This is a genomic window from Nocardia tengchongensis (assembly GCF_054781395.1).
This window is the reverse complement of record NZ_BAAGUM010000006.1, coordinates 55,889-113,559: the sequence shown is the minus strand read 5'-3', so window position 1 is coordinate 113,559 and position 57,671 is coordinate 55,889. Positions and strand designations below refer to the sequence as shown.

Annotated in this window: 50 protein-coding genes and 1 tRNA gene (2 of these 51 running past the window's edge); 24 read left to right on the top strand and 27 right to left on the bottom strand. The window is 68.1% G+C overall.

All coding sequences use genetic code 11. The features are described from left to right. The 5 genes from ACYVKL_RS11540 to ACYVKL_RS11520 form a co-directional block, all read left to right on the top strand. Positions 1-486 carry the 3' portion of an APC family permease gene (locus ACYVKL_RS11540; RefSeq protein WP_379161964.1) on the top strand. 1,470 nt of this gene lie to the left of the window's left edge, so only the last 486 of its 1,956 coding nucleotides appear in the window; the start codon falls outside the window, past its left edge; its stop codon occupies positions 484-486. 164 nt (positions 487-650) lie between these two features. After that, a complete protein-coding gene (locus ACYVKL_RS11535) occupies positions 651-1,556 on the top strand; it encodes a metal-dependent hydrolase (protein WP_357192244.1) in 906 nt (301 codons plus the stop codon). Continuing rightward, positions 1,553-2,665, top strand: a complete 1,113-nt coding sequence (locus ACYVKL_RS11530; RefSeq protein ID WP_379161961.1) for a PDR/VanB family oxidoreductase — start codon at positions 1,553-1,555, stop codon at positions 2,663-2,665. Before ACYVKL_RS11535 ends, ACYVKL_RS11530 begins: the two co-directional genes overlap by 4 nt. 63 nt (positions 2,666-2,728) lie before the next feature. After that, positions 2,729-4,456 carry an SDR family oxidoreductase gene (locus ACYVKL_RS11525; RefSeq protein ID WP_379165690.1) on the top strand — a complete coding sequence of 576 codons (1,728 nt, stop codon included), beginning with the start codon at positions 2,729-2,731 and terminating at the stop codon, positions 4,454-4,456. Positions 4,457-5,055: 599 nt separating this feature from the next. Further along, positions 5,056-6,357 (top strand): lipase family protein, encoded by a 1,302-nt coding sequence (locus ACYVKL_RS11520; protein WP_379161958.1) that lies wholly within the window; start codon positions 5,056-5,058, stop codon positions 6,355-6,357. A gap of 7 nt (positions 6,358-6,364) precedes the next feature. Here ACYVKL_RS11520 and ACYVKL_RS11515 read toward each other — a convergent pair whose 3' ends face one another. From ACYVKL_RS11515 to ACYVKL_RS11505, 3 genes are all read right to left on the bottom strand, one after another. Further along, the gene (locus tag ACYVKL_RS11515; protein ID WP_379161956.1) at positions 6,365-6,850 is read right to left on the bottom strand and encodes a glycine-rich domain-containing protein; all 486 of its coding nucleotides are present in this window, start codon (positions 6,848-6,850) and stop codon (positions 6,365-6,367) included. Between the two features lie 555 nt (positions 6,851-7,405). After that, positions 7,406-8,446 (bottom strand): TerC/Alx family metal homeostasis membrane protein, encoded by a 1,041-nt coding sequence (locus ACYVKL_RS11510; RefSeq protein ID WP_379161953.1) that lies wholly within the window; start codon positions 8,444-8,446, stop codon positions 7,406-7,408. 177 nt (positions 8,447-8,623) lie between these two features. After that, entirely contained in the window at positions 8,624-9,052 is a 429-nt protein-coding gene (locus tag ACYVKL_RS11505; protein WP_213560972.1) for a nitroreductase/quinone reductase family protein, read from the bottom strand. A gap of 131 nt (positions 9,053-9,183) precedes the next feature. Between ACYVKL_RS11505 and ACYVKL_RS11500 the strand changes: the two genes are divergently transcribed. The 3 genes from ACYVKL_RS11500 (at position 9,184) to ACYVKL_RS11490 (ending at position 12,438) form a co-directional block, all read left to right on the top strand. Next, positions 9,184-9,558 carry a DUF4234 domain-containing protein gene (locus ACYVKL_RS11500; RefSeq protein WP_379161950.1) on the top strand — a complete coding sequence of 125 codons (375 nt, stop codon included), beginning with the start codon at positions 9,184-9,186 and terminating at the stop codon, positions 9,556-9,558. A 79-nt stretch (positions 9,559-9,637) separates the two neighbouring features. After that, a complete protein-coding gene (tnpB, locus tag ACYVKL_RS11495; RefSeq protein WP_379161947.1) occupies positions 9,638-11,092 on the top strand; it encodes an IS607 family element RNA-guided endonuclease TnpB in 1,455 nt (484 codons plus the stop codon). Between the two features lie 680 nt (positions 11,093-11,772). Then, positions 11,773-12,438 carry a hypothetical protein gene (locus tag ACYVKL_RS11490; protein WP_379161944.1) on the top strand — a complete coding sequence of 222 codons (666 nt, stop codon included), beginning with the start codon at positions 11,773-11,775 and terminating at the stop codon, positions 12,436-12,438. A gap of 9 nt (positions 12,439-12,447) precedes the next feature. On the opposite strand, the gene ACYVKL_RS11485 is transcribed toward ACYVKL_RS11490, so the two are convergent. Together ACYVKL_RS11485 and ACYVKL_RS11480 are read right to left on the bottom strand one after the other, a co-directional pair. Beyond that, positions 12,448-13,440: a hypothetical protein gene (locus ACYVKL_RS11485; RefSeq protein WP_379161941.1), complete on the bottom strand. Its 993-nt coding sequence runs from the start codon at positions 13,438-13,440 to the stop codon at positions 12,448-12,450. Positions 13,441-13,446: 6 nt separating this feature from the next. Continuing rightward, positions 13,447-13,833, bottom strand: a complete 387-nt coding sequence (locus ACYVKL_RS11480) for a hypothetical protein (RefSeq protein ID WP_379161938.1) — start codon at positions 13,831-13,833, stop codon at positions 13,447-13,449. 253 nt (positions 13,834-14,086) lie between these two features. Between ACYVKL_RS11480 and ACYVKL_RS11475 the strand changes: the two genes are divergently transcribed. Further along, positions 14,087-14,160 (top strand) — tRNA-Ile (locus ACYVKL_RS11475). A gap of 371 nt (positions 14,161-14,531) precedes the next feature. Here the strand turns inward: ACYVKL_RS11475 and ACYVKL_RS11470 are convergent. Beyond that, entirely contained in the window at positions 14,532-15,311 is a 780-nt protein-coding gene (locus ACYVKL_RS11470; protein ID WP_379161935.1) for an alpha/beta fold hydrolase, read from the bottom strand. A gap of 59 nt (positions 15,312-15,370) precedes the next feature. On the opposite strand from ACYVKL_RS11470, the gene ACYVKL_RS11465 reads away from it, so the two are divergent. Beyond that, a complete protein-coding gene (locus ACYVKL_RS11465) occupies positions 15,371-17,137 on the top strand; it encodes a GNAT family N-acetyltransferase (protein ID WP_379161932.1) in 1,767 nt (588 codons plus the stop codon). An 18-nt stretch (positions 17,138-17,155) separates the two neighbouring features. On the opposite strand, the gene ACYVKL_RS11460 is transcribed toward ACYVKL_RS11465, so the two are convergent. From ACYVKL_RS11460 to ACYVKL_RS11445, 4 genes are read right to left on the bottom strand one after another with little or no spacing between them, the layout of a single operon-like run. Next, positions 17,156-17,974, bottom strand: a complete 819-nt coding sequence (locus ACYVKL_RS11460; RefSeq protein ID WP_379161929.1) for an MBL fold metallo-hydrolase — start codon at positions 17,972-17,974, stop codon at positions 17,156-17,158. Beyond that, entirely contained in the window at positions 17,971-19,560 is a 1,590-nt protein-coding gene (locus ACYVKL_RS11455; RefSeq protein ID WP_379165689.1) for a zinc-binding dehydrogenase, read from the bottom strand. Before ACYVKL_RS11455 ends, ACYVKL_RS11460 begins: the two co-directional genes overlap by 4 nt. 43 nt (positions 19,561-19,603) lie before the next feature. Continuing rightward, on the bottom strand, positions 19,604-20,167 hold the full coding sequence (locus tag ACYVKL_RS11450) for an ester cyclase (RefSeq protein WP_379161926.1): 564 nt from the start codon (positions 20,165-20,167) through the stop codon (positions 19,604-19,606). Positions 20,168-20,178: 11 nt separating this feature from the next. Beyond that, positions 20,179-21,288, bottom strand: a complete 1,110-nt coding sequence (locus ACYVKL_RS11445) for an MBL fold metallo-hydrolase (RefSeq protein ID WP_379161923.1) — start codon at positions 21,286-21,288, stop codon at positions 20,179-20,181. A 92-nt stretch (positions 21,289-21,380) separates the two neighbouring features. On the opposite strand from ACYVKL_RS11445, the gene ACYVKL_RS11440 reads away from it, so the two are divergent. After that, positions 21,381-22,070, top strand: coding sequence for a TetR/AcrR family transcriptional regulator (locus ACYVKL_RS11440; protein WP_379161921.1), 690 nt, complete (start codon positions 21,381-21,383; stop codon positions 22,068-22,070). Positions 22,071-22,099: 29 nt separating this feature from the next. Then, positions 22,100-22,738, top strand: a complete 639-nt coding sequence (locus ACYVKL_RS11435) for a LysE family translocator (RefSeq protein ID WP_379161917.1) — start codon at positions 22,100-22,102, stop codon at positions 22,736-22,738. A gap of 27 nt (positions 22,739-22,765) precedes the next feature. Here ACYVKL_RS11435 and ACYVKL_RS11430 read toward each other — a convergent pair whose 3' ends face one another. From ACYVKL_RS11430 to ACYVKL_RS11420, 3 genes are all read right to left on the bottom strand, one after another. Further along, complete coding sequence (locus ACYVKL_RS11430; RefSeq protein ID WP_379161914.1) at positions 22,766-22,984, bottom strand: hypothetical protein; 219 nt, start codon at positions 22,982-22,984, stop codon at positions 22,766-22,768. A gap of 86 nt (positions 22,985-23,070) precedes the next feature. Continuing rightward, positions 23,071-23,517, bottom strand: a complete 447-nt coding sequence (locus ACYVKL_RS11425; RefSeq protein ID WP_379161911.1) for a hypothetical protein — start codon at positions 23,515-23,517, stop codon at positions 23,071-23,073. 102 nt (positions 23,518-23,619) lie between these two features. Continuing rightward, a complete protein-coding gene (locus tag ACYVKL_RS11420; RefSeq protein ID WP_379161908.1) occupies positions 23,620-24,030 on the bottom strand; it encodes a PaaI family thioesterase in 411 nt (136 codons plus the stop codon). Between the two features lie 113 nt (positions 24,031-24,143). Here ACYVKL_RS11420 and ACYVKL_RS11415 point away from each other — a divergent pair, with 113 nt between their 5' ends. Then, a complete protein-coding gene (locus ACYVKL_RS11415) occupies positions 24,144-27,275 on the top strand; it encodes an AfsR/SARP family transcriptional regulator (protein ID WP_379161905.1) in 3,132 nt (1,043 codons plus the stop codon). Positions 27,276-27,336: 61 nt separating this feature from the next. Here the strand turns inward: ACYVKL_RS11415 and ACYVKL_RS11410 are convergent, their stop codons facing one another. Then, positions 27,337-28,725, bottom strand: a complete 1,389-nt coding sequence (locus tag ACYVKL_RS11410) for a serine hydrolase domain-containing protein (RefSeq protein ID WP_379161902.1) — start codon at positions 28,723-28,725, stop codon at positions 27,337-27,339. 291 nt (positions 28,726-29,016) lie between these two features. Between ACYVKL_RS11410 and ACYVKL_RS11405 the strand changes: the two genes are divergently transcribed. Further along, positions 29,017-30,054 (top strand): alpha/beta hydrolase, encoded by a 1,038-nt coding sequence (locus tag ACYVKL_RS11405; RefSeq protein ID WP_379161899.1) that lies wholly within the window; start codon positions 29,017-29,019, stop codon positions 30,052-30,054. Between the two features lie 201 nt (positions 30,055-30,255). Then, on the top strand, positions 30,256-31,239 hold the full coding sequence (locus tag ACYVKL_RS11400) for an alpha/beta hydrolase (RefSeq protein ID WP_379161896.1): 984 nt from the start codon (positions 30,256-30,258) through the stop codon (positions 31,237-31,239). Between the two features lie 67 nt (positions 31,240-31,306). Here the strand turns inward: ACYVKL_RS11400 and ACYVKL_RS11395 are convergent, their stop codons facing one another. The 3 genes from ACYVKL_RS11395 to ACYVKL_RS11385 form a co-directional block, all read right to left on the bottom strand. Continuing rightward, the gene (locus ACYVKL_RS11395; protein ID WP_379161893.1) at positions 31,307-32,914 is read right to left on the bottom strand and encodes a flavin-containing monooxygenase; all 1,608 of its coding nucleotides are present in this window, start codon (positions 32,912-32,914) and stop codon (positions 31,307-31,309) included. A 117-nt stretch (positions 32,915-33,031) separates the two neighbouring features. Next, on the bottom strand, positions 33,032-33,394 hold the full coding sequence (locus ACYVKL_RS11390; protein WP_379161890.1) for an ArsR/SmtB family transcription factor: 363 nt from the start codon (positions 33,392-33,394) through the stop codon (positions 33,032-33,034). 4 nt (positions 33,395-33,398) lie between these two features. Next, entirely contained in the window at positions 33,399-34,637 is a 1,239-nt protein-coding gene (locus tag ACYVKL_RS11385) for an MFS transporter (RefSeq protein WP_379161888.1), read from the bottom strand. Between the two features lie 112 nt (positions 34,638-34,749). On the opposite strand from ACYVKL_RS11385, the gene ACYVKL_RS11380 reads away from it, so the two are divergent. Further along, complete coding sequence (locus ACYVKL_RS11380) at positions 34,750-35,520, top strand: hypothetical protein (RefSeq protein ID WP_379161885.1); 771 nt, start codon at positions 34,750-34,752, stop codon at positions 35,518-35,520. A gap of 193 nt (positions 35,521-35,713) precedes the next feature. On the opposite strand, the gene ACYVKL_RS11375 is transcribed toward ACYVKL_RS11380, so the two are convergent. Further along, positions 35,714-37,363: a TerD family protein gene (locus ACYVKL_RS11375; protein ID WP_379161882.1), complete on the bottom strand. Its 1,650-nt coding sequence runs from the start codon at positions 37,361-37,363 to the stop codon at positions 35,714-35,716. Positions 37,364-37,450: 87 nt separating this feature from the next. Here ACYVKL_RS11375 and ACYVKL_RS11370 point away from each other — a divergent pair, with 87 nt between their 5' ends. After that, positions 37,451-37,948: a hypothetical protein gene (locus tag ACYVKL_RS11370; RefSeq protein WP_357192281.1), complete on the top strand. Its 498-nt coding sequence runs from the start codon at positions 37,451-37,453 to the stop codon at positions 37,946-37,948. A 1-nt stretch (position 37,949) separates the two neighbouring features. On the opposite strand, the gene pabB is transcribed toward ACYVKL_RS11370, so the two are convergent. Next, complete coding sequence (pabB, locus tag ACYVKL_RS11365; RefSeq protein ID WP_379161879.1) at positions 37,950-40,082, bottom strand: aminodeoxychorismate synthase; 2,133 nt, start codon at positions 40,080-40,082, stop codon at positions 37,950-37,952. A 125-nt stretch (positions 40,083-40,207) separates the two neighbouring features. Between pabB and ACYVKL_RS11360 the strand changes: the two genes are divergently transcribed. Next, on the top strand, positions 40,208-41,263 hold the full coding sequence (locus ACYVKL_RS11360; protein WP_379161876.1) for a phosphotransferase family protein: 1,056 nt from the start codon (positions 40,208-40,210) through the stop codon (positions 41,261-41,263). An 80-nt stretch (positions 41,264-41,343) separates the two neighbouring features. Further along, positions 41,344-41,925, top strand: coding sequence for a DinB family protein (locus ACYVKL_RS11355; RefSeq protein ID WP_379161873.1), 582 nt, complete (start codon positions 41,344-41,346; stop codon positions 41,923-41,925). 3 nt (positions 41,926-41,928) lie between these two features. Here ACYVKL_RS11355 and ACYVKL_RS11350 read toward each other — a convergent pair whose 3' ends face one another. Next, positions 41,929-43,119 carry a serine hydrolase domain-containing protein gene (locus ACYVKL_RS11350; RefSeq protein ID WP_379161870.1) on the bottom strand — a complete coding sequence of 397 codons (1,191 nt, stop codon included), beginning with the start codon at positions 43,117-43,119 and terminating at the stop codon, positions 41,929-41,931. 410 nt (positions 43,120-43,529) lie between these two features. On the opposite strand from ACYVKL_RS11350, the gene ACYVKL_RS11345 reads away from it, so the two are divergent. The 4 genes from ACYVKL_RS11345 to ACYVKL_RS11330 all read left to right on the top strand — a co-directional run bounded on the left by ACYVKL_RS11345 (position 43,530) and on the right by ACYVKL_RS11330 (position 47,062). Continuing rightward, positions 43,530-44,981 carry an amino acid permease gene (locus tag ACYVKL_RS11345; protein ID WP_379165688.1) on the top strand — a complete coding sequence of 484 codons (1,452 nt, stop codon included), beginning with the start codon at positions 43,530-43,532 and terminating at the stop codon, positions 44,979-44,981. Positions 44,982-45,054: 73 nt separating this feature from the next. After that, positions 45,055-45,867 carry a serine hydrolase domain-containing protein gene (locus ACYVKL_RS11340; protein ID WP_379161867.1) on the top strand — a complete coding sequence of 271 codons (813 nt, stop codon included), beginning with the start codon at positions 45,055-45,057 and terminating at the stop codon, positions 45,865-45,867. 141 nt (positions 45,868-46,008) lie between these two features. After that, a complete protein-coding gene (locus tag ACYVKL_RS11335) occupies positions 46,009-46,542 on the top strand; it encodes a DUF3145 domain-containing protein (RefSeq protein WP_379161864.1) in 534 nt (177 codons plus the stop codon). Between the two features lie 106 nt (positions 46,543-46,648). Continuing rightward, on the top strand, positions 46,649-47,062 hold the full coding sequence (locus tag ACYVKL_RS11330) for a hypothetical protein (protein ID WP_379161861.1): 414 nt from the start codon (positions 46,649-46,651) through the stop codon (positions 47,060-47,062). 55 nt (positions 47,063-47,117) lie between these two features. Here the strand turns inward: ACYVKL_RS11330 and ACYVKL_RS11325 are convergent, their stop codons facing one another. After that, a complete protein-coding gene (locus ACYVKL_RS11325; protein WP_379161858.1) occupies positions 47,118-49,577 on the bottom strand; it encodes a serine/threonine-protein kinase in 2,460 nt (819 codons plus the stop codon). Between the two features lie 265 nt (positions 49,578-49,842). Here ACYVKL_RS11325 and ACYVKL_RS11320 point away from each other — a divergent pair, with 265 nt between their 5' ends. After that, on the top strand, positions 49,843-51,234 hold the full coding sequence (locus ACYVKL_RS11320; protein WP_379161855.1) for an FAD-binding oxidoreductase: 1,392 nt from the start codon (positions 49,843-49,845) through the stop codon (positions 51,232-51,234). Between the two features lie 81 nt (positions 51,235-51,315). Here ACYVKL_RS11320 and ACYVKL_RS11315 read toward each other — a convergent pair whose 3' ends face one another. The 6 genes from ACYVKL_RS11315 to aceE all read right to left on the bottom strand — a co-directional run. After that, positions 51,316-52,746, bottom strand: a complete 1,431-nt coding sequence (locus tag ACYVKL_RS11315; protein ID WP_213560177.1) for an acyl-CoA carboxylase subunit beta — start codon at positions 52,744-52,746, stop codon at positions 51,316-51,318. Between the two features lie 174 nt (positions 52,747-52,920). Beyond that, complete coding sequence (locus ACYVKL_RS11310; RefSeq protein WP_213560178.1) at positions 52,921-54,171, bottom strand: KasA/KasB family beta-ketoacyl-ACP synthase; 1,251 nt, start codon at positions 54,169-54,171, stop codon at positions 52,921-52,923. 11 nt (positions 54,172-54,182) lie between these two features. Beyond that, complete coding sequence (gene acpM / locus ACYVKL_RS11305) at positions 54,183-54,488, bottom strand: meromycolate extension acyl carrier protein AcpM (protein WP_213560179.1); 306 nt, start codon at positions 54,486-54,488, stop codon at positions 54,183-54,185. Positions 54,489-54,583: 95 nt separating this feature from the next. Then, positions 54,584-55,498 (bottom strand): ACP S-malonyltransferase, encoded by a 915-nt coding sequence (locus ACYVKL_RS11300; RefSeq protein ID WP_213560180.1) that lies wholly within the window; start codon positions 55,496-55,498, stop codon positions 54,584-54,586. A gap of 128 nt (positions 55,499-55,626) precedes the next feature. Then, positions 55,627-56,928 carry a PucR family transcriptional regulator gene (locus ACYVKL_RS11295; protein WP_428847718.1) on the bottom strand — a complete coding sequence of 434 codons (1,302 nt, stop codon included), beginning with the start codon at positions 56,926-56,928 and terminating at the stop codon, positions 55,627-55,629. 45 nt (positions 56,929-56,973) lie between these two features. Further along, positions 56,974-57,671 carry the 3' portion of a pyruvate dehydrogenase (acetyl-transferring), homodimeric type gene (gene aceE, locus ACYVKL_RS11290; RefSeq protein ID WP_379161851.1) on the bottom strand. It continues 2,203 nt past the right edge of the window, so only the last 698 of its 2,901 coding nucleotides appear in the window; the start codon falls outside the window, past its right edge; its stop codon occupies positions 56,974-56,976.

Here is a 57,671-nt window from a genome sequence, read left to right as displayed (position 1 = left end):
ATCTTCGACGAGAAGGCCTGCGCGATGATCGACCAGCTGGCCGAGCGCGGCGAGATCCGCATCGTCACCCACGACATCACCGACGGCCGCTCGCCGGAGGAGTACAAGGAGAAGGAAGCCGACCAGCGCCGGGAGAGCCACATCCCCGACAGCGAGCCCATCCTCTTCCTCGAGGTCATCGTGAAGGACCCCTCGGAGTTCAGCACCACGCTGCACGTCACCGAGGTGGACGTGGACGAGTACCACATCCTCACCGTCGAGGCCGCGGCCGTGCCGAACTGCATCGCGTCCATCCTGATCGCCATCCGCGACCGGACCGGCGAATGCCCGCACGTGTATTTCGAATGGACCGAGGGCAATCCGCTGACCAACCTGATGCGCTTCATGTTCTTCGGCGAGGGTGAGGTCGCGCCGGTGACCCGCGAGATCCTGCGCCGGGCCATCCCGCGTCGCTCGCAGCGTCCGCACGTGCACGTCGACAGTTAGAAACCGAATCTCGGCCCTCCGCCGGGCGGCGTGACCTCGCGTTCACGCTGTCCGGCGGAGCTGTGTCACGGCCCCTGTCCGGTTTAGATGTAACTCAGGGTTTCATGCACGGGTAGAATGTTGCTACGCTCACGCAGCAAATCGCTACGAGACCAGGAGTACCGATGAAGCTACTTCCGAAGCTGGGCCGCCGAGAGGTGACCGAACCCGGAGAGGTAGCCCTGCATGCCCGCAATGTCCGGTTCGATTGGTCGCGGACCGAACCGGTCTGGATGAAGCAGGAACCGATCGCCTCGCACGTCCTCAATGCCCTGAGCATGCTGCTGCCCGAAGGCGAGCGCATGTTCCTGGTGACCTTCGGGGAAGCCCTCGAACTGGTCAAGGACGAGAAGCTGCGCGAAGCCATGATCGGATTCATCGGCCAGGAGTCCATGCACGCCGAGAGCCACCACGGCGCCCTCGAAGAGGTCCTCGCCGCCCACGGCATCGACGTCGAGCCGTACGTCCGGCAGGCCGAATTCCTGTTCCGCAAGACCCTCGGACCGCGCGAACTGGCGACCACGGCGGCGCAGCAGCAGCAACTCGTCGAGCGGCTCGGCGTGATCGCCGCGCTCGAGCACTTCTTCGCCTTCCTCGGCGACTGGGTGATCAACGCCGACCTCGAACAGTTCGACGCCGACCCGCAGATGCTGGACCTGTTCCGCTGGCACGGGGCCGAAGAGGTCGAGCACCGCATGGTCGCCCACGACGTGGCCGAGTACTTCGAGGTCGGTTACGTGCGCCGCGGCGCGCTCATGCTGATCGTGTTCCCGATCTTCATCGCGCTGCTGCTGCGCGGCACCAAGTTCCTGGTGCACGCCGACCCGACGCTGCCCAACCACCGTTATCCGATGCTGGTCGCGCGGATCTTCGCGGCCATGTGGCGCGGCTCGGTGCCCGGGATCCCGTCGCTGCTGATCAGCGCGCTGTCCACGTTCAAGCCCGGCTACAGCCCCGAAGGTGTCGGTTCGACCGCGCAGGCCGTGGCCTACCTGGCGCAGTCCCCGGCCGCGCGTGTGATGGCCTCGTGAGCGCCGCTATCCGACCCGTTCCACTCGCACCGCCGCAGGACCTGTTCGGCAAGGGACGTGCCGACCGGACCACCCGGGTGCTGGACTTCATCGCCGAAAACCGTTTGCGCTGGGCCACTTTCGTCAACCGGCACGAACCCGACGTGCGGGTCGACGCCTGGCGGATCCCGCTCGTGGTGGTCGAACGGCGCGTCGAAGCCCACGACACCGACGTGGTCAGCCTGCTGATGACCGCGCCCGACGGCCGCGCCCTGCCCGAATGGCGGCCCGGCGCGCACCTGGACCTGGAGCTGCCCTCGGGCAAGGTCCGGCAGTACTCGCTGTGCGGCGATCCCGCCGACCGGCACGCGTATCGCGTTGCGGTGCGGCGCATTCCGGACGGCAACGGGGGATCGCTGGAGGTGCACGACGAGGTGCGCGTCGGCACCATGATCACCGTGCGCGGGCCGCGCAACGCCTTCCCGTTCGTGCTCCCCGGCCACGGATCCTCCGCCGCGCGAGTGCATTTCGTCGCCGGCGGCATCGGCATCACGCCGATCCTGCCGATGATCCGGATGGCCGACCGGCTCGGCATCGACTGGACCATGGTGTACGCCGGGCGCTCCCGCGACACCATTCCGTTCCTGTCCGAGGTGGAATCGTTCGGGTCGCGGGTGACCGTGCGCACCGACGACGAACACGGCATCCCGACCGCCGCGGACCTGCTGCCCGGCGTCGGACCCGACACCTCCGTCTACTGCTGCGGACCGGTCGTCATGACCCAGGTCATCGCCGACACCGTGCACGAGATGCGTGGCGTGGAACTGTATTCCGAGCGGTTCTCGCCGCCGCCGGTGGTGAACGGCACCGCCTTCCAGGTGGAGCTGGCCCGCACCGGCGAGGTGCTGGACGTGCCCGCCGACAAGTCGGTCCTCGAGGAAGTGCTCAAAGCCCGTCCGGACAGCTCGTACTCGTGCCGTCAGGGCTTCTGCCGCACCTGCGTGGTGCGGGTGCGCTCCGGCGAGGTCGACCATCGCGACACCGTGCTCACCGACGCCGAACGTGCGGCCGGCGACATGCTCATCTGTGTATCCCGTTGCGGCGGGGACCGTTTGGTGCTGGACCTCTAGCACCGTTCCAATCAGGAGAAGATCGTGACCGATCAACCCACCGTCATCCCCGCCGCCGAACGCATGGTGCGCAGCGGCGAATTCGACATCGCCGTCTACGAATACGGCGAGCCGTCGGCCGAAACCGTTGTGCTGGTTCACGGCTGGCCCGACGACAACCACCTGTGGGATCGCGTGGTGCCGCTGCTGGCCGACCGCTTCCACGTGGTCACCTACGACACCCGCGGCCACGGGCGCTCCACCCGCACCGAGCGCACCGAGGACTTCCGGCTCGAGCACTTCGCCGCCGACTTCTTCGCCGTCGCCGACGCGGTGAGTCCCGATGCGCCCGTGCACATCCTGGCCCACGACTGGGGTTCGGTGCAGATGTGGGAGGCCGTGTGCGAGCCGCAGGCCGCCGGGCGGGTCGCGTCCTTCACCTCGGTGTCCGGACCCAACCTCGACCACCTCGGCGCGTGGGTGCGCTCGCGGATGTCGCAGGGCAAGGTGTGGGGGCCGTTCACCCAGCTGCTCTCCTCGCTCTACACCGGTCTGTTCATGACGCCGGGCGTGCCGCGGGTGGTGCTCAAGCCGCTGGGCACCGAGAAGATGTGGTCGCGGTTCGTCGGCCTGATGAACGAGACCTCGCCGGAGAACATCAAGCTGGGACCGGAATTCCGGCGCGACTTCTTCGACGGCATGCGCATCTACCGCGCCAATATCCTGCAGCGCCTGGGTGATCCGCGTGAACGCCGCACCGAGGTGCCGGTGCAGCTGGTCATCGCGCGCCGCGATGTGGCGGTGCGGCCCGCCGGCTACTCCGACACCAAGGAGTACGCGCCCAACCTGTACCGGCGTGAGGTCGGCGGCGGGCACTGGTTGCCGTTCTCCCACCCGGAACTGCTGGCCACCTCCACCATCGAGCTCATCGACTCGCTGCGCACCGGGGACGCGCCGCGCACCCTGCGCCGCGCCGAGGTCGGGGCCGAGCAGCGGCCCTTCGACCACAAGCTGCTGGTGATCACCGGCGGCGGCAGCGGCATCGGCCGTGAGACCGCGCTCGCCTTCGCGCGCAAGGGCGCCGAAGTCGTGCTCTCCGACATCAACCTGGACTCCGCCAAGGAGACCGCCGACCTCATCGCCGGTATCGGCGGCGTCGCCCACGCCTACCAGCTCGACGTGTCCGACGCCGATGCCGTCGCCGAACACGCGAACGCGGTCATCGCCACCCACGGTGTGCCCGACATCCTGATCAACAATGCCGGTGTCGGCGCGGCGGGCGACTTCTTCGACACCTCCGCGGCCGAATTCAACCGGGTGCTGAACATCAACCTGCACGGAGTCATCAACGGCTGCCGCGCCTTCGGCAAGGCCATGGCCGACCGCGGCCTCGGCGGCAGCATCGTCAACCTCTCCTCCATGGCCGCCTACACCCCGCAGCGCGGCTTCGCCGCCTACTCCACCTCCAAGTCCGCGGTCTTCATGTTCTCCGACTGCCTGCGCGCCGAACTGGCCGGCAACGGCATCAGCGTTTCGACTATCTGCCCCGGCATCGTCCACACCAATATCGTTGCCGCCACCCGCTTCTCGGGCGTCTCCGCCGAGGAGGAAGCCGCCAAGCAGCAGCGCTACGACAAGCTCTACGCCGCCCGCCGCTACGGCCCCGATAAGGTCGCGGACCAGATCGTCAAGGCCGTCGAGAACGGACGCGACGTGGTGCCGGTGACGCCGGAAGCCTGGCTCCAGTACCGCTTCAACCGTTTCGCGCCGGCCGTCGCCCGCTTCTTCGCGGCGCGGGTCAAGCTGACGTAGCGAGTACCCGGTGGTGAGGGGCTCATACCCGTGATGAGTCCCTCATGGAATGCGCTTGATCGGGCCGACTCTCCCCGCGTAGCTTTCGGCTACGCCTCGCTGCCGTAGGGGCGGCGAGCCGGGGGAGGAGGCCGACGATGTTCGCTGTCATTTTCGTCGTTGTCGTCAGTGTGATCACGTTGGGGACCGTGCTGGCGGTCATCATCCGGGGCGAACGCGATCGAGCGCGTAGAAATCGCGGCACCAGCTGGGGATACGGCGGTGGCGCCGGCGACTGGGGCGGGGACTCGAGCGACAGCCGCGGCCACCACATGGGCGACAGCCACGGCCACCACATGGGCGGCGGTCACGGTCACCACGGGGGCACCAGTCACGGCCATCACGGTTGCGGAGGCGGACACAGCGGTTGCGGTGGTGGCAGCAGCTGCGGCGGTGGTGGTTGCGGCGGAGGCGGCGGCAACTAGGGCGTGTCTCATATGGGTCCAAGACCGGCGCGATCTTGGTCGTCGGTTCGGGCATCCATCCCGATCGGGGGATGTACTCTGACTGCCGCTAGGGGGATTCGCGGGAGTCGGTCCCCTCCGGGGAGGGAAGTCCGAATGGTGGGCAGTGCCGTATCGGCCTGTGGTGCAACGGGTTCAGTGGTCAAGCGCGGTCAGCTGCGCTCGGCTGTGATCGCAGCGTCGGCCGTGTTGTGCGTTACCGGTATTTCCATGGCGGTCGCTGGCGCGGATCCGCTGCCGACTCCGCAGAACGACCCGTTCTACACCCCGCCATCGGGCTGGGACTCGAAGGCGCCGGGCACCATTCTGAATTCGCGACCCGTCGAGGTGGCCTCGATGGGGCCGCAGGCGCAGGACGCCGATGCCTGGCAGTTGCTGTATCGAACGACCGATACCGCCGGCCACCCCATGGCGACCGTGACGACGGTGCTGCGCCCGCGAACCGGGCAGGTCAAAGGATTGATCACCTATCAGGCTGCCGCGGATGCCTCGGCCCCACAGTGCGCTCCCTCGTTCACGCTCCGGCAAGGAGCGCCCGACAAGTACGACGCCTCTCTGGATCTCATGCAGATCGACCAGATGTTGTCGTCCGGTCATGCGATTTCCGTGCCCGACTGGGAGGGGCCGAAAGGCTCGGTGTTCACCCCGAGACAGCCGGGTTACGCCGCGCTCGACGGCGTGCGCGCAGCCGAGGGTTTCGCGCCGCTTGGCCTGTTTGGCACCGATACTCCGGTTGCCGCGGCGGGCTACTCCGGCGGATCGTTCGCGACCGATTGGACCGCGCAGGTTCAACCGGCCTACGCCCCTGAGCTACGACTGGTCGGTGTCGCCTCGGGTGGCGGGTCAGCGCCCATCGGCCCCTACCTGGAGTCGCTCGATTCCGGTCCGTTCTCCGGTTTCCTGCCGTCGCTGCTGCCGGGCATGATGCGCGCCGATCCACGTCTGGCGGCGGCGTTCGACAAGTACCTGACACCTGCCGGGCAAGCTCTGATGGCTGCGGGTGACAGCAAGTGCATGACGCCGAACGTGTCTCAGCATGCGTTCCTGCGCATGGACGACTACCTGACGATCCCTTTTACGCAACTGTTCGCGCAGGCACAGGCGTCGCTTGCCGACCTGGACGTCGGCGCCGTGGCACCGACCGCGCCGCTGTACATCTATCACGCCGTGAACGACGAGGCCGTCCACATCGCGGAGGTCGACCAGGCAGTGGCACGGTGGTGCGCGTCCGGGGCGCAGATCACCTATACGCGGGACCAAATGAGCGAACACCTCAGTCTCGAATTCGGTGCGACCGCTGCGGTCCTGCGTTGGATCGATGACCGGCTGGCGGGGCAGGCCGCGCCGGACGGTTGCTCGACGCGCACGGTGCCGTCCATGTCGCTCGGTGGTGCGTAGCGCGCGGTCAGCCCGCCCGCAACGCTGCTTCGATCGAGTGGACCCGCTCCGTGGGAATCCCCCACGGATGGTCCACTCCCACAACGCTGTCCAGATCCCACAGGACGCATTCCTCGCCCGGTCGCGCCACGAACGACCAGGCGACCACGGTGCGCCCCAACTGCTCCGCCATCGGGTCTCCGGACCCCGTGCCTTCCCCGTCCGGGAAGTGGTGCAGGAATCGCCCGTACGCCTCACCGCACAGTCGCGCATACCGTTTCGTGCACAGGATGAGCCCGTGCCAGGCCTCGTCCACCGCGTGTGACGGCATCCCGATCACCCGATCGTCGCGCATCGCCGCCCCGCAACACCGCAACCATTGCCGCAAACCGGTTTCCACCAGCTCCCGTGGCTGCCACGGACAGGTCTTGAACACCGCCTCCGGAAGCTCCAGCGCGTCCACCACCCGATTGACCTGCTCGATGCTCGGACGCCGAGAACGGTTCAGCAACATGGCTACACGCTACGACGAATCCCGCGACCGGGTGGGGCCCGAAAAATAGGTTGGCCGAAGCGATTCCCCGAGCGTATTTTTCGGCTAAATCTCGCGGTCACGGCTGCCGCGAGACGGGGGAGGAGGCCGGCGATGATCGGCACGATAATTTCCGTGATCCTGTGCCTCGGCTTCGTGAGCGCGCTGAGTTACGGGGTGATATCCGGCATCCGGACCGATCTCGAAGTCAAGCGTCGCCGGGAGAGATGGCGGGCCGGGGGAGGCTGGTCCGGTGGCTCGACCTACGGCGGCGGCGGTGTGATCAATGGCAGCACGGGCGGCGGCGCCGGTGGCAACAGCGGGTGCGGCGGCGGGCACAGCGGATGCGGCGGTGGCTGCGGTGGGGGAGGTTGCGGCGGTGGGGGTTGCGGCGGTGGAGGCGGCGGGGGTTGTGGTGGTGGAGGCGGTGGGTGCGGAGGCGGCGGCGGTTAGCCCGGCGCGTCCACCGCCCGATCGAATGGATCGAGCGGTGGACGCCGGAAACGGTTCAGCGGCATCGGCTTACGCCGTGGCGGCTCACTGCGGGTCGGCCACGGTTTCTTTCTCCTCGTCGCCGCGGGTGGCGTAGATGCTGGTGAGGGTGACGGTCGCCAGGACCACCACGATCACCACCAGGGAGGCGGCGGTGGGGATGGTCGGCACGCCGTTCCAGATGCCGTGGGCCCAGTGCAGGACCAGCTTCACGCCGATGAAGGCGAGGATGGCGGCCAAGCCGTAGGCCAGGTGGACCAGGCGGGACAGGGCGGCATGCAGGACGAAATACAGCGCGCGCAAGCCCAGTAGCGCGAAGGCGTTGGTGGCGAAGACCAGGAACGGGTCGCCGGTGACGCCGTAGACCGCCGGGACCGAGTCGACGGCGAAGACGATGTCGGTGGCCATGACCGCGGCCACCACCAGGGCGAGCGGGGTCAGGACGCGGCGGAGCTTGCCGGGCTGGTCCGGGTCGGCTTCCTTCACCACCATCTTGGTGCCGCGGTAGTCGTCGGTGACCGGCCAGATGCGGCGCAGCAGCTGCACCGACTTCATGTGGTTGACGTCCAGTTCCTGCTCGTGGCCGCCGGCCGCGTCGGCCAGCAGCTTCAGCGCGGTGACCAGCAGGATCAGGCCGAACAGCAGGAACGCCCAGTCCAGGGTGGCCAGGGCGGCCGCACCGAGGGCGATGAAGATGCCGCGCAACACCAGCGCGCCCGCGATGCCGTACAGCAGCACGCGTTGTGCCAGCGCCGCCGGGACCGCGAAGGCCGACAACAGCAGCATGAAGATGAACAGGTTGTCCACCGACAGCGACTTCTCCAGCAGATAGCCGGTGAAGAACTCCACCGCCGGCGTGCCGCCGTTGTTGAACCACAGGAACACGCCGAACGCCACCGGCAGGGCGATGTAGAAGACGGTCCAGCCGATGGCTTCGCGCATGGACACTTCGTGCGGGCGGCGGGTGAGCGCGAAATCGAGCACCAGCAGTGCCAGCACCGCGGCGATGGTGCCGCCCCACAGCCAGGGGGTTCCGATGCTGTCGATGACGGGGGTAGCGGCGAGAACGGTAGGGGTAGGACTCATGAGGCCTCCTCGGACATGGCAAACCAGCCGAGGTCTCCTTCACCCGCGATACCGTGGGCAACCACCCGGGGGACGCGACGGCGCGGCCCGTACTGACCGGAATGATTCGTGGGAAGTACTCCCCTCTAGCCAGCAGGGTAGCCGACCCTTACCCGCGAGGTCCACCTGACAGGGGTGTCAGCGCGGTGTGAGGACCACCACCGCGATCGGCCGCGACGTCATCGTCTGATACTGCGTGTACCGGCCCTTGTTCACCTTGTCGACCAGCTGGAACCGGCGCGCGTACTCCGGATTCTGCGGATAGGTGGCGGTGGCGGTGACCGGAATCCGCTGGGTCCCGATCTGGATCTCGCACTGCGGGTGGGACTTCACATTCGCCAGCCATCCCGGCGGCCGCGGCGACCCGCCATTGGACGCGGTCACCAGATAATTCCGGCCGTCCCGCGCATAGGTCAGCGCGTTCGTGCGCTCCTGACCGGTCTTCCGCCCCATCGACCGCAGCAGCAGTGTCGGATTCCCGAACAACAACTTGTGCCCGAGCGCGCCGTGACTGTTCTCGTAGATCCACTGGTGCGCTTTCAGCACGTTCCCGAACAGATTCGCCATCATGTGCCTCTCTGTCGTTGTGGTGGCTCCAGATTAACGCTTCACGATCAGGTCACGATCCTGTGGATACGTTCCGCGAGCCGGTTCGCTCCGGGCTTTGAAAACCGCACCACGACAAAAGGATTCACCACATGACCACCGCCCTCGCCACACCGATCAAACCGCGCAACCCCGTGCTGGTGTGGCTGGTCTGGCCCCTGCTCACCCTCGGCATCTACGTCCTGGTCTGGTACTACAAGATCCACAAGGAAATGGCCGAACTCCGCCGCGACCCCGAAGCCCCCGTCGCCGGCCCCCTCCTGGTCATGCTCCTCCTCTCCTGGACCGGCATAGCCGCCCTGATCAGCTTCTGGCGCACCGGCACCCGCATCAGCCAGTCCCAGGAGGCGGCGGGCCTCGACCCGACCTGCAACCCCCTCTACGGCTTCCTCCTCAACTTCGTCTTCGGCCTCGGCATCCTCTACTACCAGCTCGAACTCAACAAGATCCCCGACCGCCTCGCCTGAGTTGGCGCGACGTCCTGCCCCGTGGCCCCGGGCAGGACGTCGTCCCGACTTGTCGGACCCTTCTGTCATCATGGGCGTCATGGTTCACCAGGACGGCTGGATCGCACGGGCATATCGCTATGCCTTGGATCCGACGTCCTTCCAAGCCGATGCTCTGGAATCTCACTGCGGTGCTGCCAGATTCGCTTACAACCACATGCTCACCCAGGTGACCGCCGTGATCGATCAGCGCACCGCGGAACGGTCCTACGGCATACCCGACGAAGCTCTGACCCCGGCCTCGAGCTGGTCGCTTCCCTCGCTCCGCAAGTCGTGGAATCAACGCAAAGACGACGTGGCCCCGTGGTGGCGTGAAAACAGCAAGGAGGCCTACAACTCCGGGCTCGCGGCCTTGGCGGACGGCCTCGATATCTGGTCCAAGGCCCGCCGCGGCGAGCGGGCCGGCACCGCCCGTTTCCCTCGCTTCAAGCGCAAGCACCGCGCTGCCAAGTCTGTTCGGTTCACCACCGGCGCGATCAGGGTCGAGCCCGGTCGTCATCATGTGACCCTGCCGCGACTGGGCAGGATCCGTACCCATGAATCGACCCGGAAACTCGGGCGCAGACTCGAGCAGGGTTCGGCGCGAATCCTGTCCGCGACGGTGCGCTATGAGGGCGGGCGCTGGTACTGCTCGTTTCATGCCCTCGTCCAGCCCTCCTCGACACCCGGAGTCGGCTCACGGACGCGGAATCCGATAGTCGGTGTCGATGTGGGTGTGCGGGACCTGCTGGTGGTCGCTGCACCGGACGGAACGGAAGTGGACCGCGTTCCCGCACCCAGGCCCCTCGCTGCTCAGCAGGCAAGGCTGCGCCGGTTGCAACGCCGCGCGGCTCGTCGCCGCGGTCCGTGGGACGACGATGCGGAGAGGAAGCGTAGGCCCTCCCAGCGTTGGCATCGAGCCCAGCGAAGCATCGTGAAGACTCATGCGCGCGTGAGCAACCTGCGCCGGAACGTGCTGCATCACGCCACGACGGAGCTGGTCCGAAGGCATGAAGTCATTGTGCTGGAGCGACTGACCGTGGCGGCTATGAACCGTCGCGGTGGCAAATACAAACGCGGATTGAATCGCGCGATCGGTGATGCGGCCCTGGGCCGGATTCGCACGATGCTCGAGTACAAGGCCGATTGGTCCGGCCGGGCAACCTTTGCCGCCGACCGCCACTACCCATCGACTCAACTGTGTTCGGGTTGCGGAGCGAAAACCAAGCTCCCGCTCTCCGAGCGCACCTACCGCTGCCGCTCCTGTGGCCTCGTGATCGATCGAGACCTCAACGCGGCGATCAACCTCGCCCGCCTCGGCGTCACCCTGCCCGATCAGGGTGCGAGTACCGGTACCGGGAGCAGCCCGGCCGCCAGCGTTCCGGCTGGAAAGGGATGTGGAGCCGTCCGCAAGACCTCCTCCGCCCGAACGGTGGAGAAGGCAGGAGGCCGCGAAGCGTCTACCCAACCCGATGCCGTCCCCGCACGCCATCGGACCGGGACTGCCGCCTCGTAAGGGGCGGCCGCGAGTGCTGATCGTTTGCGAACCTTCAGCACCCCGCGGCGGCGGTAGCTCAGTCGGTTGCCGACACGGCCCCACTGTTTGTGGGCCCATGTTCCGACTTGCTACGCAGTTGAGTAAATGGAGAGGCGGGGCGGGGTAATAGGTAAGTAGGTAAAGGGTTTTGGTGGGTAAGAAGTAAGTGGTTACGTTGGGTAATGAGCGTTGCTGTTAGGTAGGTGGTTGCGTCGAGTGACGTGGGGTGCGTACGTGACGGTCGCGCAGGTGGCCGGGTCCGGAGCGCTGGCGCGGTGGTGTCGTCCGGTGCGAAGAGTTGCGTCGAGGCGGCCGAGTTCGGCGTGAATGGTCGCGGTTGCCAGCCCGGTGCTGGGAATGGCCCGGAAGCGCTGTGCGGGTAGTGGATTCCCTGGGCGCGCGCCGCATGGTAAGGGCGTCCAACCTCCCGTCAAGGAGCGAATTTCCCATCGGTTGGTTGGTTCGAGGTTCGTCCCGGTGATGGAAATTCGCCCCTTGAGCGTGAGCCTCCTGGACGCCCTGGGCAGGCGGTGAGGGCAGGCCGCGGGCCTGCCCCGGACACAGCGCGGCGCGCGCCCAAGGAATCCACGCTCTGCCGGGCCTCCCTTTCCTGTTGACACGTACGTGTCAAAACCGTTGGGCCGCCGGTTGACACGCCCGTGTCAAGCACTCGGAAGGACCCGGAGATCATCACCGACTCCGACACCATCACCGGCCTACTCGTCACCGCCCTGGAAAACACCTGGGCCGCAATCCGATCCCAGCATCCCGATGTCCCGAACGTCGTGCTGACCGTAGGTGCCGGATCAACCGGCGGCAGGGAACTGACACTCGGGCACTTCGCGCCGAACCGATGGGTGCGCGGCGAATACGAGCTACACGAACTGTTCGTGGGCGGAGAAGGGCTTCAACGCGGCACTGTCGATGTGCTCGGCACCCTGCTACATGAGGCCGCTCACGGGGTCGCAGTTACGCGCGGAATCAAGGACACCAGCCGCCAAGGCCGCTGGCACAACGAGCGATACCGCGCCCTTGGCGAAGAACTTGGGCTCACCCTAGCGCATCACGTCAAGATCGGATGGTCAATCACCACCGTGCCCGATCAGACCCGTGGACGCTACCGGGACGAGCTGGACGAGTTGGCGTTCGCTTTGGTCGCTTATCGTCGACGCGAGCCGAACCGGAACGGTGGGCGTAAGTCCAATAACAACGGGTTAGCAGGTGAGTGTGGCTGTGGCCGCAAAATTCGGCTCTCCCGCACCGTATACGAAGCTGGTCTGATCTTCTGCGAGTTATGTGGGTCAACATTTTGCGAAGACATGTAGTTCTATTAATTAATTGCCAAGAATGACTTCTGAAGGTTGCCAAGAATTGGCATCTAGATCCCAATCGAGAGAATGTTGACGATTCGTGGTGGTCGCGGGGCTGTTGGCCGCGTTTCTATCCCGTCCCATCCATCGCAGTGGAACCTCGGGACTTCCAATTTCAATTCGACGTTCTACACCGTTCAAGATTGCAGTAACTATTAGCTCTCCGGTATACAACTTCGAACCGTCACCTTCTATGATAATCTCGGTCGTTTCGTAGTCTCCTGGCTTCACATTAATTGATGCCGGAGGCATCGGAGATTCACCCTTGTTCTGTGGCTTTCCAGGTACCGGGAACAGTTCAAGAGAGACCTTGGATGTTAAGGTATCGACATGGACGATGTAGCCAGGAAGTCCACCTGCGCCGTGGAGGCATTGAACGAATGATCCGGTGTTGGGTTCAAAATTTTTTGCCGTGAACAGTTTCACTTCAACTGCGGTGATTGCTACCTGGTCGGCTAGACCGGCAACTGCACGTAGGTATGTGGAGGGATAGGTTGTGTAGAAATTGGGGTTGGTGGTCAGCCAATCAGACCAGGTGTGACAATGCGAAAATTTGTCGTTAGGCGAATACGGTGGCGGTGTGGGTGGAAGCCCTTCGCTGTAGTACCATCCACTGTAAATGTTCCAACCGCCGTCTAGTCTGACATCTGCTAAAGTTGCTGGCTTGGGGAGTTTTGTTGAACAATCTAGCGACACGCTTCCGTTAGCTATATTTATATCGGATGCGTTGCACTTTCCTCCTTGGCTGTCTGCATGATCCCGCAGTCGCGCTAGTTTTGGCGTAAAGAATAATGTAGAAATTAGAACCAGGGTTAGGCCAATGAAAAACCATTTGTTCGGTAGCCTGGAGTTTCTTTCTTGTTGCCTGGCATTCTCGGCTACGATAGTGCCAAAGTTATGCCCTGCGAAATTGATCTGACGAGATTCATCGTTTGATTTCGGCTCGAAGGTTTGCATGTCGAGTCAAAGTATGGTGATCTGCCCTTTGTTATCGCCAAGGAAGACTGTTTGCTTGGATTGGTCGAATGACTGAACTACGGCGCGGTTAATAGTTTCGTTTTGTCGCGCCTCAGCTATCAGCTGAACTAGCTCGGAGCCAAACTCCGCATCTTCGCGTGCGGCTTCATCGATCAATCTTGCTACTTGCGCTTGGGTGGTTGGTGCCGGGTCGGCTATAAGGGCAGCAACCGAGGTCTCCGACTCTGGATCGTCATGGAACTTCGCCAAGATCGCCGCGTGGAGGCGCTTGACCGCGGTCCAAGTACTCTCGCCAGCGTCGGCGGCTATTGTCTCGCCAAACTTTGATGCCAACAGAACTGCCGCCGCAAACCCTATCGATATTGGGTCCATACCCCACCTCAGCTAGAAACAGGCAAACTGACGTCATCCTAGGCGAGATTGACGCGGTTCGCTTGATCTTAGATGAGGATGGTCCGCGAGATGTGTTTGGAGACTTAGGATCTCAGGCAGATCGCCTGTTAGGCGGCCTGGGGTCATCCCCTAGGTGGGATCTATCCGCGTCGCGGCGGTTGCCATGACGGGCGCGCCCTGGACCCGCTTGGTTTGTCGGTCCACCGTTGACTTGCTAGGGTGCCGAAGGCACGCCCCTGTAGCTCAATAGGTTAGAGCCGACGACTCATAATCGTCTGGTTGCCGGTTCGAGCCCGGCCGGGGGCACGTCGAGACCCCGCCTTGCTCGTGACAAGGCCGGAGGCGGGGGACTCGAAGACCAACGAATTTTGTCTTTTTGGTCGCCTTCCAGCAGGGTTTTCCCAGGTCGGCACAGTGGCAAGGCTGATTGATCTCATAATCCATTGGTCGCGGGTTCGAGCCCCGCCCGCCCCACAACCCCCACCTTCCGCGCCATCGGCATCGAATCGGCTTGCGGAGCACGCCACCTCACTTCCGCTGCATTCTTCCGGCGCCGAACAGTTCTGTGCCGCAACGTTGTTCACGACACAGGTGGTGGCATAACGGGTGGGCGCGGGGCGTGCGGCCTGGCGCTGCGCCACACGAGATCCGGCCGGCGCTCGGCTAGGGCGTCGTGCCTACCCGTGTCGTGCTACGTCCTCGCACAGGATGCTCGGCCAGCGTGCGAGATCGGCCGGTGTGTGCGCCACCTCGAGTGTGGCCGTCGGCAGCAGGTCCACCAGCTCCTCGGCGGTCGACACCGGATGGGCGGGGTCGTCGATCCAGGCCAACACCGTGGTCGGCACCTCGATCGCGGCGATCGCCTCGGGGGCGGGCAGGTCGCTCATCGCTGCCCCGCGGAACAGTGCGGGCAGTAGGTGCTCGGCGACATCCGGCACGGTGTCCGGCGTTCCGACGGTGGCCGGCGGGCGAGGCGCGGTGAGATCGGCGCCGAGGAAGGCGGCGAGTCCCTGCTCTTCGATCAAATGGGCATTCTTGCGGTAGACGTCGGCCTTCGCGGCTCGGGTGCGCCAAGCGGTCGCGGGCACGAGCAGGGTGAGGCCGGCGAATCGGCCGGGATCGCGGACAGCGGCATGCAGCAGAGTCCCGGTGCCCATCGACGGACCGACACCGTGCACCTGTTCACCGGGGAACCAGTGGTCGAGCAGGTTCAGCAGGTCATCGGCCAGAACCGGCCACCGATAGTCCTCGGGGACGGCACGACCCGTCGATTGGCCGTGGCCGCGCGCGTCGTACCGCAGCAATCGGGTTCCGCTGAGTCCGCGGCCGAGATCGAGGTCCATCAGACGGTCGCGGTGACGGCTGGAGGTGAGGCCGTGGAGCTGGACGACCGGGTGGCCACCCTCGTCGCTCAATTCCACGTCGATGTCGGCGCCGGAAACGCGGAAGGTCGGCACGGTGGCTCCAGGGTGCTGGTGAGACGGCGATCGCTCGAGAAGGAGCCTAGGATACCGTCATGCGGCTGACCAACGTCGCGCACCTGCGCCTGCCGTTCGGCCGCCTGCTGGGCTTCGACGTCACCGCGGGGCGGGTGGGCCGGTCTCTTCCCGTGTCCTTCGACCAGCGACGCCATGTCGGCGCCGGCGACCGAGCGGGATCCTGGATGGCGTTGTCCTTCAAGCTCTCCGCGCCGGTACCGCCCGACGAGCTCGCGGCCGCCTGGCTGGCGGTGATCGAGCGCCACGGCACGCTGCGGTCGGTCTTTGTGCCGGGCGAGGACGGCGAGCCTCGGCTGCACGAGGTCGATATCCGCCCCGGCGGCTGGGTCGAGCATGTGATCGCTCCGGGGCAGGCGGTCAACGATGCGCTCCGCGCCGTGCTCGACCATGCTTGTTCACCGTACGGTCGTCCGTCGTACCGGCTCTGTGTGCTCGAGACCGCGGTCGGGCCGACCGTGGTGGTCGCCGCCGACCACGCGCACGTCGACATGTGGTCGATGCTGGTGATCGCGCGGGACCTGCTGACCGCACTGGCCGCGGTGCAGAAGGGTCGTGCACCGTCGTTGCCGCCCGCACCCGCCTTCGCGGAGCACACCCGCGCGCTGCGGGACCGCCCGCCGGCGCCCGACGAGGTACACCGCCGCTGGGCCGAGGTGCTGGCGGGCAGCGGCGGTGTGATGCCACGGTTCCCGCTGCCGCTGGGTGAGGCGACGTTGCAGGAGGAGCGCGTGGAGGTGCGCGATGTCCTCGACGTCGATGACAGCGCCGCGTTCTCGGCGCAGGCCCGCGACGACGGCGTGTCGACCTTGGCGCTGGTGGTGGGGGCGATGACCGAGGTGACCCACGAGTTGGCCGGCACCGCACTGCGGGCCGTGTTTCCGGTGCACAGCCGGTACGACGCCACCTGGCACGACTCGGTGGGGTGGTTCATCACCAACTCGGTGCTCGAGTCGGCCGACCCCGATCCCCGTGCCAGCGCCGAGGCGGTGAAGGAGGCCGTCCGGATGGGGTCCTGGCCACTGGAGGACATCCTGCGTCCGTGGGGCGGGATGCCCGAGGCGCCGGGGATGTTCGCGATTTCGTGGCTGGACCTGCGTCGGCTGCCGGTGCGAGTCGACGCGACCGGATTGGAGGCGCAGTACGTCGGCGCGACGATTCGGACCGACGGCGTGATGCTCTGGTTCATCCTCGACGAGGCGGGGCTGCACCTGCGCTGCCGGTATCCGGACACTCCCGAAGCCCGGCGACACGTCGGCGCCTGGCTGGACACCCTGATCGCCCGACTGCAGTCACGGGCACGGGCTTCGGTCGGTGGTCGGCTCCGACTGGGCGACCGGATCTTTCGTGTGCAGCGGGCGGGGCGTGCTGACGTGCCGGCGCTGGTCGCGCTGCTCTCCGACGACGAGATCGGCCGTACCCGCGAAGGTTTCGACATTGCCCGCTACGAGGAGGCATACGACGCCGTCACCAGGGATCCGTCGCACTATCTGGCTGTGGTCCGGGACGAGGGCGACCGGATCGTCGGCACCATGCAGCTCACCATCATTCCGGGGCTGTCCCGCGGCGGTGCCACCCGCCTCCAGATCGAGGGAGTCCGGGTCGCTGCCTCGGAACGCTCTCGCGGCATCGGAACCGCGATGCTCGAGTGGGCACACGACCACGGCAGGCACCGAGGTGCGACACTCGCGCAGGTCACCACAGACCGGGTGCGCGAGCGGGCTCACGCCTTTTATGCGCGGCTCGGGTACGACAACAGTCACGTCGGGCTGAAGCGGGCGCTCTGACCGATTCCCGGCGCTCGCTCAGGGGCGCGAGGGGGGCGCCTCGGTGTCGAGCTGTTGGGCGCGGCGGAGGAGGGTGGGGTCGTGGGCGTTGATCAGTAGGAGGTCGGACGGCTTTGTGGTCCATAGTTCGGTGAGGCGTTCGTGGTTGGCGCGGACTTGGGGTGGATTGTGGGCTACGAGGCGTTCCATGGTGGTGAGGGCTTTGGGGACGTGGCCCGTGCCGTCGATTTGGCCGTGGTGGTAGAAGGCGTCGCCGGCGTGGAGGAGTTGGTGGGTGCCGGTGTCGATGGCTATGGCGGTGTGGCCGCGGGTGTGGCCGGGGAGGCTGATGATGGCTAGGCCGGGGGCTATGTCGGGGAGTTCCTTGGTGGCGGGGAAGCCGTTCCAGGGTTCGCCTTCGCCGGGGGTGTGGAAGACCAAGGTGGGGTGGTGGGCGTGTTGGGTGGGGAGGTAGCGGTGTTTTTCGACGAAAGTTCGTGGGTGTAGGGCTGCGTCGGCTTCGGCGGCGGTGAGATGGACTCTGGCCCAAGGGAAGTCGGCCAGGCCGCCGACGTGGTCGGCGTCGAAGTGGGTGATCACGATGTCTCGGACGTCGCGTGGGTTGAAGCCGAGGCGTTCGATTTGGCGGATGGCGGCTTCGTTCTCGTCGAATCGGGGGCGCACGTAGAAGCGGCCGGGGCCGAAGCGGCGGGCGGGATCGGCGGCATCGTGGAGGCCGAGTCCGCTGTCCACCAGGGCGAGGCCGGTGTCGGTTTCCAGGAGCAGGACGTGGCAGACCAGGCCGTCGGGGGTGCCCGGGGGATGCATTGTGCCGCAGTTGAGGTGGTGGATCTTCATCCGAGCGCCTCGAGCATCGCGGTCATGGTGGCGGGATCGCCGCCGATGAGACCGGCGTCGATGGTTTGGATCGGGTTGCTACCGTCCCAATTCGCGGCGGCCAGCTTGACCAGGTCGAAGACGAACTTCTTCGTGCCGCCGACGTCGGAGATCTCGATGACCGTGCCGGGATGGTGTTTGGTGCGCAGGTAGGCGAATCTGCCGTCGGCGCCGCCGATCCGGCCCTCCTGCCCGACCGTGAATCCGGCCGCGAGAGCCCGGTCATAGAGTCCCTGATAGTCGTCGCTCCAGTAGGCGATGTGTTGTACGCCTTCGTGTTCGGCGTTGAGGAAGTCCCGGTACATCGAGGGGGCGTCGTTGGTGGGGGTGATCAGCTCGATCTGGATGTCGCCGCTATTGGCGACCGCGACATCCATCGCCATCGCCGAAGGCTCGCCCCCGTAGGTGAAGTCCGCCGGGCGGACGTCGCGCAGGAAGAACCACGGGCCGATGCCGCAGGCGACGAAGTTTCGCATCGACGCCTCGATATCGCTTACGACGTAACCGATTTGGGCGATACCGCCGAACAGGTTGGCCACCGGGCCGGGGGCGGGCGTGGGGCCGGTGTGCGCGTCGGCGAACGACAGGACGACCTTTCCGGTGGCCCCGTTGTCGCGGAGCCGCCGCGCGGCGGTGACGGCGTCGTCGACAGGATGGACGCTGTCGAGCTTGGGGACGATCTTGCCCGCCGCGACCGCGGGCAGGACCCGGTCGGTCAGGGCCGCGACGACGTCGCCCAGTTCCGTGCGGGTACGGATGCTGAACGTGGTGCCGAGCAGGCGTTGACGGCGGAAGGCAACGGTGTCGAGATCGAGGGTGGTCACCGCGCCCGCGAGTCGCCCGATGCTGATGATCGTGCCGCCGATCGCGGTGGCGGCGGGCAGCTGAAGGAAGAGGTCGCCGCCGACATGGTCGAGGGTGATGGTCACGCCGGCGCCGTTGGTGGCCGCGAGCACAACGTCGGCCAGATCCTCGGTGGCGGTGTTGACCGCGATGTCGGCGCCCGCCCCCAGTAGGGCGGCGCGTTTGTGGTCGCTGGTGGTCGTGGCGATGACCGTGCCGGCGCCGAGGGCCTTGGCGAGCTGAATACCGATCAGGCCGATCGCGCTCGTGCCGCCGACGATGAGGACGGTGTCACCGGCGGTGAATCCCGCTTGGGTGACGAGGGCGTCGTGTTCGGTGATGAGTCCGACGGGCAGGCCGGCCGCGGCCTCGAAGCCGAGGTGGTCGGGGATGGGCACCAGCATTCGCGGGTGGCACAGGGCGTAGTCGGCGAAGGCGCCGATGGTGATGCCCATGACCCTGGTGCCGACCGGCAGGTGCGGTGCGAGCAGGCTGGAGGATTCGACGATCCCCGCAACTTCCATACCGGCGACGAAAGGTCCCTCGCCTTGCGAGTTCGCGGTGTAGCTGCCGTCGAGGGCGTAGAGGTCGGCGCGGTTGAGTCCGGCCGCCATCACCTGGACGCGGACGGCGCCGAGTTGTTCGGGCAGGTCGCGGTTTTCGAGGATCCAGTCGGCTCCCTTGCCGCCGACGAGCGCACGCATTGTCACGGTGTTCTCCTGAGTTCGTTCGAGTCGAGTGCGGCGGTCAGTCGCCGAGGTTCGGTGGCGTGGTGGCCAGCAGGCGCGGGTCCGGTTCGGCGCCGGCCGTGGCGAGCGCTCCGGCGAGAGCCTTTGCGAGCGTGAGCAAGTCGCGGGGGCTGCGTTTGTCCAGCCCGCCCAGCAGCTGCTTCAGAACGGTGAGCTGGTCGAAGTAGATCCGTTCGATCGCCAGGTGCTCGTGCTCGTCGAACACGAAATACGCCGTCATCCTGGTCCGATGGGCCGAACCGGTCGGCGGGATCTTGCCCAACGGACCGAGATGCGTTCCCAGCAGCCAGAATTCGACGATCACCGCGTCATGGCTGTGCCGCAGCGCGATGATCTCGTGATCCTGGTCGGGGAACGCGACGCGAGTGTCGTGGTAGTAGTCGCGGACCTCGCTGTCGCCGTCGTGGACGACCATCGGGGCGATCAGCTCGTAATGCGGGTGCGGGAACGTGGAAAGCGTTGCGTCCCAGTCCTGGGCCACCTCGTCGTGGAAGTGGTCGAGGACGAGCTTCTCCCGTGCGCGCAGGACATCCTCGGGAGGCAGGGTGAATCGTGACGACATCGGGGGTCTCCTCAGAGCTGTGGTCCGTGGGTGATGTGGCCGTGGCTGAAGGTGGGGCGGGTGCCCGGGTTGGTCCACATGCCGGTGAGTTCGCTGGATGGGAAGAACTGCAGGAAGCGCGAGTCGGATTGACTGCGATCCGCCAGCGTCTTCTCGAGAATGATCGAGTTGTATTGATCGGCGGTGGTCTCGATCGTGTTGGCGTTGAGCACGATCTCCTGCTGCCACTGCCGCGCCCACCGGGCGAGCCCCGGCAGCCGGGAGTGCTCCGGTGTCAGCGCCTCGGTCGCGATCACGTTCTCGCTGCTGACCCAGATTCCGGTCGCGGTATTGACCACCAGGCTCTGATTGCCGAACACATGGCCTGGCGTTTTGACCACGGCGACACCGGGACCCAGGACGATCGAGCCGTTGATGGGCAGGAACGCTTCGGCGGGGACATCACGGTAGGTGGCGGGCTGATACCACGGCTTCTGCAGCGGATGCAGCTCCGCCATCGCGGCCAGCTCATCCTGCTGCACAATGACTTTCGCATTGGGGAAGAGCGCTGTCGGTGTCGTGCCGAGGTCGTCTTGATGCGCGGTGGTGCCGATCCAGCGCCGCAGGTCCTGGGTGTGCAAGTGGTCGAACATCAGGTAGTCGACCTCCTCGCGGGCGATCCCCAGGCGCGACAGATGGTCCAGCACCGTGCCGTGCTCACGGACCATGCGCCGTTCGATCACCGCCGGAGTGTGTTGCGACAAATTGTCGAAATACGGTGTGTACCTGCCGAGTTCGACGTCCGATGGCTCGAACAACAGGATGCGGCGGCGGCCGTCGGAGTCGCGCCAGCGGATCACGAGCATCCGGTTGGTGATCGACAGGAACGGCGCGAGCGCCCGCGAGGCGCGGAACAAACCGAAGCGTGTCGGGTACGGCAGGGTCACCAGATCGCAGGTGGTGATGCTGTCGGGGGTGCCGGTGCCGGGAAACTCGCGGCGGAATGCCTCTGCTTGTCGACGGGCGACCTGTAGTCGCGCGCCCGGGCCGCCCTCGACGCGGGCGGGATCGGTGAAGGTTTCGATTCGGGTTCCGGTGGTCGGCAGATCGACCACATCGGAGGTGCCCCAGGGGAAACGCATGTCGGACTCCAATATCCACAGCGTGGGTTTTACTGCTCACAACGTATACCCACAGTGTGGATTTAATCAAGGGGGTGAGGCAGAATGACCGCATGGCCAGCCAAGCTCCCCCAGCCCGCCGCGGACGGCCTCCGAGAGGAGCCGGGCAGCTCACCCGTACCCGCATCGTCGAGGCGACACTCGAGGTGATCGATCGCGACGGGATCGACTCGGTCGGGATACGTGCGGTCGCGCGGGTGCTGGAGGTCGACCCGAAGAGCCTCTACAACCACGTCGACGGCAAGGACGGATTGCTCGACGCCGTCGCCGAGCACCTCCTGGGCTCGATCGAATTGCCCACGCGCAGTGGTGACCTGCGCACCGACCTCCGTGCCATCGCGAACGCCTTCCGCGACCGCGCACTGGTGCATCCTGCTGCCTCGGCGCTGGTCCTTACCCGGCAGTTGGCGTCCGTGGCGGGATTGGCTCCGATCCAGGCGGTACTGGAAATCCTCCGCGCCGCCGGCTGCGCCCCCGCCGAAGCTGTACACCTGATGCGCACCCTGCTGGCCACCCTCATCGGCACCGTGCTGCGCGAAGTGAACGCCGGCCCCGTCTACGGCACCAGCGACACCGACGGCATCGCCGCCCGCCAGGCGATCCTGGAACAGTCGGGACTACCCGCGGTCGTCGAAGCCGCCCCCTACCTGGCCCGGTTCGACCGCCAGGCCGAATTCGACTACACCATCGACCTGGCCCTCGACGTAGTCACCGCTCGCATCCCGCCGGCACCACAGCACTGACCCGGCCCGCAATCGGTACCATCGCGTTCATGCTCTCGCCGGATCGAATCCTCGCGTTCGCGGCAATGTCATTCCTGCTCATAGTGATTCCCGGACCGAGCGTGCTGTTCGTGGTTGGACGCGCGCTGGCGGCCGGTCGGCGGGTCGCCTTGCTGACCGTGGTGGGCAATACGCTGGGCGCCTATGTGCTGGTCATAGCGGTCGCGCTGGGCATCGGATCCATCGTGGAGCGTTCGGTCTTCGCGTTCACGGCACTGAAACTCGTCGGCGCCGCGTATCTGGTCTTTCTGGGCATACAGGCTGTGCTGCACCGTAATTCACTGCGCGCCGAACTGGCCGTCGACGCCGCGCCACACGGAACACTGCGAACCCTGCGCGACGGATTCGTAGTCGGGGTCGCCAATCCCAAGACCACGGTCTTCTTCGCCGCGGTCCTACCGCAGTTCGTGGACCCGCAACAGGGGCACGCGATCCCGCAAATGCTCCTGCTGGGCCTGATCTTCAACATCGTCGCCGTGGCGTGCGACAGCACCTGGGGCATGGCCGCCGCCGCAGCGCGAACCTGGTTCGCCGATTCGCCGAAGCGTCTCGCCGCGATCGGCGGAGCCGGTGGACTCGCCATGATCGGACTGGGCGTCACCGTGGCCGTGACAGGTCGCAAGGACTGACCTTCAGGCTCCGGCAGCGTTGCTGGACTACACCGTGCAGTGCGACGGGGGAGCGGTTTCGGCGGCGGAGCTGGTCATGGTGCCGCCTTTGAGCTGGCACAACAGGGTTTTGAGGCCGAGGTCGGCGATGGTGGCGGAGCCTGAGGCGGAGCCGCTGTCGGTGGTGGGGGCGGCGGAGGCGGTGGCGGCCAGGGGGCCGAGGGTGAGGAGGGCGGTGGTGGAGGCTGCGGCTATGAATCGGTTCACTGGGTCCCTTTCGACGGGACGAACAGTAGTTGCGGTCGTTCCGTTTGGAACGACCGCAACTTTGGGGGCATCGCGGGTGGGGTGGGTCAGCCGGAGATGCTGGGGATGGGGCAGCCGAAGCTTCCGGTGGCGGCGGACGGGCCGACCTGGACGGTGACGGGGTCGAGGGCGAGGGTTTGGGGGGTATCGAAACCGAGTGTGGCCGTGAGGGTGTGGGGGCCCGGGGTGGTGGGGGTCCAGGAGACCTTGGCGGGGTTGCCGACCAGGACGGTGGTGCCGATCTTGGCGGTGCCGATGAGCGTGCCGTTGTCGAAGAAGGTGACCGGCATTTCGTTGTAGGCGCTGCTGCCGCCGCCGACCAGGTCGCCGCTGGTCACCTTGTAGGTGCAGCCGGCGAGCGGCTTCGAGCCCTCCACGGTGACGGGGCCGAGGCCGGCTGCCGCGGCGTCGGGGGCGGTGGCCAGCAGGAGGGCGGCCGCGCCCGCCGACACGGTCGCGGCGGTCTTCGCGCAGCGCGTCCAAGGTGATGTCATGAGGTGCCTTTCACTACGGAATGTCCGTGGGTTCACCGACATTCGACGTGATCCAGTGATCCCGCCGAAGTAGTGAAATTAACATGCTTCAGATTGAAAACGTCAGAGTACGGCCTGGGTTTGGGTCACCTTGGCGACGAGGGTGCCCGCGTCGTCGCGGATCTCGGTCTCCACAACGATGAAACTGCGCCCGGTGTGCAGCGGCGTCGAGGTCGCGGTGGCGTGGCCGGAGCGCAGGGCGCGCACGAAGTTCGTCTTCGACTCGACCGTGGTCGTCCCCTGCTTGCCCGCCGGAAGATTCAGATAAGCGCACACCGCGGCCGTCGCGTCGGCCAGCGACATGAGGGCGCCGCCGTGCAGGGAACCACCCAGCGTGCACAGGTTCTCGCGCCATGCCAGCCGGCTGCGCACCAGCTCCGGACGGCAGTCGAGGACCTGCACGCCGAGGCCCTCGGTGAACGGCATGGTGGCGAACAGCTGGGCGCCGGTCGGGCCGGCGGAGATGTCGGTCATGAGTCGACTGTGCCCGGTCGCGGGAGCGGAGTCGATTACCTCGCGGGTAATCGACTGCGGCCCGCGGCAATCGGTGGCGGGTGCACGACCGGTCGGTCTGGAAGACTCGTCGAGTGCAGGTTGGTGTGCTGGGGCCGGTTCGGGTCCACGCGGAGGACGGGGCGCGGGTCGAGATCCCCGGAGTCCGGGTGCGAATGCTGGTGGCGCGGTTGGCGCTGGAATCGGGGCGCGACGTGCCGGTGCCGGCGCTCATCGACGGCCTGTGGGGTGAGGAGCCGCCCGCCGACGCGCCGGGCGCCCTGCAGGCGCTGGTGTCGCGCCTTCGGAAGGCGTTGCGCGAGGCCGGCACGGTCGAATTCGGGCCCGGCGGCTACCGGCTGCCCGGGGTGCGGGTGGACGCCGATCGGTTCGAGGACCTGGTGCGGCGGGGACGACAGGAGCTGGCGGCGGGCCGCGCCGAAGCCGCCGCCCGGCTGCTGGCCGAAGCGCTCGAGCTGTGGCGCGGACCCGCGCTCGGCGACGTGCTGGACGCGCCGTTCGCACAGACCACCGCGACCCGGCTCGACGAGCTGCGAGCCGCCGCGCTGGAAGACCGATTCGAGGCCGAGCTGCGGCTGGGCCGCCATACCGAGATTCAGACCGACCTCGAGATCGCGGCCGCCGACAACCCCCTCGGTGAACGACTGGCCGCCCTGCGCATCCGGGCCCTGGCGGCCGCCGGCCGGCAGGCGGACGCTCTCGCGGCGTACGAGGAGACGCGGGCCCGACTGGACGAGGAACTCGGCATCGACCCCTCGGCGATCCTGCGCGAAACGCATCTGGCGCTGCTGCGCGGTGAACTCGAAAGCCCGCCCCCGCGCCGGGAACCCGTGACCCGCTCGCTGCCGGTCCGGCTCACCGGATTCGTCGGGCGCGAACCCGAACTCGCGGAACTGGCCGGGCTGCTGGCGGATTCCCGGCTGGTCACGATCGTGGGCCCCGGCGGCGCGGGCAAGACCCGCCTCGCCGTCGAGGCCATGGATCGGCAGGCGACCGGGGCGGTGTTCTTCGTCCCGCTGGCCGAACTGGGTGCACCGGATCAACTCGCCGACGCGGTCGCGGGCGCACTCGACGCCGGCCCCGACCGGACGACCCGGCTGACCGAACTCCTCGATGTCGGGCCCGCCGTCCTCGTACTCGACAACTGCGAGCACGTCATCGCGGCCGCCGCGGCCCTGGCCGAACACCTGCTGGACCGGCTGCCCCAGCTGCGCGTGCTGGCCACCAGTCGCGAGCCACTCGCCATCACCGGTGAGGCGCTGTGCCATCTGGGCCCACTCGATGTCCCGGTCGAGACCGCGGATTCCACTGTCGCGCAGCGTTCTTCGGCGGTGCGGCTGTTCGTCGACCGGGCGGCGGCCATCCGCCCCGGATTCGTCCTCGACGATGACACGGTCGCGTCGGTCGTCGAGATCTGCCGGCAACTCGACGGCCTCCCACTGGCTCTCGAACTGGCCGCGGCCAAACTGCGCGCCATGAGCGTCGACCAGGTGGCCCGCCGGCTCGGCGACCGCTTCCGGCTGCTCAGCTCCGGCAGCCGCACCGCCCTGCCCCGGCAGCGCACCCTGCAGGCGCTGGTCGAATGGAGCTGGGACCTGCTCGAGGAGCCCGAAAGGATCCTGGCCCGAAGGCTTTCCGTGTTCGCGGGCGGCGCCACCGCCGAAGCCGTCGAGGTCATCTGCGCCGACGAGGAGCTGCCGGCCGACGACATCCTCTACCTGCTGGACGCCTTGGTCGAGAAGTCGCTCGTCACGGTGACTTCCGAGGATCCGCCGCGCTACCGGATGCTGGAGACGATCCGGGCCTTCGCCGCCGGTCACCTGGCCACCTCGCCCGACCACCTGACCGAGCCGTTCACCGACTACTACCTGACGCTCGCCGAACAAGCCGAGCCCCACCTGCGCGGCAACGAACAGCTGGCCGCCATCGCCCTTTTCGACGCCGAGCACGCAAATCTGGCCGCGGCCCTGCGCACCGCCCTCGCCGCACCCGCGAGCCCGGGGATCGCGTCGAGACTGGTGCGGGCCATGTTCTGGTACTGGGGGATTCGGGGGATGAGCTCGCAGTTCGAGAGCTCGCTGGCGGGGGTGCTCGCCTTCGAGCAGCAACTGCCCGACGCGACCCGGGCCGCCTTCCGGGTCATCGCGTTGATGGCCGGAGCCCCGCCCGCCGGGAGCTCGCTGTCGACGCTGATCGAGGACTGCGTGCAGGACGGCGGCCTGGAATTCCATCCGGCCGTGCCGCTGTGGACCGCGCTACTGGCCGCCCGGGCACAGGACGACAAGCTCGCCGAACAGCAGTTGACGCAGGCGATGACCTGGCCGGACCCGTGGGTGCGGGCCAGTGCGGAGCTCGCCCGCGACATCGCGTTGACGGGGGAGGGGCGACTGCTCGCCGGAGCCGACGCCCGGCGAGCGGCGTTGCGGGGCTTCGAGATCGTCGGCGACCGCTGGGGGCTGGGCATGGCGTTGCTCGCGACCGGGCGGGCGCACTCGCTCGGCGGCGAACACGAACGAGCCCTCGACGCCTACGCCCGCGCGGTCACCCTGGCCTCCGAACTCGGCACCGAGGACGATATCGCCGCCGCCCGCACCGCACTCGCCGAAGAACGCTTGCGCGGTGGGGAATCGGCGGAGGCGGCCCGCGATATCGAAGCCGCGCAACGACTGTCCGCAGATCAGGGCTTCGCCCGCCTGGGTGCGGTCATCCTGTTCACCGCCGCCGAATTGCACCGTCGCACCGGTGATCTCGACGCGGCCGGTCGCGATCTGGATCACGTGACGCAACGGATTCGCCATCTGCCGTACCCGGAAGTCATGGCCGCCCATCAGATAGCGGTCGCGCGCCTGCGCATCCACCTGACCGCGGCCGCCATCGCGCCCGCGCGGGAACTTCTGCCCCGGGTCATCGCAGGCTCCGCCCGATTCGGCGATTCCGCGGGCACCGCGCAGGCGCAAGCCCATGCCGCCGAACTGCTGGCGAAACTGCTTCTTCTGGAAGATGATCCGACCGCAGCAGCCACTGCGCTGGGGCTCAGCGAGGTCCTTCGCGGCACGTTCGATCACGGCGAACCTGAACTCTCCGCTCTGATCACCGCGCTCACCGATCGCCTCGGCGAGACCGATTACCAGCGCGCCTACCGCGTCGGAGCCGACCTGCCCCGGCCCGCGGCGCTGGAACGACTCACAGCGGAATCGGTTCGCTGACAACGCCGAACGACGACGGCGCCGACCCCGCGATCGGGTCGGCGCTGCCGCGGCGGGGAGGTCAGGAGACCCGGGCGAAGACCCGCCCGGCGAGATCGACGCCGATGATCGCGCCATCGGCGTCACGGCTGAAGAATCCGCGCTGCCCCGCGAAAGACCCCGCGGTGATCACGTATTCGTCGCCGTCGCCGGGCAGGATGCCGAAGGGGAACGGCGGGTGGTCCTGGGGGATCTCGGCCCCGCCGGCGGCGCGGATCTCCGGCTTCACCTTGCAGTCCAGGTACAGCTGGTCGCCGTCGGCGTAGCAGGTCATGGTCATGGCGTCGATGTCATAGACGCCCGACAGCTCCGGAACGCGGGTGGCGTCGAACGGGATCGGCTCCGGATCCTTGTCGATCACGCCGAGGTAGTGCTCGAGCGCCCAGCGCACGATCGCCTGGTTCGCGGGAATGCCGTCGGGGCTGGCGTTGGAGAGCACGACCACCGCGAAATCGCGTTGCGGCACCAGCTGGAAGTCGGCGAACTGGCCGAAACCCGAACCGCCGTGGCCGGCCATCCGCACGCCGTCGACGTCCCGCAGCATCCAGCACAGGCCGAAGGCGTCGGCGAGGGTGCTGTTGCGCAGCCGCACCGTCGGCTGCCGCATGCGGTGCAGCAGGTCGGCGGGCAGCACGGTCTCGCCGTGCGCGCCGCGGCCGTCGCCCAGGTGGAATCGGCCCCAGCGCAACAGATCCGACACCGTGGTGCCGAGCCCACCGCCGGGGTTGTTGGCGCGGCTGCCCTTCCACACCCGCGACACCGCGAGCTCGCCGTCCGCTTGCCGCTCGTGCCCGGCGGCGAAACGGCGGGTCATGACGTCGCCCTGGAAGTAGTGGCTCTCGGTCAGCCCGACCGGTGCGAGCACCGTGTCGGCGACCACCTGCTCGAACGGCTCCCCGGTCACGTTCTCGATGACGCGGCCGAGCAGGTTGAAGCCCGCCTGACTGTAGGACGCGCGCTCGCCGGGCGCGCCGATCAGCGGCAGCTCGGCCAGCGTCGCCACGAACTTCGCGAGCCCGTCCTCGCCCTCGCCGGTGTTGTTGATCAGATTCCACTCCAGCCCGGCCGTATGGTTGAGCAGCTGCCCGACGGTGATGGTGGCCGCGGACTGCTCGTCGGAGAGCTCGAGCTCCGGCACATAGGTGCGGACCGGGGCGTCCAGGTCGACCCGGCCGTCGGCGACCAGCCGCAACAACGCGGTCGTGGTGAAGGTCTTGCTGGTCGAGCCGATCGCGAACACCGTGTGCTCGGTGACAGGCACCGGGTTCTCGGTGCTGGTCACCCCGACCGAGGCGGTGATCTCGCGGCCGCCGAACCGGATGCCGACGGCCATGCCGGGCATGTCGTATTCGGCGGCGGTCGCCTCGACGAAGGCGGTGAGCGCGGAATCGGTGCGGGTGTTCTCGGTCATGTCGGTGTCCCTTTCGGTGTCTGTCTCGGTGTGTCCATGACGATGCCGACCCGCGCTGACAGCCCGCCGACAGTGCGCTGACAACCGCCGACACTCGGCTGACAGGCGTGCGCCGCCTGGGTGAGCATCAACTGTGAGGCAGGTCACTCCAGGCTGGAATGCCTCGCCGACCAGGCGTCGTGATGTCCTCTCAGGCGCAGCTCAGTTTCGGGCCAGCAATTACTAAGTGCCGAACGGAAAGGTGAGTCGCTGACCCGTAACGAGCTGGAAAACACTGCCGAAGGAGAAAGCGTGCGTTCAACGAAGATCTGGGGCAGTGCGGTGTTGGCTTTGACCGCAACCGTTCTGCTACCGATAGCCGCGGGTACGGCCTCCGCCGACCCGGGCAGTTCGCTGAACTCCGCCGGGACCTCCGCCGACGGCTCCCGGATCGCCTCCAGCAAGTACACCGGCGACCGGAACCTGACCCTGCAGGTCTATTCGGCGGCCATGGGCAAGAACATCGAAGTCGATGTGCAGCGTGCCGCCGACACCTCGCAGCCCACCCCGGTGCTGTACCTGCTCAACGGCGCGGGCGGCGGCACCGATTCCGCGACCTGGCAGAAACGCACCGACGTGCTGAACTTCCTGGCCGACAAGAACGTCGACGTGGTGCAGCCGGTCGGTGGCGCCTTCAGTTACTACACCGACTGGCGCGAGCCGGATCCCACACTGGGCGTGAACAAGTGGAAGACCTTCCTCACCGAGGAGCTGCCGCCGCTGATCGACCGGGCGCTGAACACCAACGGGCGCAACGCGATCGCCGGACTGTCCATGGCGGGCACCTCGGTGCTGCAGCTGCCGATCGCGGCACCCGGGCTGTATCAGTCGGTCGCCGCCTACAGCGGCTGCGCCCAGATCAGTGATCCCCTCGGCTACAACTTCGTCAATACCGTGGTCTCGGTGGGCGGCGGCGACAGCAAGAACATGTACGGCCCCCAGGGCGATCCCGAATGGGCCGCCAACGATCCTTACGTGCACGCCGATCAGCTGCGCGGCCTGAACCTGTTCATCTCCAGCGGTTCCGGCCTGCCGGGGCCGTGGGACACCCTCGACGGCCCGCGCACCCTGCCCGGCGCCGGCGGCCTGATCAACCAGATGGTCCTGGGCGGCGGACTCGAGGCCGCCACCGACTACTGCACCCGCAACCTGAAGACCAAGCTCGACGGTCTCGGCATCCCGGCCACCTACGACTTCACGCCCACCGGCACCCACTCGTGGGGCTACTGGGAGGACGCGTTGAAGCAGTCGTGGCCGGTCCTGGCTGCCGGTCTGGGCCTGCCCGCCTGATCGGAGACGACACTGCGACATTGACAGAGAAACCGGCCCGCCTCTAGGGGAAGCGAGCCGGCCTCCGTTGAATGTCGCAGTGTCGTGTTCTGAGGTGGTCGCGGTGCGGCAACAGTGCGGTCACCGGGGCCGGAATCCGGCCCTGACCTGTGGTCGGCGATCGTACCCTCAGGGATTGTTCCGTTCGCCGAAGGAGACACCGTGCGATCGACGAAATCCCTGGTCAGCGCACTATCCGTGGTGGCTGCCGCAACCCTGTTGCTGACCGCCGCCGCGGGCATCGCCGCCGCCGAACCGGACACCGCCGAATCCCGCATCCAGACGCTGTGGGTCCACTCCGACGCCATGGGCCGGGATATCGAGGTCGAGGTGCGGCGTGCCGCCGACACCTCGCAGCCCGTCCCGGTGCTCTATCTGCTCGGCGGCGCGGGCGGCGGCGTCGGCGCCGTGAACTGGCAGACCGCGACCGACGCGATGGACTTCCTGGCCGGCAAGAACGTCACCGTGGTGGCGCCGATCGGCGGCGACTACACCTACTACACCGACTGGCGCGAGCCCGATCCCGTTCTGGGCGTGAACAAATGGCGGACCTTCCTCACCCAGGAGCTGCCGCCGGTCGTCGACCGGGAAATGAACGGCAACGGGCGCAACGCGATCGCCGGCTTGTCCATGGCGGGCACCTCGGTGTTGCAACTGGCCATCGCCGCGCCCGGACTGTATCGATCGGTGGCCTCCTACAGCGGTTGCGCCCAGATCAGCGACCCGCTCGGCCACTCCTTCGTCAGCATGGTCGTGACGAAAGGCGGCGGGGACCCCGCGAACATGTACGGCCCCGAGGGTGATCCCGAGTGGGCCGCCAATGATCCGTTCCTGCACGCCGATCAGCTGCGCGGCCTGAACCTGTTCATCTCCAGCGGTTCCGGCCTGCCGGGCCGATGGGATCTCCCCGGCGGCCCGCACACCCTGCCCGGCGTCGACGGCTGGGTCGACCAGCTGAGCCTCGGGGGCACCATCGAAGCCGCCACCAACTACTGCAGCCACCATCTCGCGGCCCGGCTCGACTGGCTCGGCATCCCCGCCACCTACGACTTCACGCTCACCGGCACCCACTCGTGGGGCTACTGGCAGGAAGCGGTGAAACAGTCGTGGCCGGTGCTGGCGGCCGGGCTGGGCCTGCCCGCCTGAAACGACGCGGCGCCGAATGCAAGAACCGGCTCGCCCCCAAGGGAAGCGAGCCGGTCTCGGCAGCTGACTACACGCTGAGTTCGAAGTTCGGGTAGCCGTTGTCGCGCTCTTCGTCGCAGTAGCGGCGGTAGTTGCCGAAACCACCGATGTAGGGCATGAACACGCGCTTCTTGCCTTCCACGTTCGCGCCCATATACCAGGAGTTGGCCTTCACGAACAGCGTGCCCTCGGCGACCTCGAGCAGATGGTCGGTCCACTTGACCGCCGCCTCCTCACGCGCCGCCGCCTTGCGAATGCCCTTGTCGCGGCAGTGTTGCACCAGCGCCAGCACCCAGTCGAGCTGCTGCTCGGAGTGCAGCACCATGTTGGCCATCACCGACGGGGTTCCGACGCTGTTGATGCTGAACATGTTCGGGAAGCCGGGGATGCCGAAGCCCAGGTAGGTGACCGGGCCGTCGGCCCACAGGTCGCCGAGGCGGGCGTCGTCGGCGCCGTGCAGGTCGATGCGCAGCAGCGCACCGGTCATGGCGTCGAAACCGGTGGCGTAGACCAGGGTGTCGAGTTCGATGAACTGGTCGGCGGTGCGGATGCCGGTCGGGGTGACCTCTTCGATGGCCTCGCGGCGCAGGTTCACCAGCGACACGTTGGGCCGGTTGAACATCTCGTAGTAGCCGGAGTCGGTGCAGATGCGCTTGGTGCCGATGGGGTGATCGTTGGGGATGAGGTCGTCGGCGACGGCCTGATCGTCCACCTTGGCGCGGATCTTGGCGACCGCGAACTCGCGGACCACCTGATTGGCGGTGATGTCGCTGTTCTGGTCCGGGAAGACCTTGTTGAACAGCACGCCGCCGCCGTTCCAGCGATCCTCCATGGCGGCCTCGCGCTCGGCGGGGGCCAGGTCCAGGGCCTTGGTCTCGAGCGAGGCGTGCGGGGTGGCCGCACCCGCGTAGTAGGACTTCTCCCGGCGCTGCCGGTAGGTGGCGCGGATGTCGGCCTGCTCCTGCTCGGTCCAGGGCCGGTTCGGGACCGGGACGCTGAAGTTCGCCGAACGCTGGAAGACGGTGAGCGCCTCGGCCTCCCGCGCGATGATCGGCGAGACCTGGATGCCCGAGGAGCCGGTGCCGATGACGCCGACCCGCTTGCCCTCGAAGGACACGCCCTGCTCGGGCCACTGCGCGGTGAAAAGCTCCTCGCCCGCGAAGGATTCGATGCCCGGGATGTTCGGCTTGATCGGCGCGGACAGGCAGCCGGTAGCGAAAATGACGAACTGCGAACGGAATTCGTCACCGCGCTCGGTGCGCACCGTCCAGATCGCGGCGGCGTCGTCGAAGCTCGCGCCGACGACGCGCTGACCGAAACGGTAGTGGCGCTTCAGGTCGAAGCGGTCCGCGACGTGGTTGATGTAGTCGAGGATCTCCGGCTGTGCGGCGAATCGCTCGGTCCAGGTCCAGCTCTGCTGGAGCTCCTCGTCGAACGAGTACGAATAGTCGACGCTCTCCACATCGCAGCGCGCGCCCGGGTAGCGGTTCCAGAACCAGGTGCCGCCGACGCCTTCGCCCGCTTCCAGGCCGAGCACGTTCAGTCCGGCCTTCGCCGCCTGGTGGACGCCGTAGAGTCCGGCGAATCCGGCCCCGATGATGACTACATCGAATGGGCTGCCCTGTTCGGGATGCATGCGCGCGACCTCTCACTATTCGTCCGGCGATATTTCGAATAGGCATATCGTCGCGGCGAATGCGGGTACACGGCGATACCACGTCCCACTGACCAGGAGCGCAGGTCCGGGGGATGGTTACTCGTGAGACGGTTCGCCGGTCACGACGTGATCGGCGTGGTTGAGGCCCTCGCGGACCAGGCGGGCCAGGTGGCCGTCGCGGATCCGGTAGATGATGCGACGGCCCTCGCGGCGGGTGTCGACCAACCCGGTGAAGCGCAGCTTGGCCAGATGCTGGCTGACCGCGGTGCGGGACGCGCCGCTGGCCTCGGTGAGTGCGGAGACGTCGGCCTCGGCCTCGGTGAGCATCCACAGAATGTGCAGGCGGGTGGGATCGGAGAGCATGCGGAAGGTCTCGGTGGCCACGTCGAGCCGGGCCTCGTCCGGAGCAACCGGATGGGTGAGGCTGGGCGTGGCGGGGAGCGGTTTGGGCTTGCTCACCTGATCACCTTCCTGCCGCTGCCACCGCCTCGGCGCCGGTGGGCACGGACGCGGGCCACACGCGGACCGCGGTCGTCGTAGCCAGTGTAGCCAGTGCGGCCAGCACGACGGCCGTGGTCGGCAGACCGATGAGCGCGCCCAGCGTGCCCGCGATCGGATAGGTCACCAGGAAGCAGGCGTGCGACAGCGAGAACTGCGCGGTGAAAACGGCTGTGCGATCGGCGGGTTGGGTCTGGGCGCGCAGCAGGCGGGCCGACGGGGTATTGATCATCGAGGTCCCCGCGCCGAGCACCACCCAGGTCAGGGCCAACGCGATCGCTCCGGCGGGGTGGGGGAGCAGGGGTGGCAGTGCCGCGGCGAGCAAGCCGGGCGGCAGCAGGACACAGCCGGTCAGCATGAACCGCCGATCGGGCACCCTCGCCAGCAGCCGCGGAGTCGTCAGCGCCACCGCCATCGACCCGAACCCGAAGCAGGCCAGGGCCAATGCCACGCCGGTATTGGAGCCACCCAGTCGATCGCGGACGTACACAACGGTATTCACGATCACCAGCGCGGTCGCCGCGGCCACCACCATGTTCATGGCCAGCAGGCCGCGCAGCACCGGCCGGTTCATCATGATCCGCGCGCCAGCGGTGATACGTTTCGCCAACGGGGCGGGATGTTCCGGTGTCGCGAGCCGTGGTAGGCGAGTGGTCACCACCAGCAGCGCCGATGCCACGAAACCCGCGGCGGTGCCGATGAACAGCGAGTGATAGCTGATCACCGTCAGCAGCGCGGCGGCGAGCATCGGGCTGAGCAGTGACTCCAGGTCGTAGGCCAGCCGCGACAACGACAGCCCGTGGGTGTAGTCCTCCTCGTCGACCAGGATCGACGGGATCAGCGACTGGAACGCCGGGGTGAACGTGGCCGAGGCCGATTGCAGCAGCGCGATCAGGACGTAGATCTGCCAGGTGTGCGTGACGAACGGCAGCATGAGCGCGATGCCCGCGCGCACCGCGTCCGCCGACACCAGCACCAGGCGGCGGGGCAGTCGCAGCGTGAGCGCCGAGATCACCGGTGCGACAGCGACATACGCGACCATCTTGATCGCCAGTGCGGTCCCGAGCACCGCGCCCGCGCGACCGCCGGCCACCTGGTAGGCGAGCAGGCCGAGGGCGACGGTGAGCAGGCCGGTGCCGACCAGGGCGACCACCTGGGCGGTGAACAGCTTGCGGAACTGGGGATGACGCAGGACGACGAGCACGCACCCACTATAAGCCAATAGGTGCGCAGGTGTGCACATGATGTCGGGTGGGGGCTTTGTCACACCTGCCGACGTGCGGGTGGATGGGCGATTCGTCGCTATCCTCACTGCCATGGGGAGGAATCTCGCGGCCGGCGTCCGGGTCGCCGCCGCGACCGTGTCCGTGGCCGCCGCGGCCATGGCACTGGCAGGCTGCGGGCGGCCCACCGCGCCCATGGCGGGGAACCTGAACCCGCCCGTCACCGAAGCGCCCGCCCCGGCCACCCCGGTGTCCACCCTGCAGCTCTGCGGCGACATGGGCGCGGCCGCAACACCTCCCGACTGCTACCTGCAATCCCACGACACCGCCGGGCTGACCTTCGAGGTTCGCCACACCGGCTCCGGGCAGCAGGGCTCGGTCATCATCACCACCCTGGATCCGGCCGGTACGCGCTTGCAGACCATCACCGAACGCGGCGTCGGATCCACCGCGCCCCGGCTGCGTGACCTCGACAACGACGGTCTGGACGAACTGATCATTCCGATCATGATGGCCAGCGCCAACACCCGCTACGTCATCTATCACGCCACCGCGGACGGCCAATTCGTGCGGTCGGGCGAGCTCGCGGGCATCGGGATCGACACCTCCGCCGCCGGGTACACCGTCGTCACCGCGCGCGACAGCTACGAGCTGTGGAACATCCAGTTCTGGACGTTCGACGCCGCCCTGTTGCGGCCCCTGGTCACCGCCGACGTGCATTTCCTCGACGACGGAACCGGGCATGTCGGGGGCAGCGAGTGCACGGTGATCGACAGTGGCGGGCTGGCTCGGACCGGACTCTCACTGGACCAGGCGACCGCCCAATTCTGTGCGGAGCCAACCGTTCTCCGCGTCAAGCGCTGACCCCGGCTACCGCGCGTACCGCTGGCGCAGCCACTCGGCATATTCGAATCCCCTTCCTCGACCTGCTCGTCTCGGACGTTGGAACCGCATCGGGTGCCGATCGACATGATTCATCGCATGCGGTCCGGTTAGCCACATTCGGCCCGCTACCGCGCGTCGATCCGGTTGGATGCGTGGCCTGAGGCCCCGGCCGTCAGATATGCGCGCCCTTGGTGCGGTTGCAGGCGCGGCAGAGGATCTGGAGGTTGGCGGGGCTGGTGGCGCCGCCGCGGCTGATCGGGATGATGTGGTCGAACTCCAGGTAGTGGGTGTCGCCGCACTCGACGCATTTGCCGCCGTCGCGCTGCCACACCACGGCCTTGACATCCGGTGGGACCGAGCGGGTGTCGCGGCGGCCCGGAGTGAGGGCCAGGCGTTTGGCCACGCGTAGCGCGCCCTCCATGGCGGCGGCCACGTAGTCGGGGTCGGCGACCTCGAGGATTGCGCCGCCGCGCGAGGAGGTGGCCGAGATCTCGACCTGACCGGCGGCGGCCGTCACCGAAACCACTCGGGCCCAGGGCATTTCGGTGCCCGTATCCGGGCCGGTGAAGCGGAGTTTGCGGTTGCTGACGATCAGGCGGCCCTCGGTGCGCTTCGGGCCGCGGGCCAGCTGCCGGACCTGGACGGCAGGCAGGTTCAGGTGGACCCGCTCGTCGGGGTCCAGATGCAGGCCCGCGGCGGGCTGCTGCGGGAGCTCGCCCGACCGCAGGCGGGTGAGCAGGCGGGCCCGGTGCAGGCGGCGGCGCAGGTCCTCGACCAGCGGGCCGGACAGCGACACTTCGTCGACGGTGTCCTCGAAATCGTCGAGTGCGGACTGCTCGACCGCGCCGTCGGCCAGCGCGAAGGCGACCAGCCGTTCCAGCTGATCAAGCGCGAGCGGGCGCAGCAGGTCCACCGCGGCGGCCCGGTCGACGCGCTGGAAACGCAGCTCCGACCACAGCGATTCCCAGTCCCCGGAACCTGGGTCGCGCAGCACCCGCTCGGCGCGCGGACGCCAGCCCCGCAGGTATTCGGCTGTCTCGGTACCGCATTCACGGCACAGCGAGTTCGCGCCGAACAGCCCGGCCGCCGCGCTCAACAGGCCCCGGCGCGGCGCGCCGCAACGCGGGCAGTGCCGGGCGTCCCGGACCGGGACGGGGCGCGTCGAGGCGGTCCAGGTGTCGCCGTCCCACCAGCGCAGCCGGTCCGGATCCCGCGGGTCCGGATGCCAGTCCGCCCGTTCGGAATCCGGGGGCGGCGGAGTACGCCGCGGCTCGGCCTGGAACCCGGGCCCCGGATCGACCCGCACCCCGAACTCGCGCACCAGCCCGGCCAGGCTCACCCCGGCGTCGGCCAGCGCCCGGAACTGCCAGTCACCGCCGCTGCGCGCGAACTCGCCCAGCACCAGGGCCGGGGCCGATCCCGGCGCGTCCACCTCGTAGGAGACCACCGGGCGATCGTGGTCGAACACGGTGAGCCGCAACCCCTCGACCGCCGCGAAACCCCGGCCCGCCCCGCCGGAACCAGCGCCACTCCCGGCCTCGGCGACCGAGCCGATGACCACGATCCCGGCCACGTCCGGCCCGGTCCGCGGCAGCGACACCGACAGGCGCGCGGTGCCCGCCGCGGGCTCCCGATCCAGCGTCACCGCCTGCGAGACGTGCCGGGGCGCGTCGAACCAGACGAAGTCCCGGTCGGACCGAGCCCGCCCGTGCTCGGCCACCAGTACGGCCTGCGCTCGCACCGCATGCTCCGACCGCCACGAAAGCACCACCGTCAGAAGCGATGTCGGAACCGTCGTTTGCCCGCCTTTGGTCAGTTTCATCGTGGTCGAATGATGCCACGCGCCTCCGACAACACCGCGCGCCCGCCGCGTCCCCCCGATCCGAAAAACGTGCGGCACAGTAGAGGGATGACCAACCCCAAGGGGAACGACCCACAGGACCGCGAACCGCGCGCCAAACCGGCCTCGCGGGTCCCCACCCCGGGTGACGTCCTGGCCGCGGCACAGGCCGCCGCGCAGGCCGCCCAGAGCGCGGCCGGTCAGGTCCTGGATTCCGCCCAGGTCACCGCTACGACCGCGTTCGACACCGCCGTCCGGCTGCCGCCAGCCTCGATCCAGCTCGCCGCGCAACTGCCCGACCTGATCCAGAGCCTCACCATCGCGGTCGAACGCCTCAACTCCACCATCGACCGGCTCGACCGCACCCTGGCGCTGGCCGAGCCCGCCTTCGTGGCCTACGACAAGATCCTCCACCGGCTCGAATCACTCACGGCCCTGGGCGAAGAGGTCTTCGCCCGCCTCGACAGACTGCCCGGCGTCGCACTGCTCGGGCGGCTCACCGGCGGCCGCGACACCCCGGAACCCGAACCGCCGCAGGACAAGCCCGGCCGGTCGCGCCGCAAATAGGTCAGGGCGTCGAAGACAGCGGCGCGACGCCGAGGCCGGGCAGGGCGCGCAACGCGGCCGCGGCCTTCCACACCATTTCCTCGTACTCGCCGACCGGGTCGGAATCGAGGACGACCGCGCCGCCGGCCCCGATCCGCCAGCGCCCGTCGGAGCGGACCGCGGTGCGGATGACGATATTCAGATCGGCGGTGCCACCCAGCCCGAGGAAGCCGATCGTGCCCGAATAGACGCCGCGCGCCTCGGTTTCCAGACCGTCGATGATCTCGAGAGTGCGCAGTTTCGGCGCACCGGTCATGGAACCGCCCGGGAAACAGGCGCGCAGACAGTCGATGACGTCCAGATCCGCGCGCAGCCGACCGCGCACGGTCGACACCAGCTGGTGCAGCGTCGTATAGGTCTCCACCGCCATCAGCTCGGGCACATGCACCGAACCGATCTCGCAGACCCGGCCCAGATCATTGCGCAGCAGATCCACGATCATCAGGTTCTCGGCGCGGGTCTTGGGGTCCCGCGCCAATTCGGCGGCGATCTCCGCGTCCTCGGCGGGCGTGTTCCCGCGCGGGGCGGTGCCCTTGATCGGCTTGCTCTCCACCATCCGGGAGCGGTCCAGCTTGAGGAAACGCTCGGGGGAGGAGCAGGCCACCTCCAGCCCGGCGAAACGCAGGAACGCCGCGTAGGGAGCCGGATTGCAGCGGCGCAGTGTGCGATACACGGTGAGACCGTCGGCGTCGCCCGCCGGATAGGCGCTGTCGGTGATGCAGATTTCGTACGACTCGCCCGCGTGCAACTTCTCCTGGCAGGCGGCGACATCGGACAGGTAGCGGGCCCGGCCCCGGGTGAGCAGTGGCGCGACCGTCGCCTCGTCCGCGCGCAACTCGAGCAGCGGCGGATTCTCCCATGTCGGAAGGGTTTCCACGACGGTGCGGGTGGCGGTCAGCCAGTCGCGGGCGGCGGCGGTGGTATCCGGCACGGTCAAGGCCAGCAGATGGGTGCGGCCCGCCTCGTGGTCGACCACGATCAGGCGATCGGCGAAGATCCACTGGGCGTCGGGGGTGGGCGCACGGTGGGCCGCGGCGGCCCCGCAGTCGGCCTTCATCTCGTAACCGAGGTAGCCGACATAGCCGCCCGCGAAATCGAAAGGCACGTCCGGGAAGTCGATGCGGCGGCGGTGCAGCTCGCCGGACAGGTAGTCGAGGATTCCGCCGGGCACGGTTCGCTCGCCCGCAGCGGATTCGATCTCGACGTGGCCGCTGCCCACCCGGTAGCCGACCACCTCGGCGAGCGGGCCCGACGCGTCACCCAGGAACGAGAATCGGTCCAGGCCCGGCTCCACGTGCTCGCTGTCGAGCCAGAAGGCATGGGGGGAACCGGCGTACAGCGCGTCGAACACGGCCTCGGCGTCGACGGCCCGCTCGATCACCGCCTGCTCGACCCGGTAATGCGGGACGGTCCCGTTCGGGATCGCGGCAGGCTTCCGGCCGGGATCCACCGTCGCGTCGTGGATCGCGGCGGCAGGGCGGGGGCTGACTTGCGAAACCCGCTGTCTCCGCTGGTGTTCGGCGGTCAGGTCGGCGAAATTGCGGAGCAGCAGTGCACCGTGTTCGCTGGAGATGGATTCCGGGTGGAACTGCACACCCCATTGCGGGCGGGTGCGGTGGCGAACGCCCATGATCACGCCGTCGGGCGCGGTGGCGGTGACCTCCAGCGCGGACGGCAGCGGCCGGTCCGCGCACAGCGAGTGATAGCGCACCGCCGAGAACCCCTGCGGCACACCGGCGAACAGGTCACGGCCGTCATGGCTGATCAGATCCGGGAATCCGTGCCGGGCACGGGGCGCGGTGACAACCTCACCGCCCGCCGCGAGGACGATGCCCTGATGCCCCAGGCACACACCCAGCAACGGCAGCTCCGACCGTGCGATCAAGGCCGCGGAGATGCCGAAATCGCGGGGGACGTCGGGACGTCCGGGGCCGGGGGAGATGACGATGTTGTCGAATTCCCCCACCCCGAGCTGCTCGAGCGAACCCGCCTCGTCATTGCGCACGACCACGGGTTCGACCCCGTTCACCTCGCTGATCAGCTGATACAGGTTGTAGGTGAACGAGTCGTAGTTATCGATCAACAGCGTGCGCATTTGAGCACGCACATTACGCCTGCCGCGTCGAAACACCGCGCTCCGACCTGCGTGAACGAGTCGCCCGCCACTACTGCGGGCGGACGCCTTCAGTTTGTGGCGGCCGCTACGGCACAATGGTCGGCATGTCTGTTGCGCAGCCGGTCGAAGTGGATCGTGACGTCGTCGATTTCGCCATCGTCGGAAAGTGGATGGAGGAGCAGGGCTTGCCCGGCGGGGAGTTCGAGGAGGTGAAGCCGCTCGGCGGCGGCACTCAGAACATCATGCTGCGCTTCCGCCGCGGCGGCCGCGACTACGTGCTGCGCCGCGGACCCAAGCACCTGCGCACCGCCAGCAACACCGTCATCCAGCGCGAATCCCGCATCCTCGGCGCGCTCGGCGACACCGAGATCCGGGCGCCCAAGGTGATCGCCGCCTGCCCCGACGAATCCGTGCTCGGGGCGTCGTTCTACCTGATGGAACCCATCACCGGGTTCAACCCGCAGAACGAACTGCCAGAACTGCACGCCTCCGACCCCGAGGTGCGCCGGCAGATGGGCCTGTCCGCGGTCGAGGCCATCGCCCGCCTCGGCTCCCTCGACCACAAGGCGCTCGGGCTGGCCGACTACGGCAAGCCCGAAGGCTTCCTGGAACGCCAGGTGCCGCGCTGGCTCAAGGAACTCGACTCCTACGGCGTCAACGCGGGCTATCCGGGACCCGAGATCCCCGGCGTGCGGCAGGTCGGCGACTGGCTCGACCGCAACCGGCCCGCACAGCCGAAAGCCGGCATCCTGCACGGCGACTGCCACCTCGCCAACATGATGTTCTCCTTCGACGGGCCCGACGTGGTGGCCATGGTCGACTGGGAGATGTCCACCATCGGCGATCCGCTGCTGGACCTGGGCTGGCAGATCGCTACCCGCCCCGAACCGGGCACCACCGGCGCGGCCCTGATCGGCTCGCTGGGCGCGGTCGGCGGACTGCCCACGGCCGAGGAGATGATCGCCCACTACGGCCGGTTCTCCGACCGCGACCTGAGCCACGTCACCTGGTACACCGTGCTGGCCTGCTTCAAACTCGGCATCGTGCTCGAGGGCACGCACGCGCGGGCCTTCGCGGGCAAGGCGCCCAAGCAGGTCGGCGACTTCCTGCACGCCATCACCCTCGAGCTGTTCCAGAAGGCGCACCAGCTGATGGAGTGACGGCGAACCTGTCGCCATCTCGACGGCAACTGGCTGGATATTGGTGGCAGTCAAATAAATGCCACCGTAAGTTGGGTGCCATGCCGATCGTTCCCGACGCCAAAGACTGGACCTGGGTGCTCGAACGCACCTGCGCCGAATGCGGGTTCGACCCCGACACGATCGCCTTCGCGGCGGTGCCGGGGCTGACCCGCGGCAGCGCCGCCCGCCTGCTGGCCGCCCTGGAACGGTCCGACGCCCGCGTCCGGCCCGACGAATCGACCTGGTCGGCACTGGAATACGCGGCCCACGTGCGCGACGTGTGCCGGATCTTCACCCACCGGCTCGACATCGCGCGCAGCGGCGGACCCCGCCCCGGACCCGCCATCGGCGGCTACGACACCACGGTCACCGTGGGCGACAACGGGATTCCCATGTTCGCCAACTGGGATCAGGACGCCACCGCCCTCGCCGAGAACTACGGCGCCGCCGCGACCGCCGCCGTCGCCGTCGAACTCGCGCAGGCCGCCGAGACCGTCGCCCGCGCCTTCGACGCCGTGCCCGACGCCGAACGGGACCGGGCCGCGTTGCGCAGCAACGGATCCGCGTTCACCATCGACTCGATGGCGCGATACTTCCTGCACGACCTCGTGCACCATGTGCACGACGTCGAGCGCGGCTGAAGATCAGCGGCAGCGCAGCAGCGCCTCACGCAGATTGCGGGAACGGACATCGTCGAGAACCGCCATACCGAGGCGGTTCATCACATAGCCGAAACCGAGACCCGTTGCCGGATCGGCGAATCCGAACGAGCCACCGTAGCCGGTGGTGCCGTAGGCGCGCTTGTCGGTGCCGAACCGGAAACCGCCGCGCGACTTGCGGAAACCCAGGTGATAGCGGCTCGGGGTGAGCAGCACCAGATCCTCGGCGGGCACGTCGTCGGCGGTGTCGGCGGTGGCCAGACGGTCCAGCACGTCCTTGTCGATGGGCAGCTCGCCGGTCCGGCCGGCGGCCGCACCGTAGACCCGGGCCAGCGCCCGCGCGGTACCCACCCCACCCGCCGCCGGGCTCTCCACCGACAGGAATTCCCGCCGCGCCGCCCGCGCCGGCGCGCCCACCTGCGGACTGCTCAGGGCGCGGAAGGACAGGCCCCGCTTGCTGTAGAGCTGAATCGCGATGCGCACCGGCAGATCTCGCTCGTAGCGCAGAATGTCGAGGCCCTCGGTCGCCGACAACGCGGCCACCCGATCCAGCGAAATCTCCTCCGGCAGACCGATATAGAACTCCGCGCCCAGCGGGGCCGCGATGTCCTCGGCGAAGATCCGGCCTAGCGTGCGATGCGCCGGATCCACCCGGCGCAACAGCTCACCCTGATACAGGCCGGCCGTGATCGGGTGATAGCCGTGCCGGGTTCCCGGCCGCCACAACGGCTTCTGCTCGGCCAGCACCACCGCCATCCCGTCCAGATCCGCCATGTCGGTGAGCCGGAACGGGCGATCCAGGGCCGCCAGCCCGCCCTGGTGATCGAGCAGCTGGCGCACGGTGATCGATTCCTTGCCGTGCGCGGCGAACTCGGGCCAGTGCAACGCCACCGGATCCTCGTAGTCGAGCAGGCCCTTCGACACCGCCGACGCCACCGCGAACGCGGTCATCCCCTTGGTCGAGGACCACACCGGCGCCATGGTGTCGCGCTCCCAGGCCACCGCCCGCTTGCGATCCCGATACCCCGCCCACAGATCCACCACCGGCCGGTCCCCGTCATAGACGGCGACCGCCGCACCGATCTCCCCGTGCCGGGCGAAATTGCGGCGGAACGCGTCGGCGACCGGACCGAAACCCGCGTCCACCTCGCCGTGGACCGTGACCTGCTCACTCATGATGGGGACGATCGTAACCGGGTTACGTGACAGCGCCAGGGCGAGCGCGGGACCCCGGCCACCCCCCGCAGCGGCAGCGCGCGGCACGAAAGCCGGCGTGGCCGGGCAATGCCAGGAGCGCACCCTGGGGTGCCCAACGCGCTGCCCGGCAAGGCCGAAGCGTTGCCTGGTCGGGCCACATGCGCTGCCTGGCAAGGCCATCGCGTAGGCGGACGACGCCAACCCGCCGGGCCGGCGGTGCTCAACGGGCAGCGGGCGAGGTGTGGCGCTCGGCCGGGCGGTGCCCACCGCGCAGCGGCACGGCTGGGCGATGCAGCGCACAGTGGGCGATGCCGGGGTATAGCTGCTCGTCGTTCGGGTCTGTGTCGGATACGGTGACCGCAGGGTATTTGTGCCGGTCCGACCCGGTATTGTCGCCGGACATGCCCGGAATCCAGCGGATTACCGCATCATTGCTGCGGACCAAGCCAGTCGAACAGCTCACCTCCGAGGGTGAGCACACCGCACTGCGGCGCAGTATGGGGCTGATTCCGCTCATCGCGCTGTCGGTCGGTGCGACGCTGGGGACCGGGATCTTCGTGGTGCTCGGCGAGGCCGCGCCGCTGGCCGGGCCCGCGGTTGTCGTGTCGTTCGTTATCGCGGCGCTCGCGGCGCTGTTCTCGGCGCTGTCGTACGCCGAACTCGCCAGTGCCGTGCCGGTGTCCGGGTCGGCCTACTCGTATACCTATGCGACGCTGGGTGAGCTCGTGGCCTGGGTGTGCGGGTGGTGCCTGCTGCTCGAATACGGGGTCTCGGTGGCGGCCGTCGCGGTCGGGTGGGGCGCGTACCTCAACGAATTCCTCGGGTCCACCATCGGCTGGCGGATTCCGGACGTGCTCGCGCAGCCGCCGGGGGAGGGCGGGGTGATCAATCTGCCCGCGGCGATCGTGGTGCTGCTGGCCACCGCTGTGCTGCTGGGCGGCATCCGGGAGAGCTCGCGGGTCACCACCGTCACCACCGTCATCAAGATCGCGGTGCTGGTGTTCTTCGTGGCCGTCGCGGTCACCGCGTTCAACTCCTCGAACCTGCACCCCTTCGCACCGGAGGGGGTCTCCGGCATCGGCGCGGCCGCCTCGATGGTGTTCTTCTCCTTCATCGGCTTCGACGCCGCCTCCACCGCGGGCGAGGAGGCCAAGAATCCGCAACGCGACCTGCCGCGCGCCATCATCATCTCGCTCGGCATCGTGACCCTGATGTACGTGCTGGTGGCGCTGACCGCCGTCGGCGCGGTCGGCGTCGACGACGTGAGCAGCTCCGGAGCCTCCCTGGCCACGGTGCTCGACCAGGTCACCGGCCGGGGCTGGCCGGCCACCATCCTGGCGGGCGGCGCGGTCATCGCCATCGCCTCGGTGGTGCTCACCGTGCTGTACGGGCAGACCCGCATCCTGGTCGCCATGTCCCGTGACGGAATGATGCCCGCGGTGCTGTCGCGGGTCGGGCGCACCCGCGTGCCGACGGTCAACACGCTCATCGTCGGCGGCGTGGTGGCGGTGCTGTCGGCGCTGGTGCCGCTGGGAGAACTGGTGAACGCCACCAATATCGGCACGCTGGTGTCGTTCGGGCTGGTGAACATCGGCGTGCTGGTGCTGCGCCGCACCAAACCCGACCTGCCGCGCTCGTTCCGGACGCTGGTGCCGCTGGTGCCGGTGATCGGCGTGGCCATGTGCGTGTGGCTGCTGATCCATCTGCCGGGGGTGACCTGGCTGGCGTTCACCGCCTGGTCGGCGGTCGGGTTGCTGGTGTATTTCGGCTACGGCCGGCGGCGGTCCGGACTGAACCGGGGCGCCGCCACCGAAACCGCTGCGCCGGAAGCGGGTTCGTAGCATTCCAGCCCTCGTCGCGCCGGTCCCGTGGCCCCGGTCCGGGCCGCCGGGCGCGGGCTCCTAGGCTCGTCGTATGCGAGCGCTCGAGCAGATTCGACAGTGGCCGGTCCGGAACGCGGCGGCGGGCGTCGTCGTCCGCGGTAAGGGCGTGGTCGACACCGAGGGCGACACCGGGCACGTGTTCCCGCTCGCCTCGGTGACCAAACCGCTTGTCGCGTACGCGGTTCTGGTGGCGGTCGAGGAGGGTGCGATCGAGCTGGACCAGCCCGCCGGGCCGCCCGGATCCACGGTGCGGCACCTGCTCGCGCACACCTCCGGGCTGGCCTTCGACACCGACGCCGTGCTGGCCAAACCCGGGGCGAAGCGGATCTACTCCAGCGCCGGCTTCGAAGTGCTCGCGGATTTCGTTGCGGCGCAGACGGGTATCGCGTTCGACCGGTACCTGCACGAGGCCGTGTTCGAGCCGCTGGGCATGGAATCCTCGTTGCTCGTGGGCCCGGCGGGGCATGCGGGGCGGTCGACGGTCGCAGATCTGCTGCGATTCGCCGAGGAATTGCTGGAACCCGCCATTCTGAGTGCCGAATTGGCTTCCGAGGCAAGCACTGTGCAATTTCCGGGATGCAATGGGGTGCTGCCCGGCTACGGCTCGCAGCGGCCCAATGACTGGGGGCTGGGTTTCGAGATCCGCGACCACAAGTCGCCACATTGGACCGGGGGCGCGAACTCGCCGCGCACTTTCGGGCATTTCGGGCAATCCGGAACGTTCCTCTGGGTGGATCCGGACGCCGGTATGGCGTGTCTCGCCTTGGCGGACGAAAATTTCGGGGACTGGGCCCGGGCCGCGTGGCCGCCCCTCAGTGACGCCGCGATCGCGGAGTTTGCGTAGTCGCCACGGCACTCCGATTCGCAACGACACGGGCTCCGAGTAACACACGCAACATCGGGCACTCCAGTAAACTCGGGCAACGCCGAGCTCGGTCAGGGGTCGTTGGGGAAGACGTCCCTCGTCGAGCCGGAGGTGTCAGTGGTGCGTGCGTCTAGTCAGGTCGCGGAGGCGACGTCTGGAGTCGTCTATGTCCATTCGTCGCCGGCCGCGCTGTGCCCGCATATCGAATGGGCACTGACCTCGACCCTCAAAGCGCCCGCCAAACTCCGCTGGACCGTCCAGCCCGCCGATCCGGCACAGCTGCGCGCCACCACCGATTGGTACGGGCCAGTCGGTACTGGGGGGAGATTAGCCAGAGCATTGCGAGATTGGCCCGTGCTGTATTTCGAAGTCACCGAGGACCCCAGCGAGGGCGTCGACGGCGAACGCTTCAGCTTCGTCCCCGGCCTCGGCCTGTGGAGCGGCGTCACCGGCGCGAGCGGCGACGTCATGGTCGGCGAGATGCGGCTGCGCGCCATTGTCGCCGAAGCCCGCGCCCACGGCCGCGGCACCGCCACCGAGATCGCCGCCGAAATCGACCGTGCCCTCGGCACCGCCTGGGACGACATCCTCGAGCCCTACCGCCACGGCGGCGACGGCTCGGACGTCACCTGGCTGCGCCGCGACGTCGGCTAGATTCCCACCAACCGAACACACCGCCGAATCACGCGTGCTTGTCGTCGCAAACGCCCCGAAACGGGCAGAATGCCCAGGGGGAGGGGCAGCCGACGAGGAGGATTTCGTGCGGACCACAGCGCAGATCGCGGGCACGGCACTGGCCGTCATCACCACGGCCCTGACCCTGACGGCCTGCAACGACACCACCACCAGCAGCAGCGACTCGGGCAATTCCGCCCGCCCCGTCGCCTCCGCCGCGGCCTTCCCCGCCGCCGGCCACGACGCGGTCCAGTGCGGCACCGGCCCCTGGGGCCTGGCCGTCGTCGCCTCCACCACCAAGGGCTCCGACTTCTGCCCCACCGCCCGCGCGGTGGCCGGCGCCTACGCCGACGAACGCGCCAAACAAACCACCGGCGACATCGCCGTCACCGTCAGCACCGTCCGATGGGTCTGCCGTGAACTGTCCGGCGACCCCAACCCGTACCAGGAATGCGCCAGCCAGAACGAATCTGCCGAAAGGGTCCGCCTCCAATCCTGAATCGCAGCACCGGCCGGGGTATTCGCGCCCATCACTGTGAAATCTGGCCGGTGGTTCACGCGGATCGGTGATCAGGGATGCGGAGCGCCTCGATCACGGTGACCACGCCGATGGCGAGCACCGTGATCGAGAACAGCACGGGCGGGACGAGAACCCAGCGTTCCGCGGCGGCGTCACCGGCCTTCGCCGCCTGGCCGATGAGCGCGACACTGATCGCCGATTCACCTGCCGCGCAACCGATGACGAGCAGATTCGCCCGCCGCCGCGGATGCAGCGCCGACGCCACGGCCGGAGTCAGGGCGAGGACCGCCGCCGAGGCGAACTGCCACAGGAAATCCGGGCGGGTGATGGCCGGGTCCAGGATGGAAGCCAACACGACCGAACCCAGCAGTACACCGCCGACGGCACCCAGGGCGGCCGTCGTGATCGCGAATCGCCCACTCGGCCGCCGGAATTCGAAACGCGGAGCGCTGAGCAGTAGTGCTGCCGCCGCCAAGAGTCCTGCCAGGCAGAGGAACAGATGGGCGTTGAGCGCGAAGTGCGCTCCGGTGGAAGCATGGAAGCCGGGGTGGTGCCGGGTAACCCACCCCTCCAGCCGTGCGAGGACCACAGCGCCCCACAGGCCCGTCAGGGAGAACCCCGCCAATAGGGCCTGCCGAGTCGCACGGCGCGGAATCGTGAGGAAAGTCAGCAACCCCACTGCGGCCGAAATCCATATCACGGCAGTGAAATACCAGGAACCACGGGCGAGCAGATCATCGATGCGCAGGTAGTCGATTGTGTACCAGTTGAAGTCGGCGAACGGCATATGCGAGCTGTCCAGCAGAATCCCGCCGGCCACCACGGCCGAGGCCCCGGACAGTACGGTCAGCACACCGGCGAGCCTGCCGCGCCAACCCGCGAGCGCACGGTCCTGGCCGACGTGCTCCGGCCGCTCATCGGTGCCCGCAACGTCGGCGACACCGGTCCGCGATAGTGGGCGGCCGCCGATCAACGGTGCTCTCCCACCACCCGGCGGATCCACATTGTCGGGGCTCCCGGGTTGTCGGCCGCTGTCTGGCACTCGGTCCGATAGTGCTGCGCTGCTGGGGCTTTCGGTGGCCGATGCGCGCTGGGCGGCGGGAGATCCGGCCGCTTCGGCGGAGGTTCCCGCCCGGAGGTGCGTGCCACGTTCCCGGCGGTCGCCAGGCAGGCGTGGGCTGTCCATGGTGGCCGCGCCGCCCAGGATCTCCCGGGCATAGGATGCGACGGCGGGACTGTCGTGAGTCGCTATGTGGTGCAGCGCTTTCCGGGCCGCCGCGACCTGGCTGTCGTCGCGTGACGAGAGGTGCGTGCTCAGGGCTCGTACCGCGCCACGCCGGATTTCCGGGTGCGGGCTGTCGAGGCCGACGCGGATGGATTCCGGTAGTGCAGCCGTGTCGGTCGCATCGGGAGCATCCTGACGGCCCCGGGACCTGCGGGGCTCGTCCCGGCCTGCCACGGCGGGATCCGTGGGGGAGGCCTGCGCGATCGGTAGGTGTGGATCGGCGGAATCTGTTCGGCCGCTGCGGGATTCGTTTCGATGCGGTGGCGTGAGATGTGGGGCCGGCGAGGGCCGGCTGTCGGTGGCCGCGGGGAGGGTGGCGATGAGTTCGTTGTGGGGTGAGGCGGGGAGAGTTGGTGCGGTGCGGGGGTTTCCGGGGTGGGACCGGGTGAGGATGCGGGTGGCGGCTTCTGCCAAGGCGGTGCAGGTGGGGTAGCGGTCGTCGGGGTTCTTGGCCAGGGCGATGGCGATGACATCGTCGAGGCCGGCGGGGAGGTCGGGGCGGAGGTCGGTGACGCGGGGCGGGGGTGTGTTGAGGTGGGCGGCGATGACGGCCGCCTGATCGGTGCGGGGGAAAGGCTGACGGGCGGTGAGGAGTTCGTAGAAGGTGCAGCCGAGGGAGTAGATGTCGGCGCGGTGGTCGGCGGTGGCACCGTGGAAGCGTTCGGGGGCGGCGTAGGCGAAGGTGGCGGCCGTGCCGGTCAGGGTGAGGGTGTCGTCCAAGGCGCGGGCTATGCCGAAGTCGGTGAGGACGGCCAGGTCTCCGGCGGTGTGGTCGAGCAGGATGTTGCCGGGCTTCACGTCGCGGTGCAGGATGCCGTGCCGGTGAGCGTGGTCGAGGGCGCGGGCGGCGTCGGTGAGGATGCCGACGGCCTGATCGTCGGGCAGCGGCCCGCCGCGTTCGGACATGCGTTGCGCGACATCGCCGCCGCCGACGTATTTCATGCAGATCCACGGCACGGCGGCGTCGGAGGGCGCGCGGTCGTAGATGGTGACGATATTGGGATGCTCCAAGCGGGCGGCCAGGGCGGCCTCGCGTTCGAACCGGGCGCGCCCGCGGGTGTCGGCGGCGATCAGCTCGCCCAGCACCTTCAGCGCGACCAGTCGATTCAGCTGGGGATTGCGCGCCAGATAGACGATCCCCATGCCGCCGTTGCCGAGCGTCCGCTCGATCGTGAACCCCGCGAACTCCGCCCCCGGATCGAGTCGCATAACGCCTCCGCCAGTACCCCAATGCCAGCCAGGGTCACCATACGCCCGGCTACCGGCCGCCACCGGGCGATTGGCCGCGACGCACCCGCCGCCGCGAATCCGCGACCCGCCCGGTCTTCTTGAACCCGTCTCGCATCCGCCGCGTAAGCCCGAAAATGAACGGAGCGGCACCGTTCGATAGGGCGAATGACCGATGCGCCGGCCACGCCGGACAGCGCAGCCTGGATTCGCCACGGAGGCAGACAGCACACCGAAGGAGCGGACCATGACCACTGCGGAAATCGATCTCGAAGGACTGCGCGCGACCGTCGACGGGGCGGTGATCACCCCGGCGGACCCCGATTACGACACGGCCCGCCAGGTCTGGAACGGCGACATCGATCGCAGGCCGGCCGTGATCGTCCGTCCCGCCAGCGCGGCCGGGGTCGCGGCGGCGGTGCTGGCCGCCCGCGCGCACGGGCTGGACGTGACGGTGCGCGGCGGCGGCCACAACTACGCCGGCCACGCGGTCGCCGACGACGCCATGATGATCGACCTGCGCGCCCTCGATTCGGTGACCGTGGACCCCGCGGCCAAGCGCGCGCACGTCGGTGGCGGCGCCACCTGGGCTCAGGCCGACGCGGCGATGTCCGCGCACGGGCTCGGCGTCACCGGCGGTTTCATCAGCTCGACCGGTGTGGGCGGGCTGACCCTCGGCGGCGGCATGGGCTGGCTGACCATGCGGTGCGGACTGACCTGCGACAGCCTGGTCGCCGCGGAAGTCGTCACCGCAGATGGCCGCGTCGTCGTCGCCTCGCCGCGCGAGAATGCCGAGCTGCTGTGGGGATTGCGCGGTGGCGGCGGCAATTTCGGCATCGTCACCACCCTCACCTTCGCGCTGCACGACGTTCCGTCGCTGGCCCAGCTCGCCCTGCTGTGCTGGACGCCCGACCATGCGGTCGGGGGCCTGACAGCGGGCCGGGAACTCATCATGTCCCTGCCCGCGGGGTACGGCGGCGTGATCATGGCGGTCAGCGCCCCGCCCGCCCCGTTCGTACCCGAGCACTACCGGGGTCAGCCGGGATTCGTTGTGGCCGTAGCCGGTTTCGGTGATCCGGTCGAGCTCGAGGCCATCGTCAAGCCGCTGCGCGACGCGGCCCCCGCCCCGGCCTGGGAACTGGTCACCCCGCTCCCGTACACCGCGCTGCAGCAGATGTTCGACGAGAGCGCCCCGCACGGCCTGCTCGCCTACGAGAAGTCCCTCTACGTCGAGGATCTGTCCGACGCCGTGCTCGACACTTTGATCAGCACCTTCCCGCAGCGCTGCTCCCCGCTGACCCTGGTCCCGATCTTCGCGCTGCGCGGCCGCTACAGCGAGATCCATGAGGACACAACGGCATTCAGTGGTTCCCGGAACCCCTGCTGGGCCATCAACATCAGCGGCATGACCACGGACCCGGCCGAATTCATCGAAGAACGCCAGTGGACCCGTGACTTCTGGGACGCCCTGCGCCCGCACGCCAACTCCGACGCCGGCTACGTCAACTTCCTCGTCGACGACGACCCCACCCGGATCCGGGAATCCTACGGCGAGAAGTACTCCCGCCTCACCGCCCTCAAGGCCGAGTGGGACCCCGACAACATCTTCCACCACAACGCGAACATCCCCCCGGCCTGACCGCCCCGAAATCCGCTCCGGCACAAAGAAAGCGGGCGGCCACCGAGGGGGCCGCCCGCTATGCCGTTGCCGGATAACCGATTACAGCGGAATGTTCTTGTTGTTCTGCGGCCGCGACGGAGCCGCCGCCAGCGCCGCCGCGATGGTGGAGCGGGTCTTGGCCGGGTCGACGACCTCGTCCACGACACCGATCGCCATGGCGCGCTCGACACCGCCGGCGATCCGCTCGTGCTCCTCGGTGAGCCGCTCCAGCATGGCCTCGCGCTCCTCCTCCGGGGCGGCCGCGAGCGCCTTCTTGTGCAGGATGCCGACCGCGGCCTTGGCGCCCATGACCGCGACCTCCGAGCCCGGCCACGCGTAAACCGCTGTGGCGCCGAGGGATCGGGCGTTCATGGCGATGTAGGCGCCGCCGTAGATCTTGCGGGTCACCAGGGTGACGCGCGGGACGCGGGCCTCGGCGAAGGCGTGCAGCAGCTTGGCGCCGCGGCGCACCACGCCCTCCAGCTCCTGCGAGACGCCCGGCAGGTAGCCCGGGACGTCGGTGACGACGATCAGCGGGATGCCGAAGGCGTTGCACAGGCGCACGAACCGCGAAGCCTTCTCGGCGCTCTCGGAGTTGAGGCAGCCGCCCAGACGGATCGGGTTGTTGGCCAGCACGCCGACGGTGCGACCGCCGAGCCGGCCCAGACCGACCACCATGGAGCGGGCGTAGCCGCCCTGCAGTTCCTCGAAAGTGCTTTCGCCGTCGACATTGTCGAGCAGCTCGTTGATGATCGGCTTGACGTCGTAGGCGCGCTTGGCCGAGGCCGGCATCATCGCCTTGAGGTCCACGTCGCCGTGCGCGGCGGCGGCCAGGTCGAATTCGCCCTGTTCGGCGAACATCGAGACCAGGCGGCGCGCACGGTGCATCGCGTCCTGCTCGTCATCGGCGACGATGTGGCAGACACCGGACTTCTTGCCGTGGGTGACCGGGCCACCCAGGGTTTCCATGTCGACGCTCTCGCCGGTCACCGTCTTCACGATGTCCGGGCCGGTCACGAAGACGCGGCCTTCGGGCGCCATGATGACGATGTCGGTCAGCGCCGGACCGTAGGCGGCGCCGCCGGCGGCGAAGCCGAGCACCACGGAGATCTGGGGGACCAGGCCGGACGCGCGGACCATGGCCTCGAAGACCAGTCCGACGGCGTGCAGGGCCTCGACGCCCTCGGCCAGTCGCGCGCCGCCCGAATGCCACAGGCCGACAACGGGAATCTTGGAGTCGATGGCGGTGTCGATCGCATCGACGATGTGCTTGCAACCCTCCACACCCATCGCGCCACCCATCACGGTGGCGTCGGAGCAGTAGGCGACGGTGCGGACGCCGTCGATCTCGCCGATGGCGGCGAGTACACCGGACTTGTCGCGGGGGTGCAGCGGAAGAACGGTTCCGGGATCGAAAAAGCGCTGCAATCGACCCAGCGGGTCACGGGGATCGGTCGTGGTGTCCGCGTGTGCGGGGGCCATGATGGTCATCGCAAACTCTCCTCTTGAGGAAAATGCGGTCGCATGAGAGCGGCTGCGAATGTCGTAGTCCCGGCAGGGGATCGGATCTGGGATCTCGATCCCCTGCCGGGACCGCTTGTCTTACAGACCGGTTCTAGAAGTGCGCGGTTCGTCTAGACGGTTGATCTTGAAAGGAACTGCGCGTCAGTACCGGCCGAAGGCGAGCGCGACATTGTGCCCACCGAAACCGAAGGAGTTGTTGATCGCGTACTGGATGTCCTGATGACGCGCAGCGCCGTGCACGACATCCAGATCGATCGCCGGATCCTGGTTCTCGAGGTTCAGCGTCGGGGGGACGACGCCGTCCCGAATGCTGAGCACCGTGAGGATCGACTCGAGTGCGCCGACGGCGCCGATCGAGTGACCCAGGGCCGACTTGGGTGCGTAGACCGAGGCGTGCTTGACGCCCGCCTTGTGAATCGCGTTGGCCTCCGCGGTGTCACCCACGGGGGTGGCAGTCGCGTGGGCGTTGACGTGGGTGATGTCCGAAGCGGACAGACCCGCGGTCTGCATCGCGCGCTGCATGGCGCGAGCGGCACCGCTGCCCTCCGGATCGGGAGCCACCAGGTGGAACCCGTCGGAAGTGATACCCGCGCCCATCAGCCGGGCGTGGATGGTGGCGCCACGAGCCTTGGCGTGCTCCTCGGTCTCGAGGACCATGAGCGCGCCCGCTTCGCCGAAGACGAAGCCGTCGCGATCCTTGTCGAACGGACGCGAGGCGCCCTTCGGATCGTCGTTGCGGGTCGACATGGCCCGCATCATGGAGAACGCGGCGATCGGAATCGAGTCGATGAAGCCCTCGACACCACCGGTGACCACCATGTCGGCGTCACCCATGACGATCATCCGCCAGGCGTTGGCGATGGCCTCCGAACCCGACGAGCACGCCGAGACCGGAGTGACCACTCCCGCGCGGGCCTTGAGCTCGAGACCGACCACGGCGGACGGACCGTTCGGCATGACCATCTGAACGGCCAGCGGCGAAACCTTGCGGTAGCCACCGTTCTTCAGCTTGTCGACCGAATCGATCAGTGCGTCACCGCCACCGAGACCGGTGCCGATGGCCACACCCAGCCGCAGCGGGTCGACCTCGGGGGTGCCGGCGTTCTTCCACACCTCGCGACCCAGCACGGTGGCCAGGCGCTCGACGTACGCCATGCGGCGGATCTCGACGCGCTCGAGGAGCGTGTCCGGCGACACCTTCAGGTGGCCGCCGATACGGACCGGAAGGTCGTACTCCGCAATGAAGTCGTCTTCGAGCGTGTCGATTCCGCTCTCGCCATTGAGGAGGCCCTTCCACGTCGCATCGACGTCACCGGCGATCGACGTGGTCGCCGCCATGCTCGTTACGACGACGTTGGGAAAGTTCCCGTTCAAGGTGGAAGGAGTGGTCACGGTGTCGGTTCCTACTCGCCCTCGGCGCCGAACTTGGACTTCAGCTCGGCGGCCGCGTCGGAGTTCTCGGCCTCGAGCTTCTGGATGTACGCCACCGCGTCGCCGACGGTCTTCAGGCTCGCCAGGTCCTCGTCCGGGATCTTGACGCCGTACTTGTCCTCGGTCTGGACGGCGATCTCGACCATCGACAGCGAGTCGATGTCCAGGTCGTCGACGAAGGACTTCTCGATGGTGACCTCGGAGGGCTCGATACCGGTCACCTCTTCGATGATCTTCCCGAGCTCTTCGACGATCTGTTCCTGGGTCAGAGCGGCCACTGTGGTGGCTCCTTATCTTCTGTGGAGGGGTAGGGATTCATGGTTTGCGACCAGGTTGCTCCATCGCCGTTGATAAGAGCGGGCCGCAGGCCAAGCTAGCTTGCCGCGGTGAGTTCCGCGAGCGCGGGGAGGTCCGCGGGTGTCTTCAGCGCCAGGTTCGGGGTGCCCTTGAGCTCCCGCTTGGCGATGCCGACCAGGGTGCCCGCCGGCGGCAACTCTGCCACCGCGGAAACCCCTGCCGCACGGATCGTTTCGGTGCACAGGTCCCAGCGCACGGGGCGCGTGACCTGAGCAGCGAGCTTGTCGATCGCATCCTTGCCCGAGCTGACCGGCTGACCGTCGAAGTTCGACAGCAGGGTCCGGACCGGCTCGTTCGGGACGATCTGGGCGATGGCCTCCGCGACCGCGTCCTGGGCGGGTGCCATGAACGCGGTGTGGAAGGCGCCGGCGACCGGCAGTGCGCGGACGCGGGCCTTTTCGGGCGGGTTCGCGGCAAGGGCTTCGAGCGCCTCGAGCTTACCCGCGGCCACGATCTGACCCACCGCGTTGCGGTTGGCCGGGATCAGGCCGAGTTCCTCGAGTCGTGCGAGGACCTCCGCTTCGTCACCACCGAGCACCGCGGACATGCCGGTCGGCTCGAGTGCGCAAGCCTTGGCCATCTCCGCTCCGCGGATGGCGGCCAAGGTCACCGCGTCATCGGCGGAGATGACTCCGGCGACGGCCGCGGCGGCGAATTCGCCGACCGAGTGTCCGGCGACGACTGTATCCGCGGACAACGAATCCTGCGGGATTTCAGCGAAAGCCAGCAGGGCGGCCGCGACGACGAGCGGCTGGGTGACAGCCGTGTCGACGATTTCATCGGCGGTCGCAGTCGTGCCCAACCGCAGCAGGTCCAGCCCCGCGGCCTTGCCCCACAGCGCGACGCGGTCCGCGGCGCCGGGAAGCTCCAGCCAAGAGGTGAGCATGCCGGGTGTCTGTGAGCCCTGTCCGGGCGCAAGCAATGCGATCACGGGTTTAAGAAAACACTGTGAGGCGGCTCTCACGAGATGTCGGCGCGAATGAAGCTTCCTCGGCAGTTTTGTGAGGAGTCCACAAAAGGCCACGTGGGTTGTCCGGATCGCCCGGTCGTCGAATCTCGTTACACCCCATCCTTGGGGTCTGTGACCGGAGTCACATCAGTGGCAGGAGTGGGTGATTCGTTACGGGTTCGTGTCAGCCGGCCTACTGTGGCCGCGATCCGTAACACATAGGCATCGCGCGGATTCATCGGATCCCGACCTGTGATGTCGCCGATCCGCTTGAGGCGATAGCGCACCGTATTTGGATGAACGAACAGCTGGCGGGCGCAGGTTTCGACGGCTCCACCGCAATCCAGATACGCGTCCAGCGTGTCCGACAAATCGGCGCTGGCGGCGGCCAACGGTAACACGAGCAGCTCGTTCAGGGCGTCGATGGCGGCTCGGTCGCCCAGCAGGGCGCGTTCCGGCAACAATTCGGACGCGTGCACTGGTCGGGGGGCTCCCCGCCAGCCCACCACGGCCTCCATCCCGGCCATCGCCTCCACCGAACTCACGTGTGCCGCCGACAGCGCCCGCATGGTCGGGCCGATCACTACCGGGCCCTCACTGAAGGCATCCGCCAGCAGATCCGCGAGGAACTGCGACGGATACATCGGGTCGCCAAGATGTCCGCTGACTACCATTACCAGCCGCGAACCCTGCACCACGGCGAGCGCGTTGCGGCCGTGCCGGGCGGCCACCGCATGTACGGAACTGACAACGGCCACCTGATCCTTGGGGGGAGTCCCCACCAGAACGGTTGCGGGCGCTGTCGCATCCCAATTGAGGGTGGCCGCGCGCGAGAGCATTTCGGGGCCGTTGTCGCCGCGCACCACGGCGTCGACGACCAGGGCCTCCAATCGGGTGTCCCACGCGCCGCGCGACTCCGCGGCCGAGGCGTACACCGAGGCGGCCGCGAACCCGAGCTCCCGCCCGTATCGCAACACCGCCTCGGTGAGCGCCACCAGCTGCCGGTCGTTGCGCGCCAACGCCGGCAGCCACTGCTCGAAGAACTCCATGGCCACCCGGACCATGTCGACGGTCTGGCGCAGCGTCAGCCGCCGCGCCAGATCGTCGGGAATCACTTGGAAGGCATCGAGACTGAACCGGATGTCGGACTCCGGGTCCTGCAGCCATTCCAGGAAGTTCACCACCGCCGTCTGCACCAGCATCTGAACCCCCGCACGCTGGGCGGCGTCCAGATTGGCGAAGAACGGCAACCGATCCTGCATCGAGGCCACGGCCTCGGTCGACAGGCGCCCGGAGAACTGCTTGACCCGTTTCAGGAGGGTGTCCGGAAGCGGGTCGCGCGTCTGCCGATTCGGGGAGAGCGCGCCGGTCGGAAGATAGACCTCGTGGGAGGAGGTGCCCTCTTCGTTTATCCGGCGCGGCCTCGGCGGTTTACGTTCCACAGCTCTTATGTTCGGTTATGCGTCGCCGCCTTCGGTACCGGGTGCCGCCTTCGGCGCGGCGTTCACATCGTCGACGCCGTACCGGCGGGCCGCCTCGGCCACCGTCGCCTGCGCGATCCGGCCCTGAGTGGCCAGTCCCTGCAGGGCGGCGACCACGATCGACGCGGCGTCGACATTGAACACACGACGCGCGGCCGGGCGGGTGTCGGAGAAACCGAAACCGTCCGTACCCAGCGTGATGTACTCGCCCGGCACCCACTGGCGGATCTGATCGGGCACCGCGCGCATCCAGTCCGAGGCCGCCACGAACGGGCCCTGCGCCTTGGACAGCACCTGGGTGATGTAGGGCAGGCCCTGATCCTGGTCGGGGTGGCGGAGTTTCGCGATCTCCTTGGACAGCGCCTCCTTGCGGAGCTCACCCCACGAGGTCACCGAGTAGACGTCGGCCTGCACGTTCCAGTCCTGGGCCAGCATCTCCTGCGCGCGCAGACCGTCGGGCATGGTGACGCCGGCGACCAGGATGTTCGCCCGCAGAATCCCCGCCGAACCGGCCTGATAGAGGTAGATGCCCTTCAACAGGCCCTCGACGTTGACGCCCTCCGGCTCGGCCGGCTGCACATACGGCTCGTTGTAGAGGGTGATGTAGTAGAAGATGTCCTCGCCGCCGAACTCGTGGTGCACCGAATGCGATTCGGGATCGGTGCCCGGCAGCG

Excerpts from the sequence above, each read along its gene's own strand:
- ACYVKL_RS11485 (WP_379161941.1), bottom strand. The coding sequence starts at position 13,440 with ATGCAAACCTTCGAGCCGAAATCAAACGATGAATCTCGTCAGATCAAT.
- pabB (WP_379161879.1), bottom strand. The coding sequence starts at position 40,082 with ATGCGCACGCTGTTGATCGATAACTACGACTCGTTCACCTACAACCTG.
- ACYVKL_RS11445 (WP_379161923.1), bottom strand. The coding sequence starts at position 21,288 with ATGCGTTTCCCCTGGGGCACCTCCGATGTGGTCGATCTGCCGACCACC.
- ACYVKL_RS11435 (WP_379161917.1), top strand. The coding sequence starts at position 22,100 with ATGCTCTCGCCGGATCGAATCCTCGCGTTCGCGGCAATGTCATTCCTG.
- ACYVKL_RS11440 (WP_379161921.1), top strand. The coding sequence starts at position 21,381 with ATGGCCAGCCAAGCTCCCCCAGCCCGCCGCGGACGGCCTCCGAGAGGA.
- ACYVKL_RS11480 (WP_379161938.1), bottom strand. The coding sequence starts at position 13,833 with ATGGACCCAATATCGATAGGGTTTGCGGCGGCAGTTCTGTTGGCATCA.
- ACYVKL_RS11460 (WP_379161929.1), bottom strand. The coding sequence starts at position 17,974 with ATGAAGATCCACCACCTCAACTGCGGCACAATGCATCCCCCGGGCACC.
- ACYVKL_RS11510 (WP_379161953.1), bottom strand. The coding sequence starts at position 8,446 with ATGAGTCCTACCCCTACCGTTCTCGCCGCTACCCCCGTCATCGACAGC.
- ACYVKL_RS11355 (WP_379161873.1), top strand. The coding sequence starts at position 41,344 with ATGCCGATCGTTCCCGACGCCAAAGACTGGACCTGGGTGCTCGAACGC.
- ACYVKL_RS11505 (WP_213560972.1), bottom strand. The coding sequence starts at position 9,052 with ATGGCGAATCTGTTCGGGAACGTGCTGAAAGCGCACCAGTGGATCTAC.
- ACYVKL_RS11520 (WP_379161958.1), top strand. The coding sequence starts at position 5,056 with ATGGTGGGCAGTGCCGTATCGGCCTGTGGTGCAACGGGTTCAGTGGTC.
- ACYVKL_RS11395 (WP_379161893.1), bottom strand. The coding sequence starts at position 32,914 with ATGCATCCCGAACAGGGCAGCCCATTCGATGTAGTCATCATCGGGGCC.
- ACYVKL_RS11450 (WP_379161926.1), bottom strand. The coding sequence starts at position 20,167 with ATGTCGTCACGATTCACCCTGCCTCCCGAGGATGTCCTGCGCGCACGG.
- ACYVKL_RS11525 (WP_379165690.1), top strand. The coding sequence starts at position 2,729 with ATGGTGCGCAGCGGCGAATTCGACATCGCCGTCTACGAATACGGCGAG.
- ACYVKL_RS11340 (WP_379161867.1), top strand. The coding sequence starts at position 45,055 with ATGCGAGCGCTCGAGCAGATTCGACAGTGGCCGGTCCGGAACGCGGCG.
- ACYVKL_RS11360 (WP_379161876.1), top strand. The coding sequence starts at position 40,208 with ATGTCTGTTGCGCAGCCGGTCGAAGTGGATCGTGACGTCGTCGATTTC.
- tnpB (WP_379161947.1), top strand. The coding sequence starts at position 9,638 with ATGGTTCACCAGGACGGCTGGATCGCACGGGCATATCGCTATGCCTTG.
- ACYVKL_RS11370 (WP_357192281.1), top strand. The coding sequence starts at position 37,451 with ATGACCAACCCCAAGGGGAACGACCCACAGGACCGCGAACCGCGCGCC.
- ACYVKL_RS11420 (WP_379161908.1), bottom strand. The coding sequence starts at position 24,030 with ATGACCGACATCTCCGCCGGCCCGACCGGCGCCCAGCTGTTCGCCACC.
- ACYVKL_RS11425 (WP_379161911.1), bottom strand. The coding sequence starts at position 23,517 with ATGACATCACCTTGGACGCGCTGCGCGAAGACCGCCGCGACCGTGTCG.
- ACYVKL_RS11535 (WP_357192244.1), top strand. The coding sequence starts at position 651 with ATGAAGCTACTTCCGAAGCTGGGCCGCCGAGAGGTGACCGAACCCGGA.
- ACYVKL_RS11325 (WP_379161858.1), bottom strand. The coding sequence starts at position 49,577 with ATGCGACTCGATCCGGGGGCGGAGTTCGCGGGGTTCACGATCGAGCGG.
- ACYVKL_RS11375 (WP_379161882.1), bottom strand. The coding sequence starts at position 37,363 with ATGAAACTGACCAAAGGCGGGCAAACGACGGTTCCGACATCGCTTCTG.
- ACYVKL_RS11410 (WP_379161902.1), bottom strand. The coding sequence starts at position 28,725 with ATGACCGAGAACACCCGCACCGATTCCGCGCTCACCGCCTTCGTCGAG.
- ACYVKL_RS11315 (WP_213560177.1), bottom strand. The coding sequence starts at position 52,746 with ATGACCATCATGGCCCCCGCACACGCGGACACCACGACCGATCCCCGT.
- ACYVKL_RS11350 (WP_379161870.1), bottom strand. The coding sequence starts at position 43,119 with ATGAGTGAGCAGGTCACGGTCCACGGCGAGGTGGACGCGGGTTTCGGT.
- ACYVKL_RS11515 (WP_379161956.1), bottom strand. The coding sequence starts at position 6,850 with ATGTTGCTGAACCGTTCTCGGCGTCCGAGCATCGAGCAGGTCAATCGG.
- ACYVKL_RS11500 (WP_379161950.1), top strand. The coding sequence starts at position 9,184 with ATGACCACCGCCCTCGCCACACCGATCAAACCGCGCAACCCCGTGCTG.
- ACYVKL_RS11455 (WP_379165689.1), bottom strand. The coding sequence starts at position 19,560 with ATGCGTGCGCTCGTCGGCGGCAAGGGAGCCGACTGGATCCTCGAAAAC.
- ACYVKL_RS11465 (WP_379161932.1), top strand. The coding sequence starts at position 15,371 with ATGCGGCTGACCAACGTCGCGCACCTGCGCCTGCCGTTCGGCCGCCTG.
- ACYVKL_RS11380 (WP_379161885.1), top strand. The coding sequence starts at position 34,750 with ATGGGGAGGAATCTCGCGGCCGGCGTCCGGGTCGCCGCCGCGACCGTG.
- ACYVKL_RS11320 (WP_379161855.1), top strand. The coding sequence starts at position 49,843 with ATGACCACTGCGGAAATCGATCTCGAAGGACTGCGCGCGACCGTCGAC.